This is a genomic window from Curtobacterium sp. NPDC089991, assembly GCF_044748425.1.
Lineage (GTDB): Bacteria > Actinomycetota > Actinomycetes > Actinomycetales > Microbacteriaceae > Curtobacterium.
In genome coordinates, this window is the sequence record NZ_JBIVGB010000005.1 from 281,930 (window position 1) to 336,917 (window position 54,988).

Genomic DNA, 54,988 nt, shown 5'->3' on the forward strand with positions numbered 1-54,988 from the left:
CGGCTTGCCGTCGATGTACGCGAAGTAGTCGGCCTGTGTGTACGGCGCGACCCCGTGCGCTTCGAGGTACGGCGTGAAGAGCCGGCTCCAGGCGCGCATGTGCACGTCGGCGGTGGGGGTGAGGACACCGTCCAGGTCGAACAGGAGCGCTCGCGTGTCCGCGAGTCGCGCGGGTGTGCGCCGGGTCGGCGTCGTCATCTGCAGCCCTTCAGGGAACGGGGTTCGTGGACGTTGCTCTCGTCGAGTCTAGGACCGCTCCAGCACGCGTGTTCAGACCGCGCCGTCAGCGCAGGCCAGGGGCCGGCGGCAGGTCGCGCGCCCATTCCTCGATCGCCGAGGAGATCTGCTCGCGGGCGGCCTCGCGGCTGATGGTCGCCGTGCGGTCGCCCGGCTGGTCCCCGTAGGCGCCGAAGTCGGCGTGGTTCGAACCCTGGACCTCGGTCATCGTCGCGGTCGACGGCAACAGGTGCCGGGCCGCGTCGACCTTGTCGGGGGTCGAGAGCCCGTCACGCGAGCCCGAGACGCTCAGCACGTCGATGTACGAGCTGCTGATGTCGTTCGCGCAGTAGCTGCCGAGCAGCAGCAGGCCGTCCGCGTCCTGCGCGAGCTGGCAGGCACGGACCCCGCCCAGCGAGTGCCCGCCGACCGCCCAGGTCGCGACGTCCGGCGCGTGCGCCTCGAAGGTCGAGAGCGGCCGGGTGTCGAAGAACGCGAGGTTGAGCGTCGGCTTCGTGATGACGACCGTCGTGCCGTTCGCGACCACCTGCCGGAAGGTCGCCATGTACGCGTACGGATCGACCTTCGCACCCGGGATGAACACGATGCCCTTGCCGTCGGCCTGCCCCGTGGGCGTCATCACCACGGAGTCACCGGCATCCTGGACCGACACACGGTCGTCGCGCCAGACCTGCAGCGCAGCGCTCCGGGTGCCCTGCATGACGATGTGCGCCCAGACGAGGAACACCACCACGACCACCAGCAGCACGGCGACGATCCACGCGGTCCACCGCAGTACTCGGTTCATGCGACCACCGTACGACGCATCAGCACCTCGTTCCGACCGTCGGGCAGGGGAGCGCCCGGTTCGTCGAGTGCGGTGAACCCGGCGCGCTCGTAGGTGTGCCGGGCGACGGTGTTGTCGGGCATCACGGAGAGTTCGAGCGCCCCGCCACCGGAGGCCGCTGCCCACTCCGCGATCGTCTCGATCAGGGCACGTGCGACGCCTCGGCCCCGGGCTGCGGGGTCGACCCACATCGAGATGAGTTCGGCTGGCACACCGGCGTCGGCGCCCGGGACACCGCTCGCCATCCCGACGACGTCGCCCTCGGCGGCGACCGCCAGCAGGTCGAGCGCACCGGGGATCGACAGGCGTGTCCGCCAGCGGTGCTCGGGGGCGTCCGCCCAGTCCTGCAGCGTCGAACCGAACGCGTGCGGGGAGTCGGCGAGCGCCCGCAGCCGGACGGGTCGCCAGGTCTGCCAGTCGTCCGCGGTCACCCGGCGCAGCTCGATCGTCACGCCTCGACGGTACCGGCGGAGGTCCCTCGGTGAGCAGAAATGGTCGGGTGCGTGATGCGCACTCGACCATTTCTGCTCACCATCGCGGCGCGGGCGCCGCGGGCACACGCGGCCGCGGGCGCCGCGGGCACACGCGGCCGCGGGCGCCGCGGGCACACGCGGCCGCGGGCGCCGCGGGCGCTACGCAGTGATCGCGGCGCGGATCTCGGCGGCTGCTGCGCCGACGTCCGACGCGCTGTAGATCGCGCTGCCGGCGACGGCGATCCGGGCACCGGCCTCCTGCACCGAGGCGACGGAGGACGCGTTCACGCCGCCGGCGATCGAGAACGGCACACCCGACTCCTTGCCGGCGTCGAGCAGTGTTGAGAACGTGAAGCCCTCTTCCGCCTGCTCGTCGAGCCCGGCGTGCACCTCGACGAACTCGGCGCCGAGCGCAACGGCCTCGCGGGCACGGGCGGCCTTGTCGGAGACGCCGATCAGGTCGACGACGATGCCCTTGCCGTGCTTCTTCGCGGCCTTGACGGCGCCGACGATCGTCGAGTCGCCGGCGACACCGAGGACGGTGACCAGGTCGGCACCGGCCGAGAAGGCGATGTCGGCCTCGAGCTCACCGGCGTCCATCGTCTTGAGGTCCGCGAACACGATCTTGTCCGGGTGGGCTTCCTTGATCGCGGTGACGGCGGACAGGCCGGCGCTCTTGATCAGGGGCGTGCCGAGCTCGAGGACGTCGACGTGCGGCGCGGCCGCGGCGGCGAGTTCGAGGGCGGCTTCGGTGGTCAGGGTGTCCATGGCGAACTGGAGCTGCATGTGGATGCCTTTCATTCGAGGTTTGCGTGTCGGGGCCAGAGGTCGTCGGCGGACTGCCCGCCGCGGGACCAGAGCGTGTGGAACAGGGCGTCGCCGACCAGGGCGACGGCCTGCTCGAAGAGGCTGCCGGCGTACTGCGCCGAGGCCGTGCCGGAGCGGTCGGTCTTCGTCGCTGCCGGCAGCACGAGGGTGACGTCCGCGACCTCGGACAACGGGGAGTCGTCGGTGGTCGACAGGGCGACGACGGACGCGCCGACGTCGTGCGCGGTGCGGGCGGCCTGCACGATGCCGGTGGTCGTGCCGGAACCGCTCGCGACGAGGAGCACGTCCCCGGGCCGGATCGCGGGCGTGGTGACCTCGCCGACGACGTGGACGTCGCGACCGAGGTGCATGAGCCGCATCGCGGTCATGCGCAGCGCGAGTCCGGAACGGCCGGCACCGTGCACGAAGACACGGTGGGAGCGGTCGATCAGGTCGAGAGCGCGCTCAGCCGACGCACCGTCGATGTTCGCGGCGAGGTCGGTGACCTCACGCACGATCACGTCGAACGCTGCGGGGACGGTGGGTTCTGCCATGTCCACGAGCATGCCGTCGCGCGGCCCGCCGCACCGCTACCCGCGTCGGCAGGCATCCCACCCGATCGGGTGGCCCCGTCCGCACGGGTGGGACAGGTAGGTTCGGCTCCCATGGACGCCATCGCACCCGACCGGGAGGCCCGTGGCGAGCCCGCCAGTCGGCTCGCCGCCTCGGAGCACGCCCGGACCGTCGCCGAGCAGGCGGACCGTCAGGCGCTCACCCTCGAGTCCGTGCTCGCCGTGCTCCGGTCACCACGGGTGTCGGACGCCGCCGCGCGGGCCGAGGCCGTCGAGATCGCGTCGGCAGCACTCGTCGACCTGCGCACCGAGACCGACCACCAGCGCAGCACCCTGCTGGAGCCGGTCACCGGGGCGTTCTCGCGCCTCCGAGCCGACCTGCGCCCGCTCGTCCGGTTCGGCGACCTCGACGTGCAGTTCGTCGAGCCGCCGACCACCGGCCGCGCACTGCCGGGCGACGTCGCCCACGCGGCCCGCGCCATCGTCCGGACCGCCGTGCTCGCCCTGGTCGACGGTGGTGCGGCCAAGCGGGTCCGCATCCAGTGGGACTGCGACGGCCGGAACCTGCTCATGCAGCTCCGCGACGACGGCTCCGGCACCCTCGACGTGCACGACGACGCCATGCGGCCGATCGCAGAACGGGTCGTCACCCTCGACGGCCGCGTCCAGGTGTCGAGCACGCCGGACTGGGGCTCGGTCCTCGACATCTCGCTGCCCCTCGACCCCTCGCCGACCGAGGTGGACTCGGTCGCGGACGACGACCTCACCCCGCGGGAGCGCGACGTGCTGCGGCTGCTCGCGACGGGCGTCGGCAACCGCGAGATCGCCGAGGGCCTGGGCATCAGCGTCAACACCGTGAAGTACCACGTGGCGAACCTGCTCCGGAAGCACGGGGCCCGCACCCGTGCCGAGCTCGCCGCCTTCAGTTCCCGGGCGTGACCCCGGAGGGGCTGAAGCGGTAGCCCATGCCGGACTCGGTGACCAGGTACCGCGGGGTCGCCGAGTCGGGCTCGAGCTTCCGCCGCAGCTGCGCCATGTACAGCCGCAGGTACCCGGAGTCGTTGCCGTGCGAGGGCCCCCACACCTCGGTCAGGAGCATCTCGCGGGTCATCAGCCGGTCGGGGTTCGTGACGAGCACCTCGAGCAGGCGCCACTCCGTCGGGGTCAGCCGGATCGCGGGACCGCTGGCCGGGGTGACCTGCTTCGCGACGAGGTCCACGACGAGGTCGCCGATCCGGATCGTCGGCGCGCTGTCGACGCCGGCCGGGGCACGGCGTCGTCCGAGGGCTCGCAACCGCGCCAGCAGCTCGTCCATCTGGAACGGCTTCGTCACGTAGTCGTCCGCGCCGGCGTCGAGTGCGTCGACCTTGTCTGACGAGTCGGTCCGGCCGGACAGCACGAGCACCGGCACCTGCGACCACCCCCGGATGCCCTCGAGCACCCCGATCCCGTCGAGTCGGGGCATGCCCAGGTCGAGCAGCACCAGGTCGGGCCGTTCGGTGATGACGGCGTCGATCGCCGCGCGCCCGTCCTTCGCCGTCACGACCTCGTACCCGCGGGCAGCGAGCGTGACGGAGAGCGCTCGGACGAGTTGCGCGTCGTCGTCCGCGATCAGGACCTTCACCGGAGCTCCACTCCCACGTGCCCGGCGATCGGCAGCCGCACCACGACGGTGAGCCCACCACCCGGGGTGTCGTCGACCTCGATCGTGCCGCCCATGCCCTCGGTGAAGCCCCGCGCGAGTGCGAGACCGAGCCCGAGGCCCGTCTCGTTGTCGGTGTCGCCGAGCCGTTGGAACGGCTGGAAGACCTCGTCGACCCGGTCCGACGGGATCCCCGGACCGTGGTCGGCGATCCGGAGCTCGACCCCGCCTCCGAAGGCGCTCGCCGCGACGCGCACGCGGGTGCCGTCGGGTGCGTAGCGGACGGCGTTCGCGAGCAGGTTCACGACGACCCGCTGCAGCAGGACCGGGTCGGCGAGCACCGGCGGCAGGTCCGCCGGCAGGTCGAGGTCGACGTCGTCGGGCCCGAGCTCGAGCTCGTCGAGCGCCGGTGCGACCACGGTGTCGAGGGCCAGCGGCCCGGACGCGACCGCGAGCACACCCGCCTGCACACGACTGACGTCCAGCAGGTCTGCCAACAGCACCGCCAGCTGACCGAGGCTCTCGTCGGCGGTCGCGAGCAGTGCCTCCCGGTCGGCCCTGGACAGGTCGACGTCCAGCGCACGCAACGACTGGACGGCGGCCGAGGCGGCCGCGATCGGCCGCCGCACGTCGTGGCCGACGGCCGCGAGGATCGCGCTGCGGACGCGGTCCGCCGCCGCGATCCGCTCCGCGTCCAGCGCGGTGCGCGTCAACGAGCGGTGTTCGACCGCGGCGTCGAGCTGCTGCTCGACGACGCGCAGCAACCGGCGCTGGGTCGGGTCGTCCGGAGCGCCCGCGAACTCGAGCACGGCACCGGACGGGAGGCTCGTGGACGCGTCCGGCGATTCGCCGAACGTCCCCGACGTGGCCGGCTCCTCGTTCCCCTGCCGGATCCGGACGCCGGCGAACCCGAAGGCCTCGCGGGTGCGGTCGAGCAGGGCCTGCAGGGCGTCGTCGCCGCGGAGGACGCTGCCGGCGATCCCCATCAGCAGACCCGACTCCGCCGCGGCGCGACGGGCGGCACGCGAACGTCTGGCGGACCGGTCGACCACGAAGCTGACGAGCACGGCACTGATGACGTACATGACCAGGGCGAAGAGGTGCCACGGCTGCTGCACCGTGACCATGTGCAGGGGTTGGACGAAGAAGAAGTCGAGGCTCAGTCCGGACAGCACCGCCGTGAACACCGCCGGCCACATCCCGCCGACGAGCGCCACGACGAGCACCAGCAACTGGTACGCCAGGACGTCCACGGTGATGGCGTCGGGGTCGCTGCCGATCGACAGGACCCAGGTGAGCAGGGGCCCGACCAGGACCGAGAGCACGAACGCGGCGAGGACCCGTCCGCGGGACAGACTGCCGCCGAGCTTCGGCAGGGCGAAGCCACCACCGGCGCGCTCGTGCGTGACGACGTGCACGTCGATGTCGCCGGACTCACGGATCACGGTGTTGCCGATGCCCGGGCCAGTCAGGGCCGCGGCGAGCCGACTGCGACGGCTGACGCCGATGACGATCTGGGTCGCGTCGATCGACCGCGCGAACCGCACGAGGGTCGACGGCACGTCGTCGCCGACCACCTGGTGGTACGTCCCGCCGAGCTGTTCGAGCAGGGTGCGCTGGGCACCGAGCGCCCCCGGGTGCCGCTCGCGCAGGCCGTCGTTCGTCGTCACGTGCACGGCCGCGAGTTCGCCCCCGGCACTGCGGGCAGCGATGCGGGCCCCTCGGCGCAGCAGGGTCTCGCCCTCGGGGCCGCCGGTCAGGGCGACCAGCACGCGCTCACGGGTCTCCCACCGGTGCTCGATGCCGTGCTCGGCGCGGTAGGCCTTGAGCGCGTCGTCGACCTCGTCCGCCAGCCAGAGCAGCGCGATCTCGCGCAACGCCGTCAGGTTCCCGAGCCGGAAGTAGTTCGACAGGGCCGCATCGATCCGGGCAGCCGGGTACACGAGCCCGTCGGAGAGCCGCTCGCGCAAGGCGGCCGGTGCCAGGTCGACGACCTCGATCTGGTCGGCCGCGCGCACCACGGCGTCGGGGACGGTCTCGCGCTGCACGGTGCCCGTGATCTCGCGGACCACGTCACCGAGGGACTGCATGTGCTGCACGTTGACCGTCGAGATGACGTCGATGCCGGCGGCCCGCAGCGCTTCGACGTCCTGCCAGCGCTTCTCGTTCGGACTGCCGGGAGCGTTCGTGTGCGCGAGTTCGTCGACGAGGGCGACCTCGGGCGCTCGCCGGAGCACCGCGTCGAGGTCCAGGTCGTCGAGCTCCACACCGCGGTGGTCCACGGTGCGGCGCGGGACGACCTCGAGGCCGTCGACGAGCGCGGCGGTGGCAGCACGTTCGTGCGTCTCGACCACGGCGACGACGACGTCCCGGCCCTCGTCGAGCAGCCGGCGGCCCTCCTCGAGCATGGTGAACGTCTTGCCGACGCCCGGTGCGGCACCGAGCAGGACCCGTAGCTTGCCGCGCTTCACGTGCTCATCCTCTCGCGTCGAGTTCCGCAGCGGGTGCGAAGCCGGGCGCAGGGCGGGATCGCGCCCCTGTGTGGTCATCGCGCCCCGGTGAGTCGGGGCGCGATGACCACCGCGGGGCGCGATCGATCACGAGGACGCCTTCGCCAGCGCGAGGTTCAGGGCCAGCACGTTCACGACGGGTTCGCCGAGGAACCCGAGCTGACGCGACTCGGTGTGCGATGCGACCAACTGCCGCACCGTGTCCTCGGACACGCCCCGCGCCGCAGCCACCCGCGCCACCTGCTGCGCCGCGTACGCCGGGCTGATGTCCGGGTCGAGACCCGAGCCCGAGGCCGTCACGGCGTCGGCCGGCACCTCGGACACGGACACACCGTCGGCCTTCGCGACCGCCTGCTGCCGCTCCTTGACGGCCTTCAGCAGGTCCGGGTTGTTCGGCCCGAGGTTCGAGCCGGACGAGGCCCCGGCGTCGTAGCCGTCCTCGCCAGCTGCGGAGGGCCGCGACTGGAACCAGCGATCAGCCTGCTTGCCGGAGAACGACTGCCCGATGAGCGAGGACCCCACGACGGCGCCCGACGAGTCGGTGACCTCCGAGCCGTTGGCCTGCTCGTGGAACACCCCCTGGCCGACGCCCCAGACGGCGAGCGGGTAGCCGACGCCGAGCACGACGGTGGCGAGCAGGGTGAGGCGGATGGCCACACCAGCGGAACGGACGGTGGAACGTGCAGATGCCATGACTAGAACCCCGGGATGAGACCGACCACGAGGTCGATCAGTTTGATGCCGATGAAGGGGACGATCACGCCGCCGAGCCCGTAGACGAGCAGGTTGCGGCCGAGGATCGACGACGCTGCGGCGGCGCGGTACTTGACGCCGCGCAGTGACAGCGGGATGAGCGCCACGATGACGAGCGCGTTGAAGACGACGGCGGACAGGATCGCGGACGACGGGCTGTGCAGCCCCATGATGTTGAGCGCCGCGAGCCCGGGGAACGCCGCCTGGAACATCGCCGGGATGATCGCGAAGTACTTCGCGACGTCGTTCGCGATGGAGAAGGTGGTCAGGGCACCACGGGTGATGAGCAACTGCTTGCCGATCCGGACGACGTCGATCAGCTTGGTCGGGTCGGAGTCGAGGTCGACCATGTTGCCCGCCTCCTTCGCCGCCGTCGTGCCGGTGTTCATCGCGACGCCGACGTCCGCCTGCGCCAGGGCCGGGGCGTCGTTGGTGCCGTCGCCGGTCATCGCGACGAGGTTGCCGCCCTCCTGCTCGCGCTTGATGTACGCGAGCTTGTCCTCCGGGGTGGCCTCGGCCAGGAAGTCGTCGACGCCGGCCTCGTGCGCGATCGCAGCCGCGGTGCGGGGGTTGTCGCCGGTGATCATCACCGTGCGGATGCCCATCGACCGGAGCTCGGCGAACCGCGACGCCATGCCGTCCTTGACGACGTCCTTCAGGTGCACGACGCCGAGCAGGGCGACCGCGCCGTCCGAGGAGCGGCGGCCGACGACCAGTGGGGTGCCGCCCTGGTCGGAGATCTCCGCGACGGTGGAGTCGATCGCGGCAACCAAACCGGCGTCGGGGGTGTCGGCCCAGGCCAGTACGGCCGCAGCGGCACCCTTCCGGATCTGCGACCCGTCCGGCAGGTCCAGGCCGGACATGCGCGTCTGCGCCGTGAACGGCACCTCGACGGCGCCGTCCGGCAGAGCCGGCGTGACCCCGGCCTCGGCAGCGAGCGACACGATCGAGCGGCCTTCGGGCGTCGAGTCCGCCGCGCTCGACAGGGCTGCTGCCGCCATCAGCGAGGCCTCGCTCACGCCCGGCACCGGCACCACGCGGGACGCCCGACGGTTGCCGTACGTGATCGTGCCGGTCTTGTCGAGCAGCAGGGTGGTGATGTCGCCGGCGGCCTCGACCGCGCGGCCCGACATCGCGAGCACGTTGTGCTGCACGAGCCGGTCCATGCCGGCGATGCCGATCGCGGAGAGCAGGGCCCCGATGGTGGTCGGGATCAGGCAGACGAGCAGTGCGATCAGGACGGGGACGCTGACCGTGGCACCGACGAGTCCCGCAATGGGCTGCATCGTCAGGCAGACGATCACGAAGACGATCGACAGCGAGGCGAGCAGGATGTTCAGCGCGATCTCGTTCGGCGTCTTCTGCCGGGCCGCACCCTCGACGAGGCGGATCATCCGGTCGATGAAGGTCTCACCCGGGGTCGAGGTGATGCGCACGATGATCCGGTCGGACAGCACGCGGGTGCCGCCGGTGACGGCACTGCGGTCGCCGCCGGACTCGCGGATGACGGGCGCGGACTCACCGGTGACGGCCGACTCGTCGACGGACGCGATGCCGTCGACGACGTCACCGTCACCCGGGATCACCTCGCCGGCGACGACGACCACCACGTCACCCTTGGCCAGGTCGACCGACGCGACCTCCTCGGTCTCGTTGGCGACGGCTGCGGCGTCGGCCGGGTCGTAGCCGAGCACCCGGCGGGCGCTCGTGGTCGAGCGGGTCTTCCGCAGCGTGTCGGCCTGGGCCTTGCCCCGGCCCTCGGCGACGGACTCCGCCAGGTTCGCGAAGACGACGGTGAGCCAGAGCCACACCGCGATGGCGATGGTGAAGGCGGACGGCTCGACGACGGCGGCCGCCGTCGTCAGGGCTGCGCCGACCTCGACGATGAACATGACGGGGTTCCGCCACATCAGTCGCGGATCGAGTTTCCGCAGGGCTCCCGGGAGGCCCGCCGCCAGTTGACGGGGTCCGAATGCGGACGAGCGGGTGGCCGGCTCCACTGCGGTGCGCGGTTCCGGCTCGGTGGTCACGGTCATGACAGTCCTTCTGCGAGCGGGCCCAGTGCGAGCACCGGGAAGTAGGTGAGTGCGGTGACGATGACGGCGACGCCGCCGAGCAGCCCGATGAACAGCGGGCGGTGGGTGGGCAGCGTGCCGGCGGTCTCGGGTACGCGGTCCTGGGCCGCGAGGGACCCGGCGAGCGCCAGGACGAACACCATCGGCACGAAGCGCCCCAGCAGCATCACGACGCCGAGCGCGGAGTTCATCCACGTGGTGTTCGCGGTGAGCCCGCCGAAGGCCGAGCCGTTGTTGTTCGCACCCGAGGTGAAGGCGTAGAGCAGCTCGGAGAGCCCGTGGTTGCCGGGGTTGAAGATCGACGTGCCGAGTACCTGTTCCCGGACACCGGGGATCACGAGCGAGAGTCCGGTCGCGAGGAGCACGAGGGTCGGCGTCACCAGGATGTACAGCGCCGCGAAGGTCATCTCCTTCGCGCGGATCTTCTTGCCGAGGTACTCCGGCGTCCGGCCGACGAGCAGGCCGCCGATGAACACCGTGATGACGGCCAGCACGAGCATGCCGTACAGGCCGGAGCCGACACCGCCCGGGGTGACCTCGCCGAGCATCATGTTGAGCATCGCCATCATCCCGCCGATCGGCGTGAAGCTGTCGAACATGCCGTTCACCGCTCCGGTCGAGGTCGCGGTCGACGTCGTGCCGAACAACGTGGTGCCGAGGATCCCGAACCGGGTCTCCTTGCCCTCCATCGCGGCGCCGGCTGCGTGTGTGGCGAGCCCCCCACCACTGAGCTCGGCGATCGACATCACCGACAGGGACACGAGTAAGATCGCGCCCATCACGGCGAGGATCGCGTAGCCCTGGCGGTCGTCCCCGACGAGCCGCCCGAACGTGCGCGGGAGCGAGAACGGGATGACGAGCATCAGGAAGACCTCGACGAGGTTCGTCCACGCCTGCGGGTTCTCGAACGGGTGTGCCGAGTTCGCGTTGAAGTAGCCGCCGCCGTTCGTGCCGAGTTCCTTGATCGCCTCCTGCGACGCCACGAACCCGTCCGGCAGGTGCTGCGTGCCACCGACCAGCGTGGTGACGTCGGTGCCGCTCCCCCACGACTGGATGACGCCGCCGGCGACGAGCACGATCGCGAAGACGAACGCGCCGGGCAGCAGCAGCCGACCGACGCCGCGGACGACGTCGACCCACACGTTGCCGAGCGTGCCGGACTTGCGGCGGGCGAACCCGCGCACCAGTGCCACGGCGACGGCGAGGCCGACGGCTGCGGACAGGAAGTTCTGCACCGCGAGGCCGGCCATCTGCACGCTGTACCCGACGGTGACCTCGGGCGAGTAGGACTGCCAGTTCGTGTTCGCGACGAACGACGCCGCGGTGTTGAACGCGAGCGACGGGCCGACGGCAGGGAGCCCGAGGTCGCCGGGCAGCACGACCTGGATGCGCTGCAGCAGGTAGACGAGCAGGAGCCCCACGACGCTGAAGAGCAGCACGCCGCGCAGGTACACGGGCCACGACTGCTCGGCGTCCGGGTCGACCCCGATCAGCCGGTAGATGCCGCGCTCGACCCGGTTGTGCCGGACGGGCGTGAAGACCTTCGCCATCCAGTCACCGAGCGGGCGGTAGGCGACGACGAGCAGCAGGACGAGTGTGGCGACCTGGGCGATGCCCGCCCAGACGTCTGCGGCGCCCGACGCGCCGACGGCGCCCACTAGAACCGCTCCGGACGCACGAGCGCCCAGACGAGGTACACGACTGCGGCGATGCCGAGGACGGCGGCCGCGATGGTGATGCCGATCACAGCCGTTCCACCCCCTTGGCGATCAGTGCCACCACGCCGAACACGGCGAGGACACCGGCGACGACGAACACGTCGAACACGAGGGACTCCAGAAGGTCTGCGGTGTCCGCGCCGGGCGACGCGGACGGCACCACGTGTGGTGCCTGGACCGATGCTGGATCCTGCACCGGGCCTCCAGTCCGCTCCTAACGGTTTCCTCACGCCGCCCTGGCGGACGCATGCGCCCCGCTAACGCGCGCTCGCCGTCCTACGATCGGAGCATGGTGATCCCTGCTCCCCCGACCCGCCCCGGAACGAGGGCGTCCGCCGTGGCCGGGAGCCTGCTCACCACGGCCGTGGTGTCGATCGGTGCGCTGTGGGCGGTCGTCTTCGGGCCGCTGTGGCTCTTCGGTGAGCAGCGGCAGCTCCTGCTCTGGTTCTGGGCCGTGCCGCTGGCGTTCGTGCCGTGGCTGGCCGCGATCGCGGCGCTCGTCCTCGCACTGGTGGGGTGGTCGCGCGGGCGCGGGCGGAAGCGCGCGGCGCTCGCCGTCTGCTGCGCCGTGGTCGTCCTGCTGGCACCGATCGCGATGGTGTTCGGCCCGGGCAGCGCGCTCGTCGACACGTCGGTCTGAGGCCCGAACGGGTCCGTCTTCAGTCCGCGGTCGAGGCGCTGAGTCGTGCGGACAGCGCGCGAACCGAGCGGGCGAGGTCCTCGGGACCCTCGACGACGAAGTCGACCGCGAACCCCGCGAACGCTCCGGCGAGCCCCGGCCAGGACAACGAGCCGAGCGTCACCCGACTCCGCTCGTCGGACAGGGGTTCGACGACGGCGTCCTCGGGCAGGTAGGGCGCGATCGTCCGGGCCTCGGCGGCCGTCATGGTGACCGAACCGACGCACGGCCACACGTCGGCCTGCGCCGATCCCTTGAAGGGCGCCGACACGAAGGCCACGGGGTCGCCACCGGGTACGGGCCGTGGGGTGAACGGCACCCGCGTACGCATCCGCGGGGTGATCCGGTCGATGCGATGGGTGCGCCAGTCGTCGCGGTCGAGGTCCCAGTCGAGCAGGTACCAGCGGCCGTTCCGCGCGATCACGGCGTGCGCTTCCACCCGGTGCGGGGTCTCGTGCTCGCCGTAGCCGAAGCGGAACACCTCGCGCAGGTGGACGGCCTCGCTCACCGCGACGAGCACGTCCGGGTCGGTCGTGGTCCGGCTCGTCGCGGTCACGGCCTGCACCGCGTCGATGCGCGACCGGAGCCGCGCTGGCATGACCTGCCGGATCGTCGCAAGCGCCCGGGCGGCCGACTCGGCGATGTCCGCGCCCGAGGCGGGGGCGACGGTCAGGGCGAGCGCGATCGCCACGGCCTGGTCGTCGTCGAACAGCAGCGGCGGCAGGTCCGAGCCCGCTGCGAGCCGGTACCCGCCAGCGGGCCCGCGCAGTGCCTCGACCCGGTACCCGAGCTCGCGGAGCCGGTCGACGTCACGGCGCACGGTACGGGGGCTGACCTCGAGGCGTCCGGCGAGCTCGTCGCCCGGCCAGTCGCGGTGCACCTGCAGCAGTGACAGCAGCGCGAGCATGCGCGAGGAGGGTCCGGCCATGTCGAGCATTCTCGTCGGAGAAGCGGACACGATCTGACCGCATTGCCGGTCATCCTCGTTCCATGAGCATCGAAACGACACCCCACCTCAACTTCGACGGCAATGCCCGCGAGGCCCTCGACTTCTACGCATCGGTCTTCGGCGGCGAGGTCACCGCCGCCACCTACGGCCAGATGGGCGCCCTCGACGACCAGGCCTGGGCCGACCGCATCGTCTTCGGCCAGGTCTCCACCGACGCCGGGTTCCGGGTCATGGCCTTCGACGTCTGGCCCGGGCAGCCCTACGACCAGGGATCGAACGCGTTCTACGTGTTCGTGCACGGCGACGACACCGCCGAGATCGAGCGGTACTGGGCCGTGCTGTCCGACGGCGCCGAGATCCGGCAGCCCCTCGCTCCCTCGGCCTGGGCGCCACTCGCCGGGCAGCTCCGCGACCGGTTCGGCGTGGTCTGGCAGCTCGACGTCGCCCCGGCCGACCGCTACCTGTAGTTCCCCGTGGCCGCGGTCAGCGCGTCGGCGTCCACGTCGACACGGTGACCGCGGCCGTCACCGTCGCTGGGGCGAACGCCGCGTCCGGTGCGACGTGGTGGTGGCTCGGCCCCATGTGCACGACGTCGTGGACGTCCTCGGCGGAGAGGTCCATCGTCCAGGTCAGGTCCTCGGAGGACCGCAGGACGAACGACGGCGTGAGCGACTCGTGCAACCGGCGCTCCTTCTCCGGGTCGACGGAGATCGTCGCCTCGGCCAGCTCCGCCAGGTGGCCGGTGCGCGGGGTCACGACGACCAGCACGCCCTCGGGGTGCAGGACACGGGCGTACTCGGTCTGGTTGCGCGGTGCGAAGACATCGAGGACGACGGCGGCAGCGTGGTCGACGACCGGGAGGCGCTCGGTCACGTCCCCGACGACGGCTCCGGCACGTTCGTGGACGCGGGCCGCGCGGCGGATCGCGATCGCCGACAGGTCCAACGCGACCCCGAGCCTCCCGTCCGCACCGTCCGGAACGTGCGCTGCGTCCAGCGCATGCGCCAGGTAGGTCCCCGGACCGGACCCGACGTCGAGCACGATTCCGGGGGCCGTCGCCTCGGCGACGACGTCGGCGAGCGCCCGCTCGACAGGCGCGTAGTGGCCCCGTCCCAGGAACCGCAGCCGCGCGTCGACCATCTCCGGGGTGTCCGCGGTGAGCGCCCGACGCTTCGCCGGCAGGAGCGTCAGGTGGCCCTGCTTGGCCTCGTCGAACCGGTGCCCGGTCGCACAGCCGACCTGGCCGCCGTCGACCCGACCGAGGGGCTCGGCGCACACGGGGCAGGCGAGCATCGGCAGCAGGTCGTCACGCACCGGCCCAGCGTACGGGGCCTCGCTAGCCTGGCCGGATGTCGCTGCAGCAGCTCTTCGGCCTCGACGGACGCACCGCCCTGGTGACGGGAGGCAGTTCCGGCATCGGACGCGCCATCGCCACCGCACTCGCCGACGCGGGTGCGCACGTGCTCGTCGCTGCTCGGACACGGTCAACCATCGACGCGACGGTCGACGACGTCCGCGCCGCTGGAGGATCGGCCGACGGCATCGTCGCCGACCTGTCCTCGCGCGCCGGAGCACACGCACTCGCCGATGCGGCGGGCGACGTCGACGTCCTCGTGAACTCCGCGGGGATCAACCTCCGGCCGCCGATGGCCGACCTCGACGAGGACACCTGGGACGCCACGATGGCCGTGAACCTCGACGCACCCTTCGTGCTCGGCCAGCGGCTCGCGCCCGGCATGGCCGCGCGCGGCCACGGCCGGATCATCAGCATCAGCTCGCAGCAGGCGCACCGTCCGTTCGCCTCGAGTGGCGCGTACGGGGTCTCCAAGGCAGGCCTGGAGGCACTGGCCCGGTCCCAAGCGGAGGCCTGGTCCGCGCAGGGGGTCACCTCCAACGTCCTCATCCCCGGTTTCGTACGGACGCCGCTCAACGAGCGGCTCGGTTCCGACCCGGCCGCGGTGTCAGCCCTCGCGGCGCGGACGCTGGTCGGCCGGAACGGACTCGCTTCGGACTTCGCCGCCGCTGCCGTGTTCCTCGCCGGCCCTGGTTCGGCGTACGTCACGGGGCAGTCCATCGCGGTCGACGGCGGGTTCTCCGTCCACTGACCTCGAGGTGCGCCGACGACAGGGTGCTGCGCAGCAGTACGGTCAGGACATGGCAGTCATCGAGCAGGCAACGCTCCGCCCCTCCAAGGCCGAGGCGCTCGCCGCCTGGCTGCCCGACCAGGCGTGGAGCGGCGTCGTCGCGGGAGCGCCGCTGCAGGTCGTCGGGCAGTTCCGGTTCGACGACCCCGCCGGCGAGGTCGGCGTCGAAGTGCTGCTCGCCCGCACCGAGGACGGCCGGGTCCTGCAGGCGCCACTGACCTACCGGGATGCACCGCTGCCCGGCGCCGACGCGTTCCTGGTCACCGAGATGGACCACTCCGTGCTCGGGCGACGCTGGGTGTACGACGCCGTGGGCGATCCGGTCCACGCCGACCTCCTGCGCCGGGCGATCGTCACCGGCGGGCACGAAGCGGAGCTCGAACTGGCGAACGATGCCGGACGGCGGCCGAAGGACGCCTGGGCCCACGGCAGCGGCTCCGAACCCGACTCCCCCGATGTCACCTCGGTGCACGCGACCACGACGGGCGCGGTGACGTCGATCGCGACCGACCACGGCACGATCGTCATCGCTCGGGTCGTCGGCACCGCCCTGCCCGAGGGCGAGAAGCTGACCGGTACGTGGACGGACGGCTCCGGAGTGCTCGCCGTCCTGCTGCCCGAACGCGCCTGAGGTACTGGCAGGGCCTGCCTGCACCGGGGACCGGCTGGCAGGATCGATGGCGTGAAGACACTGGAGTTGCCACAGACTGACCTCACCGCATCCGACGTCGTCGTCGGCTTGATGCGGATCAACGACATGAGCGACGAGGACATCCGCGCGCTCTACAGCGCCTCGCGTGACGCGGGCGTGAACATGTTCGACCACGCCGCGGTGTACGGCGAGTGGCACGGTTGCGAGGAGCGGTTCGGTGCCGCCGTGACGCTGTCGCCGGCGGAGCGCGCCGAGATCGTGCTGCAGACCAAGGTCGGCATCCGTCCGACCCCGAACGGCGCGTACTTCGACTTCTCGTACGAGCACATCCTCGAGTCGGTCGAGGAATCGCTCACCGCGCTGCAGACCGACTACGTCGACGTCCTGCTGCTGCACCGCCCCGACGCCCTGGTCGAACCGGAAGAGGTCGCGAAGGCCTTCGACGAGCTGCACGCCGCCGGCAAGGTGCACCACTTCGGCGTCTCGAACCACACCCCTGGCCAGGTCGACCTGCTCAAGAAGCACGTCCAGCAGCCGCTCGCCTTCAACCAGGTGCAGCTGAGCATCACGCACGCCAACGTCATCTCGCAGGGCCTCACGGCGAACATGGGTGGCCTCGACCAGTCGATCTCCCGCGACAACGACATCCTCAACTACTCGCGGATCAACGACATCACGCTGCAGGCCTGGTCGCCGTTCCAGAAGGGGTTCTTCGACGGCGTCTTCCTCGGCGACCGCGAGCAGTACGCCGACCTCAACGACGTCCTCGAGGAGATCGCCGCCGCGCACGGGGTCACCCCGACCGGCATCGCCGTCGCCTGGATCACCCGGCACCCCGCGCACTTCCAGGTCGTCCTCGGCACGACGAACCCGCAGCGCGTGCGCGACTCGGCGGCCGGCTCGGACGTCGAGCTGTCGCGCGAGGAGTGGTACCGCATCTTCACCGCCGCGGGGCACACCGTCCCGTGAGTCCATCGGGCAGGGTGGAGTCGTGCTCCACGACCTCACCCTGCCCGTCCGCCTGTCCGCCCGCGCCGGTTCGGTGGTGGTGCGGAACGCGGCCGACGGTGACCTCGACGCCCTGATGGCGCTGTTGTCCGACGACCCGATCAGTGCCGCCCGCGGCGATGTCGCCGCCCCGGAGGACCGCCCGCAGTACGCCGCGGCCCTTCGATCGATCACCGACGACCCGGCGAACGCGCTGCTCGTCGCCGAGGACGAGTCCGGTCGGCTCGTCGGCACGCTGCAGCTCACCCGGATCCCGGGCATGGCTCGCCGGGGTTCGACGCGGCTGCTCGTCGAGGCCGTCCGCGTGAGCAGTGCGCTCCGCTCGGGAGGCATCGGCAGCGCGCTGATGCGCTGGGTGACCGACGTCGCAGCGCCGGACCTCGGGACCCCGCTCGTGCAGCTCACCTCGGACGCCGCCCGGACGGATGCGCACCGGTTCTACGAGCGCCTCGGCTTCACCGGATCGCACGTCGGCTTCAAGTACCGCGTCCCAGACTCTTTCGCGCGCTGACGTTCTTTCCCAGAGCGCGCGCGATGCAAGACGGTTTCGGGCGTACCTGGTCGAAACTTCCGACCAGGTACGCCCGATTCGACCAGGTACGCCTCAGTCGGAGGACGCCGGGGCCCCCGAGGACGGGACGCGCACGTCGACCGGGGACACCGCGGCGGGGTCGGCGGAGGCGCCACCCACGACGTCGAAGGAGATCCCGAGCATCGCCGGGTCCTCGTCGAGCTCCAGCCCGTCCTCGCGGACCTGGTCCTCCGGGATTGCACGGCCACCAGACGGGTCCCACGAGTTCGCGATCGACATGCCGACGAGCATGCCGGGCGACCTTGAGTGACGCCTCTGAATCGCCGTAGAGCGAGCGATCAGTCGCGGTGGCCGGCGGTCAGGAACGATCCGCCGCGATCAGCTCGAGCTGCGTCAACCCGACGTCGGTACCCGCCGTGAACACGAACGACGAGCCGCCGCCGATGATCCGGAACACCCGGGTCTGCCCGGGCCAGGTGAACTCGGCGCCGTCGACGGCCGTGACCGTCTCGCCGAGGGACACCTGCCACGAGTACGACCCCGGGGTCGCCACCGTCACGGTGTACAGCGACGCGGCGGGGCAGTCCACGTCGAACGCCACCGACTCCTCCGCGGCGAGCGCCGTGACGGTCCGCCCGGTGTCGTCGACCAGTGCCGACGAGCCCTCCGACGACGTCCCGACGGGCAGCAGGTCGACCGGGGCGTCCCGGTAGCCGTGGACCTCGGAGGCCGACACCGGCCGGGTGTCCGATGCCCAGCCCTGCGGTTCGGACGACAGCGTGAAGACGATGTGCGACGCCGACACCACCACGTGGTGCGGGATGCTGACGGACGTCCAGGGCGAGCCGTCGACCGTCACCGACGCCACGTAGGCACCTGCGGAACCGTCGGCGATCTCGATGACGGTGGGCGTTCCTCCCGGCTGCTGCAGCACCGTCCTGCGGACCGACGGCGGCACGAGCACGTAGGTGCCCGTTGACGGCACCAGCGGGTACAGGCCGATCGTCGCGAAGACGTACCAGGCACTCATCTCGCCGTTGTCCTCGTCGCCGGGGTAGCCCTGGCCGAGGTCGGAACCGACGAACAGCCGCTCGAGCGACTCCCGGACGATGCGGTGCGCGTCGTCGTGCCGACCGGTGAACATCGGGAAGAACGGGATGTGGTGCGCCGGCTGATTGGACAGGCCGAGCATGCCCATCCGGACGTCACGGGCCTCGGTCATCTCGTGGATGGGGAAGCCGTACGCGCCGGAGCGGATGGTCGCGCCGGTCTCAGGTGTCGCGAAGAACGCGTCGAGGGCGGCGTCGAACCGCGCCGGGCCGCCGTGCAGGTCCACGATGCCGGCACCGTCGTGGGGTGCGGTGAAGGCCGTCCCCCAGGCGTTCGTCTCGGTGTAGTCGTCGCCCCAGTCGCGCGGGTCGAACTCGGTGCCGATCCGCCACGAGCCGTCGGGCTCGCGGCCGATGAAGAAGCCCCGCTCGGAGTCGAACACGTGCCGGTACTGCAGGGATCGCCGGGCGAACCACTCGGCCTCGGCCTCGTACCGGGACAGGTCGGCGGGCGTGCCCGCCCGCGACGCGAGCAGCCCCGCCATCACCGCGAGTCCCCAGTCGTTGATGGCGGCGTCGAGGGTCCAGGACATCCCTTCGGACGTCGCGGTGTCGACGTGGCCGCGGAAGGCGCCCGGGAGGCTCCCCTTCCGTCCGACGCGCTCGTCGCGCGGCGGGACGGTCGCGTTCCGCACTGCGCTCCGGTACGCCTCGGCGAGGTCGAACCCGGTGACGCCCTTCGCCGCGAGGTCGGCGAAGACGGTGTCGCTCGTGGTGCCCGTCATGCAGTCCTCGGCGCCGGGGGCGCTCCAGCGCGGGGTCCACCCGCCGTCGTGGTGGTGCTCGACGAAGCCCTGCGCGAGCTCGCCGGCGGTCTCCGGGGTGAGGAGTCCGAGGAGCGGCCAGGCGGTGCGGTAGGTGTCCCAGAACCCGTTCGTGGTGGTGAACGGCCCCTCGACGACCTCCGGCCCGGGCTCGTCACGGATCGGGTCGGCGAGGACGGCTCCGTACGGGGAACGGTGGTGCGGCGACCCGGTCAGGGCGGTCTCGCCGGCACGGTTCGGGTAGAGGAACAGCCGGTACAGGCCGGAGTACAGGCTCACCAGCTGGTCCGGGGTGGCTCCGTCGAACGACAGGGTCGCGAGCTTCTCCGTCCAGAGCGCCTCGGCGCGGGTGCACATGGCGTCGAAGGAGCCGGCGGCGTCGAGGTTCGCGCGGGCGTCCTCGATCGAGACGGTCGAGATACCGAGCAGGACGTCGACCGCTCCGTCACCGTCGACGGCCAGCCAGCCGCGCAGCTCGTGCTCGCCGATGCTGGTGTGGTCCGCGGTCACGTGCGGGATCCGGACGTGCACGTGGTGCGGCGGGGTGCCGGGGCGGTCGTCGAGCAGGGCCTCGACCACGGCGGTGCCGTCGGTCACGGTCACGGAGACGTCGGAGACCCACCCGTGGTGGTCGAGCACGATGCTGCGGGTACCGGTGAACCGGAAGCCGAGGGCGAACTCCCCCGCGGTCATCTCGGCCGTCACACCCTGGTCGAGGGCGACCCGGTACCGGTGCGGACCGTCAAGTTCGTCGTCGTGGTCGAAGCCGAGCGCGCGGGCGGCTCGGTCGACGTCGGGGGTGTCGAGCGGCGACGGCATGACCTGGAACACGCCGCGGTCCCCCATCCACGGCGACGGGATGTGGCTCGTCGCGAACGCCTGGATCGCCGGTCGGACCCGCCCGTCGACGTCGGTGCGCGCGTGCTCCTGGTACGCGTACGGCCAGCGGTTGCTCGACGCGTCGGTCATCGGCAGGCCGAAGACCCCGCCGTGCGGGATGCCGACGAGCGGCGCGTTGTTGCCGCGGGAGAACCGTGACGACGCCTGCGTGCCGCGGGTCGTGCGGACGTGGTCGAGCGGCGTGACCGGTGCCGGGCGTGCCGGGGCGATCCGGACGTCGTCGAGCCAGCCGCGCAGGGCTGGACGCTCCCCGTCGGCGTCCGACGGCTGCGTGTCGGAGCCGAGCCGGGCCTCCAGTCGGTCGACGACCAGCCCCGCGAACGGCGTGAGGTCCACCGCGCGACGGTTCCACTGGTCGACCCACTGCTTGCGGGCCGCGTCCTGCGCCTCGGGCGTGAGCGCGTCGCCGTACTGGTCGCGAGCCTGTCCACCGCGCGCGGCTTCGTGCGCGCTCAGTCGTGTGCCGTCGGTGAAGACCACGTCGACGGTGAAGGCCGTGGCGTCCCAGAAGTGCGGCAGGTCCGCCTCGGTGGGCTCGGCGGCGCCCTGCGGGAGCGTGCGTTCGGGGAACCAGACCCACGACAGTTCGTCGCCGGGTGCGACCACCCGGCCACCGGCCCCGGGGACGAGCGCCACGACAGCGCCGTCACCCGCGGGTCGTTCGACCAACCACCCCTCCGATGATCCGAAGCCGACACCGTTCCGCGCCGCGACGGCCGTCGTCGGCCCACCGCTCCGTTGCAGTTCTCGCACGGGTCCAGCGTATTTGGTCCAGCGTCTGGACGAAAACGCTCGGCGTGTCAGCCCTTGTTCTGCCCGGGCGCGTTCTCCGAGTTGCCCGGACCGGCGTCCGCTGAGGTGCCGGTCGTCGTATCGGTCGTCGTGTCGGCTGCGCCGTCGGCTGGGTCGGCGCCGTCCTGCGGCTCCTGCACCGGGTTCGAGACCGGCGCGCTCGGCTCCGGACCGACGGACGGCTCCTGGCTGGGCTCGGCGGGCTCGGTCGGCTGTTCAGCGGGCTCGGACGGCTGCTCGGCCGGCTCGGAGGGCTGCTGCTCGGCCGGCTCGCTCGGCTGCTGCTGCTCCTGGCTCGGCTGCTGCTCCTCGCTCGGCTGCTGCTCCTCGCTGGGCTGCTGCTCCGTCGGCGCGGTCGAGTTCGTGTCCGTCGGAGCCGGTGTGCCGTCGTCGTCACCGTTCAACGCGAACACCGCGACGCCGATGCCGACCAGCACCAGGACGACCACGACGATCGCCGTGATGATCGGCCCCTTGCGTCGCTTCTCGCGCTTCGCCGGGTCGTCACCGGAGCCCGGACGGACGGGTGGGGCCGCGGGTGGCACGCCGCCACCGCCGGTCGGACCGCCGGTGCCGCGCTGGGCACCGAGGACGGTGGTCGACACGTCGTCCGCGGCGTTCGGCTGCTGGGCGTCCATGACGCGGGTCGCGTCGTCCGCGCCCGGCTGTCCACCCGGACGGGAGGCACCACTCGCCGGCATCACGCGGGTCGCGTCGTCCGCGTGCGCGGCCATCGGAGCCGTGGCTGCGCCTGCGGCTCCGGCCGCGGCTGCTCCGGCTGCCGCGCCGGCACCGGCTGCCGTCAGCGTGCCAGGACCACCGGGCAGGAGCTGCGTAGCGGGCCCGGGCTCGTCGCGGCCCAGGGCGCGGAGTCGTTCGGCTGCCTCGGCCGCGCTCGGGCGCTCGGACGGGTCCTGCGCGGTCATCACGTGCAGGAGCGTGCGCCAGGCCGTCGGCAGGTGCTGGTCGATCTCCGGGCCGCGGGTGAGTCGCGCGGTCGCGGACTCGATGGCGCTGCCCGGGAACGGCGTCCCGCCGGTCAGGCACTCGAGCAGCACCAGCCCGAGCGCGTAGACGTCGGCCTTGCCGGTGATCTCCTGCGCCAGGACCTGCTCCGGCGCGAGGTACGCAGCTGTCCCCATCACGGTGCCCGTCCCCGTTACGCGCGAAGCGTCTCGGAGCAGGGCGATGCCGAAGTCGGCGAGCTTGACGTGGCTGCCGTCGCGCTCGAGCAGCACGTTGGCGGGCTTCACGTCGCGGTGGACGATGCCCTGGGCGTGCACGGCGCTCAGTCCGTCGGCAACCTGCGCGCCGACGCGGGCGGCGGTCGTGGGGTCGAGCGGTCCCTCGCGCAGCCGGGTGGCCAGGTCGCTACCGGGCACGAGCTCCATGACGAGGTACGAGTCCCCGTCCTCGTCGTCGAGGGCAGCGTCGTACAGGGTGACCAGGGCTGGGCTGCGCAGTGTCGCGAGCGTCTGGATCTCCGACTCGGCGCGGGCGCGTTCACCGTGGTCGACCGGTCCGATGCGGAACACCTTGACGGCGACCTCGCGGCCGAGCTGCTCGTCGACCGCCCGGTACACGGACGCCATGCCACCGTGTCCGAGCGTGCCCGTGACGCGGTACCTGCCGCCGAAGACCCGTTCTTCCATGACGGGCAACCTACCGGTAGCGGCTGACGGGCCCGCTCATCCGTCGAGTCCCGGCGCTTGGTGAGCAGAAGGTGTCGAGTCCATTCGACTGACTCGACGTCTTCTGCTCACTGAGGGGTTCCGCTCCCCGACCGCATCGTGACCTGGACGACGTTCGAGGCCCGGAAGACACGGATTCCCTGCCGCTCGACCTCGGACAAGATGTCGAGATCGACGAGCCGAGCGACGGCGTTGCTGGCGGCCTGGTAGGTCTTTCCCAGAGCATTGGCCAACATCGGAACCGTGACGAACGGCGCCCCGATGAGGTAGTCAGCCACGTCGAGGACCATTCCCCGCGCTCCGCTTGCTCGGATGCGATCGCGGTACTCCGCTTGCACCGCCAGAAGATCCGACATCCGGGCTCCTGTGTCCGTCGCGGAGCTGTGGATCCCGTCGGCGAAGAGCGCGACCCACTCGTCCCAGGCCCCCTCTGCACTGACCGCGGCCAGCGCATCCTGGTACTCCTCTCGCCGGGCCTCGAACCACGGCGAGACGCTCAGCAACGGCTCCGTGAGGACGTCAGATCGCATGAACTGCAGGACGATGAGCAAGCGACCGAGACGCCCGTTGCCGTCGATGAACGGGTGCAGCGTCTCGAACTGGTAGTGCGTGAGCGCTGCCGCGACCACTGGGTCGATGTCGCACAGAGGCGCCGTGTCCACCCATTCGAGGAGGTCACCCAACGCACTTCGCAGCGGCGTCCCCGGTGGCATCGGGACGAATCGGGCATCCTCGATGCCACCTCCGCGCGTTCCGATCGCCACTGGAACCGTCCGGATGTGTCCAGCTTGCGGTGTATCTGCGGCAGTGCCACGGACCAGTACCGACTGCAGTTCCTCGAGGAGACCGGTCGTGACGCGGCGCTCCTGCACCCAGGTGAACCCGAGCTCGGCGGTATCCACGTAGTTCAGTACCTCGGACAGAGCCGCGGACCGGTCAGCCTTCCCGACCGCTTCCGCGGCGAGGACGTCGTCCAGCGGCGCAAAGGTGCCCTCGAGCGCGGAGGTGCTCTGCGCCTCTCGCCGGAGAGTCGGAGCGCGCAAGATGCCGGGGTTCGGGATCAGAGATGATCCTTGCCGAAGCGCCCCGAGCGCCCGGTTCGCGCGGGCGACCTTGGTCCACGTCACTCCGGACAATGTCGGGACTTCACCGAGCGGGTCCGGTACGAAACCGAAGTGGTCGTACGAGCGGCCGGTCCGACCGTCGACTCCACGAACCGGAACGAGTTGACCGACGGGGCTGCTCCGGAAGCGCGTGAGGTCCATCGTTCCACTTTACGGATCAAAACTTGAACTCGAAGAGGGGTTGTTCAAGTTCCGAAGATGTTTCTGGAACAGGATCGATCGCAATTCAAGTCTTCTTGACGATGTCTGCGTCTGGAGTGGGCTCGGCACCGTGGCGGAGCGCCGTCAGGTACAGCCGGTGCGCCGTGATCACGAGGGCGAGCCAGGCGAGACCCAGCGCCCACGCCGCCAGTACGTCGGTCAGCCAGTGGTGCCCGAGGAACACCCGCGAGGCCCCGACCGACAGCACGAACAGGGTCCCGACGACGATCGTCCACACCCGCGTGACGACCCGCGACTGTCGCAGGAGCAACAGGTACACGATCGTCCCCACGATCACCGTCGCGTTGAGGGTGTGGCCGGACGGGAACGACGGCGAGTGCTCGTAGGGCGGTACCGCGTCGGAGAGCGGCGGACGCGCTCGACCGATGAGGTCCTTGCCCGCGATCGTCATGAGCAGCGAGCCGCCACTCGCCGCGACGAGCAGCACCAACGGGGTCCACGCCCGACGCTGGATGGTGAACCCGACCAGGAACCCGAGGGCGACGATGGGCATGCCGATCGTGCCCGCGATGTCGGTCCACCACGTGACCAGGCGATCCCCCACGGGCGACCGGAGGGTGAGTGCCCAGTCGAGCACCGGACGGTCGAGCACGGCGACGTCGTCGGCTTCGCGGACGGCGTCGTAGACCTCGGAGGCGAGCCAGGTCGCGACGACGGCAATGCCGATCCCGACGGCCAGCGTGAGCAGCAGGAGCGGCATCGCGCCGTACCGGTGACCGAGCGTGGTCCACCCCTGCGCGGTCGCCCGGCCCGCGCGGGTGCGCCAGCGGGTGAGGTCGACCTCGCCGACGGTGCGGTCGGCGGCGTCCCCGCGTTCGGTGTCCATCCGTCCACCCTGCCCAGGTGCGGCGGAGCCCGTCACGAAGTTCCGCCCACGAGTCGCTCGTCGCCGCCGGTCTCCGTCAACATGATCGTGGCTGTGCGTGCGGCCTCGAGCACCTCGTCGTCCGAGGCGTCGGACCCCTGCGCGGCGAACAATGCGGCGCTCACGGTATCGAACGCCATCTGCGCCCGGAGTCGATCAGCCCTCGGCGCGGCCTCGGGGAGCACCCGGTCGACGACGGCGTCGAACCAGGACCGGCGATCGGTTCCCTCGGCGGCCAGCTTCTGCATGATCGGGCGGTTGGCGTGCGCGAACCGCATGCCCTGCACGCGGTCGCGACCGGTGGACTCGACCCACCGCACCGCAGCCCGCCGCAGGAGGTCGGGCCCGGCCTGCTGCGACTCGACCCAGGCGATCAACTCGTCGATCTCGTTGCGCCGCCCGTCGAGGAGCGCCCGGACGATCGCCTCCTTGTTCGTGAAGTGGTAGTACAACGACGACTTCGTGATGTCGAGGGCCTCGGCGATGTCCCGGATGGACGTCCCCTCGTACCCACGCTCGGTGAACTGCTCGAGGGCGACCCGGAGGATCTGCGCCCTCGTCTCGCTGCCAGGTCGTCGGGTCGTGATCGCATCCATGACGTGCATCCTACTTGCCGAACGATCGTTCGGTAAGTAGTGTCGCCTCCAGCCGAACGATCGTTCGGTCAGTCCGACCGATCGGAGCACGCCATGACCAACACCACCACTGCCCCCACCATCGCCGTCGTGGGGGCGGGCCCCGGCGGCCTGCTCACCGCACGGATCCTGCAGCTCGGTGGACTCCACGTCACCGTGTACGACGCCGACGAGTCGCTCGCGGCGCGTGACCAGGGAGGAACGCTCGACCTCCATGCCGATAGCGGCCAGATCGCGATCGAGGACGCCCAACTCTCGCGCGAGTTCACCGCGCTCGCCCGCCCCGAGGGGCAGGCGCACCGGCTCCTGGACCCGTCGGGAACGGTCCTGGTCGACCAGGCCCCCGCCGACGGCGAAGCAGCCGCGCCCGAGATCGACCGTGCACAGCTCCGCCGGATGCTCGTCGAGTCACTCGCGCCGGACACGATCCGGTGGGGGCACCGGGTCGCCGCGGTCAGCGACGGCGTCATCACGTTCACGGACGGCTCCACGGCGTCGGCCGACCTCGTCGTCGGCGCGGACGGTGCGTGGTCGAGGGTGCGTGCAGCGCTCACCGATGCGGTGCCGTCGTACACCGGGGTCACCTTCGTCGAGGCGCTGTTCACCCGCGTCACCGAACAGCACCCCGAGATCGCCGAGCTCGTCGGCGACGGTCACATGTGGGCCAACGGCGACGGACGGACAATCGTGCTCCAGCGAAACAGCGGCGACGTCGTCCGCGGCTACGTCTCGATGCGCGCGGAGCTCGACTGGCTCGCCCACGCCGGGCTCGGCACCGCCGACGGTCGAGGCCGCGTCCTGGACGCGAACGGAACGCAGACGACCGACACCGAGCGCGTCCGGACGGCGCTCCGTGAACGGTTCGCCGAGTTCGCGCCGGAACTCCTCCGCGTCATCGACGACAGCGAGGGGTCGTTGCCGAACCGGCCGATCTTCGCCCTGCCGACGCCGACCAGGTGGGAGCACCGTGTCGGGATCACACTGCTCGGTGACGCTGCGCACGTCATGTCGCCCTTCGGCGGCAACGGCGTCAACCTCGCGCTCCTCGACGGAGCCGAACTCGCTCGCGCCGTCCTGACATCGGCCGGCGACGGCACGTCCCTGGACGACGCCGTGCGCGCGTACGAGGAGCGGATGGTCGAGCGTGGCGCCACGATCGGTCGCGCGGCGAACGACGCGATCGTCGAGCACTACGCCGTCGGCGGCCCGGACCTCGACAGCATCCCGGACTTCGACGCCGAGGCCGTCCGCTGGCGGGACGACGCCGTTGCCTACCGCGCCGCCCGGCGCTGATCGCGGCGCTCCAGCTCGGCACTCCGGCGAGACCGCTGGAGGATGACCAGCCCCACGGTCACACCGAGCGCGGTCATGAACGGGGTCATGAACCACGCGATGACGATCGGGACGGCCCGCTCCGCCGGCGCCTCGACGTGGAGCATCAACGACAGGGCGACGATCGGCAACGCGATCGTGGCCACCCAGGAGACCACCACCAGCACCATGAGCAGTACGGCGGCACCCCGGTGGTCTGACCTTCGGTACGGCGTCGTCACGACACCATGCAACCAGGTACCGGTCAGTCCTTCGCCTCGGAGTACGCCCCCACCACCGCGACCGACAGCGGGAACGTCACCGGGAAGTCCTGGAACAGCAAGCGTCCGGCGTCGACCGCGGCTTCACGGATCTGCGTCGCCACCCACTCGGCGTGCTCCTCCGGCGCGTGCACCACGATCTCGTCGTGCACGAAGAACACCAGGTGCGGGCCGTCCGTCACGGCCCTGGGGAACCGCGCGGTGAGCCGGGAGCGCAACGACCCCATCCACGCGAGCGCCCACTCGGCCGCGGTCCCCTGCACCACGAAGTTCCGGGTGAACCGCCCCCAGCTCCGCGCCCGTGACTCGACGGCACGCTGCATCGCCGGGGTCCCCTCGACCGTGTAGGCCTGGTTCCTGGCCTCGAACCACGACGACTCCGGCACGGGCGACGTCCGACCGAGCAACGTCGTGACGGCTTCGCCCCGCTCCCCCGCGCGTGCGGCGCGTTCGACCAGGTCGAGCGCACGCGGGAACGCCCGCACCAGGCGTGGGACGAGCCGGCCGCCCTCGCCCTGGGTGGCGCCGTACATCGCGCCGAGCATGGCCACCTTCGCCTGCTGCCGGGTCTCGACCGCGCCCGAGGCCACGACGCCGTCGTACAGGTCGCGTCCGTCGCCCGCGGAGGCCATCGCTCGGTCACCGGCCATCGCGGCGAGCACGCGGGGCTCGAGCTGCGCAGCGTCGGCCACGACGAGCTTCCAGCCCGGGTCGGCGATGACGGCCCCGCGGATGCCCTTCGGCAGCTGCATCGCTCCCCCGCCGTCGGCCGCCCAGCGTCCGGTCACGACGCCGCCGACCACGTACTTCGGGTGGAACCGGCCGTCGCGCACCCAGTCGTCGAGCCACGTCCAGCCGTTCGCCGTCAGGAGCCGCGCGAGTCGCTTGTACTCGAGCAGCGGTTCGATGACGGGGTGCTCGATCTCCTGCAGCTCCCACTTGCGGGTGCTCGTCACCATGAGCCCGGCACGGCGCAACGAGCGCAGGACGTCGGCCGGCGAGTCCGGGTTGAGCGTCGGGTCGTCGAGGCGGTCGCGGACGACGGCGGCGATCTCCTCGAGCCGGCGCGGCCGCACGCCGTACGGGACACGCGGCCCGAGCGTCTCCTCGAGCAAGCGTTCGTGCACGTCGGCACGCCACGGCAGCCCCGCGTGCAGCATCTCCGCCGCGACGAGGGCTCCGGCGGACTCGGCGGTCGTCAGCAGGCGGAGGGCACCGGGCGACGTCGACCCCGCGACCGCCGCGAGCTGTGCCCGGAACTCGGCGACCGGGTCGACGTCGTCGTCCGGCACCGACGCGGTGAACAGCGCGTCGTCGAAGAGCTGGGCCTGCGTCGGCCGGACGACCCGGGCCTCCGCCACCGGAGCGTCGAGCGCGTCCGCCGGTGCCGCCGCGAGTGCGGAGCCACGCGCGGCCAGCGCTGCGCGGAGGATCCGTCGGCACAACCGCAGGTCGACGCAGCGCCCCACGCGTCCGCCGGCGGCGAGCACGGCCGGGTACCAGCGTGCGGTGTCGTCCCACACCCAGCGCACGCTCGGTGCGTCGTGCGCCGCGACGAAGGCCGGGAGGCCCGACTCGTCCACGCGCATCGGCTCACCGCCAGCGGTCCCCGAGTCGGTCAGGGGCGTCGCGAAGACGCCGCCGTCGACGCGGCGGAGGACGAGGTGCACGGAACGATCATGCCGTGCCCCACCGTCACCGGCCGACGCCGACGATCAGGAGTCGAGTTCGACGATCTCGGCGGCCGGCGCGTTGGCCTGCACCGAGGCGATGCCGCTCTTCGCGCTCGCCTTGGTCGTGTACCCCTCGGACGTGGCGATGACCTCGCCGTTGCCCGCCTTCAGGTGGAAGCGGTACTCACCCTTGGCGTCGGTCCAGATCTCGAACTTGCCGGCCATGTCGACTCCTCGCGTCGATGCGATGGTGCACGGTGTCCGCGGAACGCGGATCACCTCGCACGCTACCGGTCGACGATCCCGAGCGGAAGAGCCGATCCGGCCCCGCGATCGGGCCGCGCCGGGTTCAGGCGCGCTTCGGACCGCCGGGGCGCACGGCTGCGGTGTCGGCCACGTCGATGCGGACGTCGCCGTCCTCGGCGCGGGACACCTCGACCCGGGGGTCGGCGTCGTGCGCGTCGGACCCGGACATGCGTCGGAAGGTGTCCTGGCGTCGTTCCTCGAACGTCATGTCCACGCCGTCGTCGAGGTGGTCGTGGTCGGGCTTCGTCATGCGCTGCACGGTACGCGCTGACTGCTGCGCGCGATCAGACGACGGGTGCGGTGCCGGTCCGTTCGGTCCAGTGCGCGCCCGCCGCCCACCGGTCGAGCACCGCCAGGGGCAGGCGACCGGACGCGTTCGAGGCGCGCGCCGTGGCCAGCGGCACACCGAACACGAACTTCGCCACGCTCTCGTCGCCCTCGGCGGCGTCGTGCGGGCCGGGTGGCGCGAGCCGGAACCGTCGGGCGAAGCGCACCAGGTTCGCGTCGGGGCCGAGCACCGCGGCCAGACCGGGATCGAGGATCCACGAGCGGCACTGCCACCGGTCGGCGGCGAGCGCCGGTGCGAGGGCGCGCAGGACCTCCGGCGCGCGGGCGAAGGACCGGTCGCAGGTGTCCGGATCGAGCGGCCCGGTCTCCGGGACGTGGACGCCCCAGGCCGGCTGGCCGTCGGGCAGGTGGTCGCCGAGTTCGTACTGGAGGCGCCCCACGGCCACCACGCGACCGGTCGCCACCGCGACGAGCCAGTCCACCCCCGTGCCACGCAGACCGTACCGGTCGAGTTTGCGGTCGACGTCCGACACGGACGCCTCGGCGAAGCTGCGCGGGAGCCCCTGCGCCTCGAGCGCCGCGGCGTTGCCGGGCACGGCCGCGCGGAGCGCGGCGACCAGCAGGGCGTCCCGCTGGGCGGGCTCCGCGTCGGCCACGGTGGCGGCCAGTGCGGCCGCCACCGTGGCGGAGTCGTCCGGCGACCCCACGGCGGCGGCGAGGACCGCGACGGACGCGGGACGGGCCTCCTGGCCGGGGGTGTCGGCGGTCACTTCAGACCGGACGAGGCGAGCCCGTCCATCACCCGCCGCTGCAGGACGATGAACATGATGAGCACCGGGGCCATGGCCATCAGGCTCGCGGCCATGAGCACCGGGTAGTCGATCGTCCGGTCGCTCGACAGCGTCGCGAGTCCTGCGGCGAGGGGCATGTCCTCGGCACGAGTCGAGACGACGAGCGGCCAGAGCAGCTCGTTCCACGACCACAGCACCGTCGTGATCGCGAGCACGCTGATCGAGGGACGGGCGAGCGGCAGCATGATCCGCCAGAACGTCTGGAACGGGTTCGCGCCGTCCATGCGCGCAGCCTCTTCGAGCTCGGGCGGCATGTTCAGGAACGCCGTCCGCATCAGGAAGGTGCCGAACGCGCTGAACAGGCCCGGCGCGACGATCCCCATCAGGGTGTCGAGCCATCCGAGCCCCTGCACGATCTGGTACTGCGAGATCAGGTAGACCTGCGACGGCACGAGCAGGATCGACAGCACGATCGCGAGCAGGATCGCCCGGCCGCGGAACCGCATGCGGGCGAAGGCGTAGCCGGCGAGCGTGCAGAGCACGATCTGCGCGAGGGTGCGGATGATCGTGACGTACACGGACGTGCCGAGCTGGCTGAGGAACGGCAGACGCTCGAACACCTGCGCGTAGTTCTGCCACTGCAGCTCCCCCGGCCAGAAGGTCGGGGTGACGGACTGCACCTGGGCGTTCGTGGACAGCGACATGATGATCTGCCAGACGAACGGGAACGCCATCGCGAAGCCGCCGACGCCGAGGACGACGTGGATCCACCAGTGACTGCCGCCGCGACGACCGGGCCGGCGTGCTGCCCGTGGCGGTGTGACGGTTGCGGTCATGCCTGCACCCACTTCCGTTGGACACGGAACTGCACGAGCGTGACGATGCCGATGAGCAGGAAGATCACCATGGCGATCGCGGCCGCGAAGCCCTTGTCGTTGTCGATGAACCCGGCGCTGTAGAAGTAGAAGACGAGCGACATCGTCTTCGGGATCACCGGGTTGGTGCTGCCGAGGATGGCGTAGAGCAGGTCGAACAGCTGGAAGCTCGAGATCGTCGTGACGATGACCACGAAGAAGATGCTCGGGCTGAGCAGCGGGACCGTGACGGAGCGGAACTGCCGCCAGCGGCTCGCGCCGTCGAGCTCGGCCGCCTCGTACAGCTCCGGTGGGATGTCCTTGAGGCCTGCGCCGAGAATGATCATCGAGAACCCGAGGGACGACCACAGGCCGACGAAGCTCACCGCGACGAGCGCGAACCCGGGCGTCGAGATCCAGTACGGACCGTCGATGCCGAACAGTCCGATGAACCAGTTCACGATGCCGTAGTCGCCGTTGAACATGATGCGCCAGACGAGGGCGATCGCGGCCGGCATGGCGACGTAGGGCAGGAAGAAGAGCACCCGGTAGAACTGCGCGAACCGCAGGCCCGGGGTGTTCAGCAGGCTGGCGAGCCACACCGCGATCGGGATGCCGGCCAGCACGATGACCGTGTAGACGATCGTGTTGAGCAGCGACTGGTACAGCTGCGGGTCACCGGCGAGCCGCACGTAGTTCGCGACGCCGCTGAACGTCGCACCGCCGAACACGCCCCAGCTGGTGAAGGAGTACCAGAACGTCTGGATGATCGGCCAGATGTAGAACGTGCCGACGCCGATGAGCAGCGGCAGGACGAACAGCCACGGCCACCAGCCGTCGGTCCGTCGGGGTGCGCGCTTGCCGCCGGCCGTCGGGCCGGGGGCGCCCCGCCCGGACGAACGCGTCGTCCGGGCGGGGGTGGAGGCGGCCTGCGGCCGCTCGGTGTTGATCGTCATCGGCTCGGGACTCACTGTTCCTTGGCGAGGGCGGCGTCCATCTTCTGCGCGAGCTGCTTCGCGACGTCGTCGACCGGGGTCGAACCGTCGAAGGCGTTCGGCAGGAGGTTGGTCTCGAGGGTGTTCCACGCGGCGGTGTTCTTCGACACCGGCAGGGGCTTGGCGTAGTCGACGGCGTCGAGGAACACCTGCAGGTCGGCGTCCGGCATCGTCTTCGTGAAGGCGGACTGCGTGCCCTCGTAGGCCGGGATGACGGCACCCATGTCGCCCTGCTGCTGCTGGGCGGTCTTGCCGGCGAGGTAGACCTGGAGCGCCTGCGCCGCGGCCTTGTTCTTGCTCGCCTCGGACACGACGTTCGAGACACCGTGGATGACGGTCGCCTGCTCCTTGCCCTTCGGCAGGGGGTACACGACGATGTCCTTCTCCATCGCGGTGCCGGTCAGGGCCGAGCGGAACCAGCTGCCGCCCTGGTACATCGCGAGCTTGCCCGACGTGAACCACTGGTCGGCGGTGGTGTCGGTGAGCTGCTTGATCGACGGCGAAGCGCCCGAGTCGATCAGGTCCGTCCAGAACTGCAGGCCCGCTTCCGATGCCTTCGAGGCGTACTCGGACTTCGTGCCGTCCGCGTTCACGACCGATCCCCCGGCCTGGAAGATCGTGTCGTAGTAGGTCGTCTGGCCGTCCATGCCGCCGGCCGCGCCGTACGCGCCGTCGGCCTTGAGCTTCTTGCTGAGCTCGGCGCCGGTCTTCTGGAAGTCGTCCCAGGTCCAGTCCTTCGACGGCAGGTCCATGCCGGCCTTCTCGAACAGGGCCTTGTTGACCCAGACGCCGATGGTGTCGAAGTCCTTCGGCACGCCGTACTGGGTGTCGTCGTACGTGTACAGGTCGTTCAGCGCGCTCGAGTACTTCGCGGGGTCGATGTCGCCGGCCTTGACCTCGCCGGTGATCGGCGCGAGCTTGCCGTTGGCCGCGTACAGCTGGAAGTTGGGGCCGTTCATCCAGAACAGGTCGGGCAGCGTGTTGCTCGAGCCCTGGGTCTGCAGCTTCGTCCAGTAGTTGGCGAACGGCGTGACGTCGACGCTGACCTTGATGTCCGGGTACTCCTCGTTGAAGCCCTTGAGGTTGGCCTTGATCGCCTTGACCTGGTTCTCGTCCCAGACGGCGTACGTCAGGTTCGCCTTGGTGTCCTTCGCGGCGGCGGTGTAGTCGCCGCCGGAGCTCGACGCCCCGGAGGACGTGGAGCACCCGGCGAGGAGTGCGGCCGCGCCGAGGGCGGCGACGGCGCCGACGAGGATCCGGCGGACGCCGGTTCCTCGGGCGGGGATGTGTGCGGTCATCGGGAGGTCCTTTCGCACGGCCGTCAGGAACCGACGGTCTGGGCGGGGTGGGTGGGGTGCGGAGCGGGTCGTGTGGAGGGTGTGGCGGGCCGGCTGAAGTGCGCGATCGTCTCGGCCGGCAGCGGCGGGACGTCGATGGGGACGGAACCGGTGCGCAGCGAACGGGTCGCCAGGGCACCGGCGGCGACCGCGGCGCGCGCCGCGATCGGGGACAGCTCCGTCGGTTCGCCGAGGGCGACGGACCGCAGGAACTCGGTCATGGTGATCAGATCGGCATCGGCGTGACCGTCCTCGACGCCGTCGATCGGGTACTCGCGGTCCCCCGCGGTGTCCCAGCCACGACGGTGCGTCCAGACCTTCACGACGCCACCGCCGGTGTCGCCGATGTTCTCGAGGCGACCCTCGGTGCCGATGACCGTGTAGTTCCGCCAGTAGTCCGGGGTGAAGTGGCACTGCTCGTAGCTGGCCTGCACGCCGTTGTCGAGCGTCATCATCACCATCGAGACGTCCTCGACGTCGACGACCGGGTTCAGCCCGGTCTGGGCGAGTGGCGGCCAGTTGTCGTGGGAGAACCAGTCCCCCATCAGCTCGCCGCTGCGGTCCCGTCGGTCGCTGACGTCGCCGTAGACCGACAGTGACCCCATGCCCACGACGCGGCTGGTGTCCCCGCCGCCGAGTGCGTGGATGACGTCCAGGTCGTGACTGGCCTTCTGCAGGAGCAGGGAGTTGACGTTCGCGCGGTCGGCGTGCCAGTCCTTGAAGTAGTAGTCCCCGCCGTTGCCGACGAAGTGGCGGCACCAGACGGCCTTGACCTCGCCGATCTCGCCGCGGTCGACGATCTCGCGCATCAGGCGGACGACGGCCGCGTGGCGGAAGTTGTGGCCGACGTAGAGCGAGGTACCCGTCTCGGCGGCGGTGTTGAGGACCGCGTCGGCGTCCTCGACCGTGATGGCGAGGGGCTTCTCGAGGTAGACGGCGATGCCCGCGCGGAGCAGGTCGATCGCGATCTCGGCGTGTGTCCAGTCCGGGGTGGTCACGATCGCGGCGTCGACCTGGCCCGTGAGGTCCCGGTGGTGCTCGACCACGAGCGCATCGGGGTACTCGGCCCGCCCGCGCTCGCGGCCCGCTGCGGTGACGTCCGCCACGGCGACGACCTGCGCCTGCAGTGCCGGGTCCGCGGCGACCGCCTCGGCGACGTGCCGTGCGATGGCGGACCGCTGGCCCATCCCGATCACCGCGACGCGGAGGATCCCGTTGTCAACGCCCATGCTCATCTCGCTCCCTTGCGTGATTGTGACGCCCATGATGCCGAATCGATCATGAATGCACAATAGGCGCTCACGGATCGCTCATGGGTCCACGACGGGAGGGTTTTACACGATCGAAACGTCGCGCCCGGGATCCGGGCGCTCGTCCGTCGGCTCAGTCGGCGACGACGAGCTCCACGCCGGCGCTGGCGAGGTCGGCTGCGAAGGCCGGCGGGACGGGCTGGTCGGTGACCAGGACGTCGATGCGGTCCAGCGGGCAGATCCTGGCGAACGTCGACCGCTCGATCTTGGTCGAGTCGGCGACCACGATGACCCGTCGGCCGACCGAGGCGAAGTGCCGGCTGACCTCGGCCTCGCCCTCGTGCATGGTCGTGGCGCCGTACTGCCCGGTGAGCCCGTCCACCCCGAGGACCACGAGGTCGAGCGCGAACTCGTCGAGGGTGTCGCGGACGAGTGGGCCGACGAGCTCGTACGACTGCCGCCGCGCCACCCCGCCCGTCACCACGATCTTGACGTTGGCGCGGACGGACAGCTCGTACCCGACGTTGAGCGCGTTCGTCACGATCGTGATCCCGAACTCACCGTCGGCACGGATGAACCGCTCGCTCTTGCCGAGTTCCCGCGCGACCTCGGTCGTGGTGGTCCCACCGTTCAGCCCGACGGTCTCGCCCGGCTGCACCAGTCGCGCGGCGGCACGGGCGATGGCGGTCTTCGCCTCGGCCTGGCGCGCGATCTTGTACTGCAGGGGCAGTTCGTAACCGGCCCCGAGCGCCGCTGCTCCGCCGTGCGTGCGCGTGACGAGCCGCTGGTCGGCGAGCGTCGTGAGGTCGCGTCGGGCCGTGGCGGCCGAGATCCCCAGCAGCTCGCCGATCTCGGCGATCGACACGTTGCCGCGTTCGCTCACCAGTTCGAGCAGGGCGTTCAGCCGCTGTTGGGGGGTCATGACGGCCATCCTACGGTGCCATCGCGCTTGCTCGGTGATCGGAATTGACGCTTTGGTCTTCCATCGCGCACGATCGCTCGCTACGCTTCCTGATCATCGATCACCCGGATCGAACCGGACCGGAAGGCTCCCATGACCGACACCTTCGTGAGCGCCGAACTGGCCTCCCAGCCGGAGACCTGGCGCGCCGCCGCAGCACTCCTGCCGACCTTCTCGGACGCGCTCCCCCAGCCCGGTGAACGCGTCGCCGTGATCGGCTGCGGCACGAGCTGGTTCATCGCGATGAGCTACGCCGTCGCCCGTGAGCAGGCCGGCCTCGGGGTCACCGACGCCTTCGCCGGCTCCGAGTACCCCGCATCGCGCGAGTACGACCGTGTGCTCACCATCAGCCGCTCGGGCACGACGACCGAGATCGTCGACCTGCTGCAGGCCCTGCCGTCGCAGCGCACCGTCCTGATCACGGCCGTCGCGGACAGTCCCGCCGCGGCCGTCGCCGACGACGTGGTCGCACTGCCCTTCGCCGACGAGCGCTCCGTCGTGCAGACGCGGTTCGCCACCACGGCGCTCGCCCTGCTGCGCGCGTCGATCGGCGACGACGTCGAGGCCCTCGCCGCCCAGGCCGAGATCGCGCTGACCCTGCCGATCGACGACCTGCTCGACGCCGAGCAGGTCTCCTTCGTGGGCCGCGGTGCCGCCGTCGGCCTGACGTTCGAGGCCGCACTCAAGACGCGGGAGGCTGCGCAGTTCTGGGCCGAGTCCTACCCGGCGATGGACTACCGGCACGGGCCGATCGCCATCGCGCAGCCCGGCCGGCTCGTCTGGTCGCTCGGTGCCGCACCGCAGGGGCTGGCCGACGAGGTCGCCGCCACCGGTGCGCGCTTCGTGCAGCACGACCTCGACCCGATCGCCGGCCTCGTCGTCGTGCACCGGTTCGCCGTCGCCCTGGCCGAGGGTCGTGGGCTGGACCCGGACAACCCCCGCTCGCTGACGCGGTCGGTCATCCTCACCTGATGGCGGGCGCAGGCACGGTGCTCGGGGTCGACGTCGGCGGCACGGGCACCAAGGCCCGGCTGACCGACGCCGACGGACTCGTCCTGGACGAGACCCGGGTCCCGACGCCGCGCGACGATCCGTCGGGGCTCCGACTTGCCGTGGCCGTCGCCGACCTGGCAGTGCGGGCGCTCGACCGCGGTCGGCTCGACGCCGTCGGGCTCGTCACGCCGGGTGTCGTCGACGAAGCCGCCGGCACCGTCGTCCTCGCGGTGAACCTCGGGTGGCGGGACGTGCCGGTCCGCGACCTCGTGCGGGCCGAGCTCGTCCGACGCGGCGTCGACGTCCCGATCGCCTTCGGCCACGACGTCCGCGCCGGTGCCCTCGCCGAGACCCACACCGGTGACACGGCGCTGTCCCGCGGATCGGTCGCGTTCGTACCCGTCGGCACCGGCCTGGCCAGCGCGCTGGTCGTCGACGGCCAGGTCGTGTCCGGGGGCGGATGGGCGGGGGAGATCGGCCAGGTGCTGATCCCGTCCGGACCGCACGAGGGGCTCCGGGTCGAGGAGATCGCATCGGCCGGGGGAGTCGCACGCCGCTCCGGGTCGGCATCGGCGCAAGCGGCCATGCTCCGGGTGCGCGACGGCGACCCCGTGGCGACCGCCGTCTGGGACGACTGCGTCGCCGTGCTCGCGGACGCCCTCGCCTGGACGACCGCGGTCGCCGGCTGCCACACCGTCATCGTCGGCGGGGGACTCGCCGAGTCCGGCCCGCTGCTGTTCGGGCCGCTCCGCACGGCGGTGGCCGAGCGGCTCGTCGGGGTCCGCGCCCCGGAGATCCTGCCGGCCGCCCACGGCGACGCCGCCGGAGCCATCGGCGCAGGTCTGCTCGCACGGCGGCTGCTCGAGAGCGGGGTGCTGCTGTGACCACGCTCGTCCGCGCGCCACGCATCGTGACCGCCGCCCACGACCTGCACGACGGGTGGCTCGTCCTCGGCGACGACGCCACCGTGCTCGCGGTCGGTGCCGGCACACCGCCGCGCGCGGACTCCGCGGTCACCGTCGAGGGCACCGTCGTGCCGGGCTTCGTCGACCTGCACGCCCACGGCGCACTCGGCCACGACTTCGCGACGTGTTCCGCAGCGGACGCCCGAGCGGCGGCCGCGCACCACCGGTCACGGGGGACCACGACGCTCGTCGCCTCGATCGCGACCGGGCGTCCCGACGACACCGTCGCAGCCCTCACGCGCCTGCGACCGCTCACCTCGGACGGCACGCTGGCGGGCCTGCACCTCGAAGGGCCGTGGTTGTCCCCGGCCCGCCGCGGAGCCCACCGGGTGGACCTGCTCCACGCGCCGGACCCGCTCGAGGTCGACGCGTACCTGGCGGCCGCCGACGGCGCGCTGCGGGTCGTGACACTCGCCCCCGAGCTCCCCGGCGCCCTCGACACCGTGGCGCGGTTCGTCGCCGCCGGGGTCGTCGTGGCGATCGGGCACACCGACGCCACCGCCGAGCAGACCCGCCGCGCGATCGACGCCGGTGCCACGCTCGTCACGCACCTGTTCAACGGCATGCCACCGCTGCACCACCGCACGCCGGGGCCGGTCGGGGTCGCCCTGACCGACGACCGCGTCCTGCTCGAGTGCATCGTCGACGGACACCACCTCGACCCGACCACGATCGGGCTCGTCCAGCGGAGCGCCCCTGGCCGCCTGGTGCTCGTGTCCGATGCGATGTCGGCGACGGGCTGCCCCGACGGTGACCACACCATCGCCGGGTCCGCGGTCTCGGTCCGCGGCGGTGTCGCGATGCTCGCCGACGGGTCGTCGTTGGCGGGCAGCACGATCACCGTCGCCGACGCGGTCCGTGGGCTGCTGACGAGCGGGGTCGCGGTGCCCGAGGTCGTCGCCGCCTCTGCCACACGTGCGGCTCGGCTGCTCGGTCGGCCGGCGCCGCTCACGGTCGGCGCACCCGCCGATCTCCTCGTGCTCGACCCCGACACCGGTGCGGTGCGGAACCCCCTGCGGACGGCGGTGGTCTCGTGATCGTCGTCGTCACCCCGAACCCGGCCGTCGACGTCACGTACCGGGTCGCCGAACAGCGCATCGGCGAGACCCAGCGGGTCCTCGACGTCGCACGGCACCCGGGTGGCAAGGGCCTGAACGTCGGTCGGGTCCTGGCGGCGACGGGTGTCGCGACGCACGCCGTCCTGCCCCTCGGGGAGACGCCCGGCCGCTGGGTGTCGGACGCGCTCGACGACCTCGGCCTCGGCCACACCGACGTCGTGGTGTCCGGCACGACCCGCACGACCGTCACCGTGGTCGACGACGTCGCCCATCCGACGATGTTCGGTGAGCCCGGCCCGGTGCTCACCGGCACCGAGTGGGACGCCGTCGCCGCAGCGGTCGACGGACTGCTCGGCCGCGCCGACGCCACCGGCCTCGTGGTGTCCGGTTCGCTGCCCGGCGGTGCCGCACCCGACGTCGTCGCGCGCTGGGTCGCCACGGCCCACGAGCACGGCGTCCTGAGCGTCGTGGACTGCTCCGGTGCCGCACTGCTGGCGGCGGCGAGCGCCGGTGCCATCGTCTGCAAGCCCAACCGCGAAGAGCTGCTCGAGGCCACGGGCGCCGCGGACGAACGCACCGCCGCCCTCCGGCTGCTGGAACGCGGTGCGGGCGTCGTCGTGGTCTCCCGCGGTGCGCACGGCATCGCCGCCCACACCACGGACCACGTGCTCGAGGTTCCAGCGGTGCCCGGCGTCTCGGGCAACCCGACCGGGGCGGGCGACGCAGCGACCGCCGGTCTGGTCGGTGCCCTGGTCCGCTCGGGTCACCAGCAGGGCACCGGTGCCCCATTCACCGACGACACCCTGCTCCGAGCGCTCCGGTCCGCCGCCGCCCACGGCGCCGCCGCCGTCCTGCGCCCGGTGGCCGGCGAGGTCGACCCCGCCGACGTCCACCGCTTCCTGACCCACCCCGACCGAACGAGGACCCCAGCATGATCACCGACCTCGCCCTGACGGGCCTGCTCGACACCGCCCGCACGGCACACCGCGGCGTGGGCGCGTTCAACGTCGTGCTGCTCGAGCACGCCGAGGCCATCGTCACCGGGGCCGAGCGGGCCGGACTGCCCGTCATCCTGCAGATCAGCGAGAACTGCGTCCGGTACCACGGCGGTCTCGCACCGATCACGACCGCGACCCAGGCGATCGCCCGGGCCGCCGACGTCGACGTCCTGGTCCACCTCGACCACATCGAGGACCCGGACCTCGTCGCCGCCGGCATCGACCTGGGCGTCGACTCCGTCATGTACGACGGCTCGCACCTGGACTTCGCGGCGAACGTCGCCGCCACCCGTGCCCTCGCGGTCCGGTGTCACGCCGCCGGCGTCGCCATCGAGGCCGAGCTCGGCGAAGTGGGCGGCAAGGACGGCGTGCACGCTCCGGGTGTCCGCACCGACCCCACCGATGCCGCCGCGTTCGTGGCCGACACCGGGGTGGACGCCCTGGCCGTCGCCGTCGGGACCTCGCACGCGATGCAGACCCGCGAAGCCTCGGTCGACCGCGACCTGGTGGAACGCCTGCGTGACGCGGTGCCGGTCCCGCTGGTCCTGCACGGTTCGTCGGGACTGTCCGACGACGAACTGCGCGGCGCGGTGCAGGCCGGCATGACGAAGATCAACATCTCGACGCACCTGAACGGCCTGTTCACGCGTGCCCTGCGCACCGTGCTCGACGAGCGGCCCGACCTGGTCGACCCACGGAAGTACGTGTCGGCGGGGCGCGAAGCGATCTCCACCGAGACCGCCCGGCTGCTGACGCTCCTGCACGGCTGAGCGGTCGCGGCCCGGGCAGCCGGATCGTTCAGCAGAGCGGGACGTTCACCGCGAGCCCGCCCATGGCGGTCTCCTTGTACTTCGTCGACATGTCCGCCCCGGTCTGCCGCATCGTCTCGACGACCTGGTCGAGCGACACGTGGTGCACGCCGTCGCCACGGAGGGCCATCCGTGCGGCGTTGATCGCCTTGTTCGCGGCGATCGCGTTCCGCTCGATGCACGGGATCTGCACCAGGCCGCCGATCGGGTCGCAGGTGAGCCCGAGGTTGTGCTCCATCGCGATCTCCGCGGCGTTCTCGACCTGTTCCGGGCTGCCCCCGAGGACCTCGGCGAGTCCGGCGGCCGCCATCGACGCGGCCGAGCCGACCTCGCCCTGGCACCCGACCTCGGCACCGGAGATCGATGCGCGCTCCTTGTAGATCGACCCGACGGCGCCGGCTGTGAGCAGGAACCGCACGACGGCGTCGTCCCGGTCGGCAGCGGTGATCGCGGGGACGTAGGTGAGCGCGTAGTACAACACCGCGGGGATGATGCCGGCGGCGCCGTTGGTGGGTGCGGTGACGACCCGGCCGCCGGTGGCGTTCTCCTCGTTCACCGCCATGGCGACGAGGTTCACCCACTCCATGGCGAACAGCGGGTCGTGGTCGGGGTCCTCGCGGGTGAGCTGCTCGTGCCACGTGGCTGCACGACGCCGGACGTCGAGCCCGCCGGGCAGGCATCCGTCACGGCGGACGGAGCGGTCGACGCACGAGTCCATGACGGCATGGATGTCGAGCAGCCCGGAGCGGACGTCGGCGTCGGTCCGGGTGACCGACTCGTTGGCGAGCGCCACTCCGCTGATCGGCAGACCGGAGGCAGCGCAGGCGGCCAGCAGCTCGGCGCCGCTCGAGAACGGGTACGGCACGCGGTCGTCGACCGGGATCGCCGCCCCCGCGACCACGGCACCGTCGTCCACCGCACCGCCGTCCTCGCCGTCGCCGTCGCCGTCGCCGTCGCCGTCGCGAGCGATGAAGCCGCCGCCGATCGAGTAGTACGTCTCGTCGGCCAGGTCGGCACCGGCTCCGTCACGGGCTCGCAGCCGCATGGCGTTCGGGTGCCGGGGCAGCATGGTCAGGGGGTGTAGCACGATGTCGGCGAGCCGGAACGGCACGGTCGCCCCACCGTCGAGCCGGAGCAGGCCGTCGCGTTCGAGGGTGTCGAGCGCCGCGGACATCGCGTCCGGGTCGACGGTCTCGGGGTGGGACCCCATCAGGCCGGCGACCACGGCGCCGAGGGTGCCGTGGCCCTGTCCCGTCGACGCCAGTGAGCCGTACAGGTCGACGGCGACGGAGGCGACGGGCAGCCCGGCCACCAGGGACGCGAACTCGGCGCCGGCCCGCATCGGCCCGACGGTGTGCGAGCTCGAGGGACCGACACCCACGCTGAACAGATCGAAGACGGAGACCGGCACGCCGCCACACTAACCCGTCCGGACGGACCGGGCTCAGCCCCGTCCGGACGGACCGGGATCAGCGGCGGGTGTTGCCCTCTGCCGGCACCACGAACCACAGGACGACGTAGGCGATCCACAGCGGCCCGGGGAACAGGCTCAGGATCACCCAGCCGATGCGGACGAGGGTGCGGGACAGGCCGAAGCGATCGGCGAGGCCGGCGCAGACACCGGCGAGGATGCGGCCGTTGCGGGGGCGGGAGAGTGTGCTCATGGGGACGACGCTACGCACCGGCGACGAGCGAGGGCATCCGGGCAGTACCCCGGAGAACGGTGGGGACAACCCCCGAACGACCCCGAAGGCCCGATGCCCGTCAGGGGATCAGCACGATCTTCCCGCGGGTGTGCCGCTGCTCCAGCTGCTCGTACGCGTCCTGCACCCGGTCGAGCGGGAACGTCGCCGCGATCGGCACCTCGACCTCGCCGTTCGCCACCTGCATCGCGAGGGCGCCGAGGATCTCCGGGTCGGCGGTGTCCGCACTGCCGGAGGCCTTCGCGCCGACCTCGGCGGCAGCCTCGAACGCGATGATCGTCTCGATGCGGTCGACCGGCACGCCCAGGGCGATCCCCAGGTGCACGTACTCCGGACCGTAGGTGTCGATGACGGCGTCGATGCCGTTGGTGGCGAGCTCGGTGATGCGCTCCTGCAGGCCATCGCCGTAGGCGACGGGCCGTGCACGCTTCGACCGGAGCCACTCGTGGTTCGCCTCGGACGCGATCGCGATCACGTCGATGCCCTCGTTCGTCAGCAGCTGCGTGACGAACCCGCCGACACCACCGGCGGCACCGGACACGACGACGGTCTCGCCGGGTCGGGGGTCGACGGCACGGACGGCTGCGGCAGCGGTCGTGGCGACGATGTCGAGCCCGCCAGCGACGGTCCAGTCGAGCAGCCGGGGCTTCTGCACGACCTGTTCGGCCGGCACCGAGACGTACTCGGCCTGGCTCGCGCGGTCCCACGACCACCCGAGGACCTCTTCGCCCTCGTCGACGCCGTCGACGCCCTCACCGACGGCCACGACGATGCCGGCGAAATCGGTGCCCTGACCGGACGGCAGCGCGTCGGGGGACCCGCCGTCGAGCAGCCCCTGGCGGATCGCCGACTCGCCCGGGTTGATGCCGGCGGCGCGGACCCGGACGAGCACCCGACCGGCGGCGGCCTCGGGGACGGGGACCTCAGCGACGTGCAGCACGGAGCGGTCACCCCACTCGTCGAAGCGGACGGCGCGCATGGTCTCCGGGATCTCAGTCATCGCGTCCGACGGTACCCCGAGCATGACGAACGGTCCGCGTGGACCGCTCCATCGGCACGACGGTGGGAGACTGGCCCCATGCCCATCCTCAACAAGGACATGCAGGTCTGCATGTCGCTCGCGGCCCGGCCGAGCAACATCGGCACCCGGTTCCACAACTTCCTGTACGACGAGCTCGGGCTCAACTTCCTGTACAAGGCGTTCACCACGACCGACCTGCCCGGCGCCGTGGCCGGCATCCGCGCCCTCGGCATCCGCGGCTGCTCGGTGTCGATGCCCTTCAAGGAGGCGATCATCCCGCTCGTCGACCACGTCGAGGAGTCCGCCGCCGCCATCCAGTCGGTGAACACGGTCGTGAACGACGACGGCGTGCTCACCGCGTCGAACACCGACTACGAGGCGATCGCCGCCCTGCTCGGGTCGCACGACGTCGACACCGCGTCCCGGGTGCTGGTCCGCGGCTCCGGCGGCATGGCGAAGGCCGTGACCGCGGCGTTCCGCGGCGCCGGCTTCGACCGCCTGACGGTCGTCGCCCGCAACGAGCAGACCGGTTCGGCGCTCGCGTCGCAGTACGGCTACGAGTGGGTCGCCGAGGAGCGCGAGGCCGGGGCGTCCGACCTGGTGGTCAACGTCACGCCGCTCGGCATGCGGGGCGACCAGCAGGACGCGCTCGCCTTCGCGCAGGACCGGATCGAGGCGGCCCACACGGTCTTCGACGTGGTCGCGTTCCCGTCCGAGACCCCGCTGGTCCGTGCGGGGCGGGATGCCGGCAAGCACGTCATCACCGGCGCCGAGGTCATCGCCCTCCAGGCGGCGCGGCAGTTCGAGCGGTACACGGGCGTCGCCCTGACGGACGACCAGGTGGCGCGCGCCAGCGAGTTCTCGCGCGCCGAGTAGTCGACGCGCCCACAGGGCGGACGGGAGGCACGGGGCCAGCTGGCACCGCGCCTCCCGTCCGCCTTTGTGGGAACGTCTCAGGCGTTCGTCGCGCGCCCGACGGCCACCCACCCGAGTCGGCGCAGCGTCTCGTGGTTCCGGACCCAGATGAGCGGCTGCATGAGGAAGTCGGGGACCCAGGCGCCCGGACCGGCGACGGCGTTCTCGACGATCGTCACCTTGCAGCCCTTGCGGTGCGGCTCCACGGTCAGCTCCACGCGGGCCTCACCGATCGGCCACCCCTTCGGCTGGATCACCATGCGGTGCGGCGGATCCCACACCAACGAGGTCGTGACGTCGTCGATGACGAGCGGCCAGGCACCGAACGAGTGGTGCAGGTGCGTGCCGACCTGCGGCCAACCGGCCTCCTGCTTCCGCATGCGCGAGGCGCCGACCACCCAGGTCGTGTAGAGCCAGCCGTCGCCGAGCACGTCGAAGACGTCCTCGGGAGCGCAGTGCAGGATGCGGAGGTTCTTCGCCATGGTGATCAGCCTTCCGGGGTGAGGTCGACGTCGTCGGGCAGCCCGAAGGTGTGGCGGAGTGCGCTCTTCGCGGCACGCCAACCGGCCATGCCGTGCACACCGGGGCCAGGCGCCGACGACTCGGAGCACAGGTACATGCCGCCGCCCATCCGCCACGGGTCGCTGGACAGCACCGGGCGCTTCACGAGCTGCCAGAAGCTCGCGGCACCGGCGGCGATGTCGCCGCCGACGTAGTTCGGGTTGTGGTCCGACATGTGCGCTGCCGTCCGGCTCGACGTGTGCAGGATCGTGTCACGGAACCCCGGCGCGAACCGTTCGACCTGGCGCGTGATCGCCTCGGTCTGGTCGACGTCGGACCCCGCCGGCACGTGCGCGTAGGCCCAGAAGACGTGCTTGCCCTTCGGCGCCCGGGTCGGGTCGACGACGGTCGGCTCGGAACCGAGCACGTACGGCCGTTCGGCGTGCTGGCCGTGCGCGACCGAGCCCTCCGCAGCGGCGATCTCGGCTCGTGTCCCGCCGATGTGCACCGTGCCGGCCCGGCGCAGCGCCTCGTTCGTCCACGGCACCGGATCAGACAGCGCGAAGTCGACCTTCGCGGCCGCGTTGCCGAACCGGAACCGGCGGAGCGCACCGCGCTTCGGCGTGGGGATCTGCGAGCCGGCGATCCGCAGCATGCCGGGGACACTCGTGTCGAAGAGCACCGCCTTCGCCGGGGTGAGGTCACCGAGCGACCGGACCTCGTGCCCGGTGACGATCCGTCCGCCGTGCGCGACGAGGTCGTCGGCGAGCGCGTCGACGATCGCCTGGCTGCCGCCGATCGGCACGGGCCAGCCGCGCGCGTGCGCGTAGGCGCCGAGCGACAGCGCCGCGGCGGCCGTCGACAGCGAGGGCATGTGCTGGATGGAGTGCGCGGCGACCCCGGAGACCATCGCCGGGGCGGCGTCCTGCCGGAAGCGGGCGTTCCAGGCGCTGCTGCCCTGCTCGAGTGCGCGCAGGCCGAACCGCAGCACCGTGAGCGGGTGTCGCGGCACGTGCAGGAGGGCGTCGGTGGCGAAGTCGGCGACCTGGTCGGCCGCGCGGGCGAGCGGGCCCATCAGGTTCCGGAAGGCCGGGCCGTCCACACCGAGCTCGGCGGCCGTCCGCTCGAGGTCCTGGTACGCGATGCCCGCGCGCCCCCGGTCGAGCGGGTGCCCGTACTGCACCTCGGGCAGACGGAGCTCGATGCGCTCCTCCATCCGGAACAGCCGGAAGAACTCGGACTGCAGCGCCATCGGGTGCACCGCCGAGCAGACGTCGTGCAGGAACCCCGGCAGGGTGAGCTCGGCGGTGCGCGCACCACCGCCGATCGTGTCGTTCCGTTCGACCACCTCGACGGACAAGCCCGCACGGGCGAGCGTCACCGCCGCCGCGAGTCCGTTCGGTCCGGCCCCGACGACCACCGCATCAACCATGGTCCGAGCCTAGGGACTCGTGTCTGCGCGTGGTCCCGGTCAGGGGCGAGCGACGTCGGGGTCAGCAGGGTCGGAGCCGTCCTCGTCGCCGTCGGCGTCGTCGGGTTCGTCGGCGTCGACCGGGGTCGAGCCCACGGGGTGCTCGGCCAGCAACGTCGCGAAGTCCTCGTCGAGCATCTGCTGCAGACGGTCGTCGCGCCCGATCTCGTAGTCGTCGGCCGGACGCTGGGCCCAGCCGAGGCGCCCGACCACCGTGGTGCCGATGTCGTCCCAGGCTCGGGCGCGGGCGGCGAGCACGATGCCGTCGACGAAGTGCTGGTCGTCGCGGCGCTTGTCGAGCATCGTCGCGAGTTGCTCGTACGTCGCCTCGCGCGTGCGCAGCTTGAGGTCGTCACCCCGGCGGTAGTCGTGCTGGTGCCGTGAACGGCCCTTCGACTTGCTCGACGTCGACCGGATCTCCCGCATGCGCGCGGCGTCGCCCCGCTGCTCCTCGGCCATGCGGTGGAGCTCCTCGCGCGCGGCCTCGGCGATCAGCGCGTGGTCGAAGTACCCCTGGTCGCGCAGCGCGTTGGTGATGATCCGGTTGCCGACCGCGATCGTGACCGCGGCCTTCGCGATGAGGAACCCCTCGTCGACGGCCCGCTTCAGTTCGACCTGGCTGATGGGTCGATCGCGCACGTCGTGGTTGCGTCGTCCGAACAAGGCCATGCTCCGACGATACCGGCGTCCGGTGACCATCCGTCGGCAGGTGGACCCGGATCACGCCCTGGAGGGACGACACGCCACGAGTGGTTCCGTAGCGTCGGGTGCATGGTCACGTACACGGAGTCCCCCCGCACCGGTCTCGGCACCGCGAGCCTCGTCCTCGGGATCTGCTCGCTGCTCGCCGGTTGGACGTTCGTCGCGCCGATAGTCGGGCTGTGCCTGGGCGTCGCGTCGCGCAGCCGGGAACCGCTCGCCCGTGGTCGCGCGGGCTGGGGGATCTTCCTGAACCTCATCGCGCTCGCCGTCTGGATCCTGCTGCTCGTGCTGGCGGTCGTCGGCGGTGTGTTCGCGGTCTGGCAGGGCGCGACGCAGGGCTCCTGACGCACGCGCACGCGCAGGGGGGGGCGGCGGGGAGTCTCGCCTAGAGCAGCAGGCCGTAGACGGCGACGTCGGCGCGGACGGGCCCGAGCGGCAGCGCGCCCCGCAGAGTGCCCTCGAGGGCGAACCCGAGCCGTTCGGCGAGCGCGCGGCTGCGGACGTTGTCGACGCCGGTCCGGATCTCGAGCCGTGCGGTGCCGCGTGCCCGCGCGACCTCGACCAGCACGCCGGCGGCCCGCCCCGCGACACCGCGGCCCTCGTGTCCGGCGTCCACCCAGTAGCCGAGTGACGCCTGGCCCAGGTACGGGTCGAAGGTCAGCGACGCCACCCCGACGATGCGGTCGTCGGAACGGATGACGCAGGGGAGCGCGCGGTCCATCGCGAACTGGCCGAGCAGCCGTTCGGTGTGCAGTCCGATGGTCTCGCGGTCCTGCGGATCCCACGCCCACGGTTCGGCCGCCCGGAGCCGGTCGAGGTTCGCGCGCACGAGTTCCAGCACCGGGTCGACCGTCGTCAGGTCGCGCAGCGTCAGCGTGTACCCGTCGCCGAGGTCCCGCCCGAATGCCGCCACCCGTCAGAGACTATGCACGCCGGGCGCTACTCGTACCGGAGCGCCTCGATCGGGTTCTGCCGTGCGGCGCGGCGCGCGGGGAGGGTGCCGGCGAGGAACGCGATGAACATCACGACGAGGATGATCGTCGCCACCGAACTCGGCGCGAACTGCATGATCTGCAGGCCCGGCAGGTCCTTGAGCACCGTGCCCGCGAGCACGTTCGAGATGCCCGTCCCGAGCAGGATCGCGACACCGGCTCCGATCGCGCTGCCGAGGAACCCGATGAAGACCGCCTCGAGCGAGAACAGCGTGTAGACCTTGCCGCCGCCCATGCCCATCGCCTTCATCAGGCCGATCTCGCGGGTGCGTTCCTGCACGCTCATCAGCAGCGTGTTGATGATGCCGAAGCCCGCTGCCACCAGGGCGATGACGGCGAAGGCGTTCAGGACCCCGACGATGCCGCTGATGACGGTCTGGAACTGGCCGAGCTGGTCCTGGATGGTCTGCCCGAGGAACCCGTCGTCCGACAGCGCCTTCTTGACCGTGGTCGCGGAGGCCCCGGAGTCGAGCGTCGCGGTGGCGCTGGCGTACGAGGTCGCGATCGAGTCCGGCTTGCCGACCTCCTGCGCGGCCTGCATCGCGTCGGTGAGGGCCGCGTTCGCACCGGCACCGCCGCCGAACAGCGACTCGTTCTGCACACCGACCACCGTCGCGGTGAGGGTGTGCTCCTTACCCTGGTAGTCGTCCACCGCGAAGGTGAGTTCCTTGCCGACGGCGGCCTTCGCGCTGCCGAGCCCGAGGTTCTCCAGGTAGTTCGTCGGCAGGATCACCTGGTTCGCGTCGGTGTCGTCGTCGAGCTGCTTCCCGCTCGCCAGGTCGGCGTCGAGTTCCCCCGCGTTGGCGGTCAGGGAGACGACGTACTTGCCGTCGTCGCCGTGCTCGGCGTACTTCGGCGCCAGGGCGACCGCCGGACGGATGCTCTTGATGCCGTCGATCGCACGGATGTCGTCGACGTCGGACTGCGACAGGTACGAGAACGACGCCGGACCGCGGTCGACGCTCTGGCCGGACTCGTCGGGGTCATACTCCGCCGGTCCGCTGTCGGTCGACGTGGTGTCGACGGCCTTCGTGATGGTCAGGGAACCGGTGTCTCCGATCGACGAGACCTGGGTGTCGATGTAGTTGCTGACCCCCGTACCGATCGCCGAGGTCAGCGTGATCGTGAAGGCGCCGATGAAGATCGCGATGACGGTCAGGGTCGTGCGCAGCTTCGACCGGAAGGTGTTCGAGACCGCGGTGCGGAGCAGGTCGAGGAAGTTCATGCGGAGTGCCTTCCGTGCGTGGCCTGCTGGTCGATGGCGGCACCGGCGGTGGGTGTGCCGTCCGATCCACCGACGATGAGTCCGTCGCGGACGTTGACGCTGCGGTCGCAGCGGGCGGCGAGTTCTTCGTCGTGGGTGACCACGACGAGCGTGATCCCGCGTTCGCGCTGCAGGCCGAAGAGCATGTCCTCGACCACCTGCCCGGTGTTCGTGTCGAGGTTGCCGGTCGGCTCGTCGGCGAAGATGACGCTCGGCTCACCGACCAGCGCGCGTGCGATGACCACGCGCTGCTTCTGCCCGCCGGACAGGTCGTTGGCGTCGTTCTTCGCCTTGTCGGCCAGGCCGAGGGAGTCGAGCGCCGCCATGCCGCGGCGCTTCCGCTCGGCCCCGGAGACGCCCGCGATCTTGAGCGGCAGCACGACGTTGTCGAGGACCGAGGTCTTGGGGGTCAGGAAGAACTGCTGGAACACGAACCCGAAGGTGCTGTTGCGCGTGCGGTTCACCTGTCGGGCTCCGAGCGTCGCCGCGTCGGTGCCGTCGAGCAGGACCTGCCCGGTGGACGGCTTGTCGAGCAGTGCGAGCAGGTGCATGAGCGTCGACTTGCCCGATCCGGACTTGCCGACGATCGCCAGGCTCTCGCCCTGGTGCACCTGGAGTGACACCCCTTTGAGCGCGTCGAACCGCGTCGGGCCTCGGCCGTAGGTCCTGGCGAGGTCACGGGCCTCGAGCACGGGAGTGGTCATGGCCCCACCGTAGTGTCCGCTGCACGACTGCAAGTTTGCGTTTGCTGTAGATCATGTGACGTTCCGGTTACAGTCGGGCCATGCCCGACACCGCGCCCGCCACCGAGATGGGTCTGCGCGACCGCAAGCGCATCGAGACACGCCACCGCATCGCGGAGGCGGCTCGGTCCCTCGCGCTCGAGCAGGACATCGACCACACCACGATCGAACAGATCGCCGCACGCGCCGAGGTGTCACCGCGCACGTTCTTCAACTACTTCGAGAGCAAGGAGGACGCGGTCCTCGGGCACACCGAGCTCGACCTGGACGCCGAGACCCTGGCAGCGCACCTCGAGACCGTCGCGGGGGAGCCGGCTGCGCAGGCCGTGGTCGACCTGGCGTTCCTGGTGTTCGGCTCGTCGTTCGGCGACGAGCACGAGCGGCTCGCCCGGAAGGAGGTCATCGTGCGCTTCCCGCAGCTCATGCGCCGCCAGGTCAGCCGGATGACGACCGTGGCCGAGGCGATGACGGGTGCGGTGCGCACGATCCTCGAACGCGATCCGGCGTGGGGGCCGGACGCCGCGACCCCGCAGGCCGCCGAGATGCTGCTCGGCATGTGCATGACCGGCCTGCGGAGTTCGGCGCGGCACGAGGGTTCCGACCCGGAAGAGGTCCGCGCCCGCGTCGTCGCGTCGATCCGCGACACGGCTGCGCGCATCGCTGCGGCCTGAGACGCAACCACAGACGGACGGGAGGCCCGGTGCCACCCGGCACCGGGCCTCCCGTCCGTGACGTGGATGCGTCGAGAGCCGTCACGGCTTCGTGATGAAGCCCTCCTTCACCATCCAGTCGAACGCGACGTCGGCCGGCTCGCGCCCCTCGACGTCGACCTGACGGTTCAGCTCCTGCAGCACGGCGTCGGTGAGCTTCGGCGAGATCTGGTCGTAGACGTCGGCGAGCTGCGGGTACTCCTTGAGCGTGGCCGAGTCGAGCACCGGCGCGACGTTGTACGCCGGGAAGAAGCCCTTGTCGTCCTCGAGCACGGTCAGGCCGAGTGACTTGATGCGGCCGTCGGTGGTGAAGACCTCGCCGAAGTTGCACTTGCCGCGGTCGGTGGCCGTGTAGACCGTGCCGGTGTCGAGGATGCTGACGTTGTCACTCGGGATCCCGTTCTCACCCGAACCGCCGAGCTCCAAGCCGTACTTCTTGAGCATCGGCTTGAACCCGTCGGCGCGCGAGTTGAACTCCGACTCCACGCAGAAGGTGCGCTCGTCGACGGGCAGCTTCGCGATGTCGGAGAGCGTCTTGATGTCTCCGAGTTCCTTGACCGCCTCGTCCCGGACCGCGAACGCGTAGGTGTTGTTCATCGGTGCCGGGTTCAGCCACGTGAGCCCGTTGCCGGCGTCCTCCTTCTTGACCGCTTCCCACTGCTCGGTCTTGTCCGGGATCCCCTCGGCGTGGCCCATGAAGGTCAGCCAGGCGGTGCCGGTGTACTCGTACGTGAAGTCCGCACCGTGCGAGGTCATCAACTCGCGGACGGCGACGCTGCCCGGCACGTTGGTCTCGTCGGTGACGTCGAACCCGGCGGCCTTCGCGGCGAGCACGGCGATCTTGCCGAGCACGAGCTGCTCGGTGAAGTTCTTCGACGTCACGGTGATGTGGGCACCGTCCGGCAGGTCGTCGATGCGCTCGATGGTGCCGGGACCGGCCTCGGGGACGAAGGACGTCGCGGGCTGCAGGCCGCAGCCGGCCAGGACGAGCGCGGTGGTGCTGGCGAGGGCGACAACGGCCCCGCGGCGGAGGCGGCGGGTACGGCGGTTCATCGGAGTCCCTTCGGACGTGCGACGGTCTCGACCACGCGGCCGAGCCAGTCGATGGAGAGGGCGAGGAGCGCCACGAGCAGCGCCCCGGCGACGAGCACCTTCGGCAGGAACAGCGTCACGCCCGTGGTGATGAGGAGACCGAGGCCACCGGCACCGACGAAGGTGGCCAGGCTCGCGGTGCCGACGAGCAGCACGAGCGCCGTCCGGATGCCGGACAGCATGACCGGCACCGCGAGGGGCAGCTCGACGCGCATCAGGACGCTGAACGCGCTCATGCCCATGCCACGACCGGCTTCGACGAGTCGCGAGTCGACGCTCTGCACGCCGATCATGGTGTTCCGGAGGACCGGCAGGATCGCGTAGAGCACGAGTGCGACCACGGCGGACCAGCTGTTCAGGCCGAGCCACGCGGCGAGCAGCACGATCAGGCCGACGGCGGGGGCCGCCTGCCCGAAGTTGGCGACGGCGAGCACGTACGGGCTCGCCCGACGCAGCGGTCCGCGCGTGAGGACGATGCCGAGCGGGATACCGATCACGAGCACGAGCACCGTCGCCTGCAGGGTCAGCACGAGGTGCTGCCCGGTCAGGTCGAGGATGTCGGCCGGGTTGAGCGTCGTGCGTTCGGTGGGCGTGAGGTCGGCCGTGGCGAGCCAGACCGCGAACCCGGCGAGCACGACCAGGATCGCGATCGGCTGGAACAGCAGGCCCTTCCAGGACGTGCTGGCGCCGGTGGCGGGTCCGGCGGTGACAGCACTCACAGGTCTTCCCCGGAGGGCGCGATCACGGGCGCGGCCGGCGAGGACGGCAGCGTCTCGATCTGGTTGGTGTTCGTGCCGACCGGCGTGTACGCGCGGTCGTCGGCAGCTGCCGCACGCGACCGGGTGATGGCCTCCATGACGACCTCGACCGTGATGACACCGCGGAACGCCTCGCCACGACCGGTGACCAGTGCGGCCCCGGCGCTCGAGACGAGCATGGTGTCGAGGGCGTCGTTGAGCGTCGAGGCCTCGCCCACGATGGGCAGCTCCGGGTCGACGCCGTCCGGGATCCGGTCCAGGCGCTCGAGCTGTCGGCGGGACGGCCAGCCGATCGGCCGCTGCCGACGGTCGACCACGACGGCGTGCCCGTGGCCTCCGGCCTCCTGCATGCGCTGCAGGACGGCCTTCGCCTCTTCGCCGGGGGAGCAGGTCACCGCGGAGACGACCTCGACGTCGCGGACGCGGTTCAGGGTGAGCTGCTTCAGCCCGGCGCCCGAGCCGATGAAGTTCTCGACGAACTCGTTCGCCGGCTCCGCCAGGATCCGCTCCGGGGTGTCGTACTGCACGATGTGGGCGCCCTCGGTGAAGATGACGATCCAGTCGCCGAGCTTCACGGCCTCGTCGAAGTCGTGGCTGACGATGACGATCGTCTTGTGCAGCTCTTCCTGGATGCGCAGGAGCTCGTCCTGCAGGCGCTGCCGGGTGATCGGGTCGACCGCACCGAACGGCTCGTCCATCAGCAGGACGGGCGGGTCCGCGGCGAGCGCCCGGGCGACACCGACGCGCTGCTGCTGGCCACCGGAGAGTTCGCGGGGGTAGCGGTCGCGGTAGGTGGCGGGGTCGAGCGAGACGAGGTCGAGCAGCTCGTCGACGCGCGACGCGATCTTCTCCTTCGACCAACCGAGCATCTTCGGCACGATCGCGATGTTCGCTGCGACGGTCATGTGCGGGAAGAGCCCGCCGGCCTGGATCACGTAGCCCATCCGGCGGCGGAGCTCGTCGGCGTCGATGCCGGTCACGTCGTCGTCACCGACGACGATGCGGCCCTCGGTGGGCTCGATCAGGCGGTTGATCATCTTGAGGGTCGTCGTCTTGCCGCAGCCGGACGGGCCGACGAGCATGACGATCTTGCCGGCCGGGATCTCGAGGGTGATGCCGTCGACGGCGGGCTTCGACTGCCCGGGGTACCGCTTGGTGACCTCGTCGAGCAGGATGCTGCGGCCGGTGACGTCCCCGTCGGGCGCGGTGGTGGTGGCGGAGTCAGTGCTGGACACGGATACCTCTCGAGATGGTCAGGCGGCCGAGGCCGAGGAGGAGCAGGTCGAGGACGAGGGCGAGCAGGACGACGCCGACCACCCCGACGACCACGGAGTACAGGGCGTTCGCGCCGCCGAGGCGCGAGAGTCCGGAGAAGATGAAGCCGCCGAGCCCGGGGCCGAGGGCGTACGCGGCGATGGCTGCGATGCCCATCACCATCTGGGCGGACACGCGGACGCCGCTCAGGATGATCGGCCAGGCCATCGGCAGTTCGACCTGCACGAGGGTCCGGAACCGGCTCATGCCGATGCCGCGCGCGGACTCGACCACGCTCGGCGGGATCTCGGCGAGGCCGACGACCGCGTTGCGCAGGATCGGGAGCGCGGCGAAGAAGACGACCGTCACGACGGACGGCAGCACGCCGAAGCCGAGCGGGACGATGAGCAGGCCGATGACCGCGAAGGACGGCAGGGTGAGGCCGATGGCGGACACCCCGTTCGCGACGGAGGTCAGGCGGGGACTGCGGTAGACGAGTGTGGCGAGCACCACGGCGATGACCGTGGCGAGCACCGTGCACTGGACCACCAGTGAGAAGTGTTGCCACGACGAGAACCAGATCTGGCTCCATCGCTCCACGACGTACTGGAACACGGGTGGGCGCTCCCCTTCCGGTCGGCCGAACTGCCCACGGGTCGGGGCACAAGCTGCGCCAAAGCTACGCAGGGCACGGACCGGTCGTACGACGCAGCGCAGCGGAAGTGATCGATTCCTGTGCAGACAGCCGAGCGAGAACCCCTGGTCAGCGACCAGTTTGACTGTCGAGCCTGAGAGAACGGTAACGATCGTGAGGGGCCATCGGCTACATGGCCAGGCCCCGCAGGCCGGACCGCTCGGCGATGTCGACGAGCTGCTCGCGCCAGAGGACCCACTCCTCTGGGCTCTTGTCGGCCAGGTTGCCGTCCCCGTCGCCCGCCAGTCCGTCGAGCATCTCGCGCACGATGTCGGCGTGCCCTGCGTGCCGGGCCGTCTCGTACGCCATGTGCACCAGGATGCGGTGGAGCGTGACCTCGCGGAGCTCCTCCGGCCACCAGGGAACGGTACCGCGGGCGTCGAGGTCGAGCGCTTCGATGGTCGCGTCGGCGTGCGCGGCGCTGCGGTGGTGGAAGGCCACGACGTCGTCCAGGGTCTCGTCGAGCGTCGCGTACATGTCCTCGCCGTCCTCCGATTCGAGCCAGGCGGGCGCATCGGGCAGCGGTCGACCGAAGACCTCGCCGAAGTACCCGGCCTGCACACCGGCGACGTGCTTCACCAGCCCGAGCACGTTCGTGCCGGTCGGGGTCACCGGCCAG

At 71.4% G+C, this 54,988-nt stretch carries 59 protein-coding genes and 1 pseudogene (2 of these 60 cut by a window edge); 16 read left to right on the forward strand and 44 right to left on the reverse strand.

Translation table 11 applies throughout. The features are described from left to right. The 5 genes from ACIPV1_RS15555 to hxlB form a co-directional block, all read right to left on the reverse strand. A protein-coding gene (locus tag ACIPV1_RS15555; RefSeq protein ID WP_111083533.1) for an HAD family phosphatase crosses the window boundary here: on the reverse strand, positions 1–198 show its beginning. It extends 570 nt beyond the left edge of the window; the window shows 198 of its 768 coding nt (coding positions 1–198); the start codon lies at positions 196–198; its stop codon lies beyond the left edge, outside the window. 85 nt (positions 199–283) lie between these two features. Further along, on the reverse strand, positions 284–1,024 hold the full coding sequence (locus ACIPV1_RS15560; RefSeq protein WP_123339425.1) for an alpha/beta hydrolase: 741 nt from the start codon (positions 1,022–1,024) through the stop codon (positions 284–286). Next, positions 1,021–1,515 carry a GNAT family N-acetyltransferase gene (locus tag ACIPV1_RS15565; RefSeq protein ID WP_123937007.1) on the reverse strand — a complete coding sequence of 165 codons (495 nt, stop codon included), beginning with the start codon at positions 1,513–1,515 and terminating at the stop codon, positions 1,021–1,023. The genes ACIPV1_RS15560 and ACIPV1_RS15565 overlap by 4 nt, the downstream gene beginning before the upstream one ends. Positions 1,516–1,695: 180 nt before the next feature. After that, positions 1,696–2,322, reverse strand: coding sequence for a 3-hexulose-6-phosphate synthase (gene hxlA, locus ACIPV1_RS15570; protein WP_123937008.1), 627 nt, complete (start codon positions 2,320–2,322; stop codon positions 1,696–1,698). 11 nt (positions 2,323–2,333) lie between these two features. Beyond that, positions 2,334–2,897 (reverse strand): 6-phospho-3-hexuloisomerase, encoded by a 564-nt coding sequence (gene hxlB / locus ACIPV1_RS15575; RefSeq protein ID WP_111083824.1) that lies wholly within the window; start codon positions 2,895–2,897, stop codon positions 2,334–2,336. A 111-nt stretch (positions 2,898–3,008) separates the two neighbouring features. Here hxlB and ACIPV1_RS15580 point away from each other — a divergent pair, with 111 nt between their 5' ends. Next, a complete protein-coding gene (locus ACIPV1_RS15580; protein ID WP_111083538.1) occupies positions 3,009–3,854 on the forward strand; it encodes a LuxR C-terminal-related transcriptional regulator in 846 nt (281 codons plus the stop codon). Here ACIPV1_RS15580 and ACIPV1_RS15585 read toward each other — a convergent pair. From ACIPV1_RS15585 to ACIPV1_RS15615, 7 genes are all read right to left on the reverse strand, one after another. Further along, on the reverse strand, positions 3,838–4,539 hold the full coding sequence (locus ACIPV1_RS15585) for a response regulator (RefSeq protein WP_123937009.1): 702 nt from the start codon (positions 4,537–4,539) through the stop codon (positions 3,838–3,840). The two genes, ACIPV1_RS15580 and ACIPV1_RS15585, sit on opposite strands and share 17 nt — an antisense overlap. Next, positions 4,536–7,028 (reverse strand): ATP-binding protein, encoded by a 2,493-nt coding sequence (locus ACIPV1_RS15590; RefSeq protein WP_123937010.1) that lies wholly within the window; start codon positions 7,026–7,028, stop codon positions 4,536–4,538. The genes ACIPV1_RS15585 and ACIPV1_RS15590 overlap by 4 nt, the downstream gene beginning before the upstream one ends. 126 nt (positions 7,029–7,154) lie before the next feature. After that, positions 7,155–7,760: a potassium-transporting ATPase subunit KdpC gene (kdpC, locus tag ACIPV1_RS15595; RefSeq protein ID WP_402726756.1), complete on the reverse strand. Its 606-nt coding sequence runs from the start codon at positions 7,758–7,760 to the stop codon at positions 7,155–7,157. Between the two features lie 2 nt (positions 7,761–7,762). Next, complete coding sequence (gene kdpB, locus ACIPV1_RS15600; RefSeq protein ID WP_402726757.1) at positions 7,763–9,856, reverse strand: potassium-transporting ATPase subunit KdpB; 2,094 nt, start codon at positions 9,854–9,856, stop codon at positions 7,763–7,765. Continuing rightward, positions 9,853–11,553: a potassium-transporting ATPase subunit KdpA gene (gene kdpA, locus ACIPV1_RS15605; RefSeq protein ID WP_402726758.1), complete on the reverse strand. Its 1,701-nt coding sequence runs from the start codon at positions 11,551–11,553 to the stop codon at positions 9,853–9,855. The genes kdpB and kdpA overlap by 4 nt, the downstream gene beginning before the upstream one ends. After that, on the reverse strand, positions 11,553–11,642 hold the full coding sequence (locus ACIPV1_RS15610; RefSeq protein ID WP_017887940.1) for a potassium-transporting ATPase subunit F: 90 nt from the start codon (positions 11,640–11,642) through the stop codon (positions 11,553–11,555). The genes kdpA and ACIPV1_RS15610 overlap by 1 nt, the downstream gene beginning before the upstream one ends. Next, positions 11,639–11,776 (reverse strand): hypothetical protein, encoded by a 138-nt coding sequence (locus ACIPV1_RS15615; protein WP_155896901.1) that lies wholly within the window; start codon positions 11,774–11,776, stop codon positions 11,639–11,641. The genes ACIPV1_RS15610 and ACIPV1_RS15615 overlap by 4 nt, the downstream gene beginning before the upstream one ends. A gap of 126 nt (positions 11,777–11,902) precedes the next feature. Here ACIPV1_RS15615 and ACIPV1_RS15620 point away from each other — a divergent pair, with 126 nt between their 5' ends. After that, positions 11,903–12,253 (forward strand): hypothetical protein, encoded by a 351-nt coding sequence (locus tag ACIPV1_RS15620; protein ID WP_123937014.1) that lies wholly within the window; start codon positions 11,903–11,905, stop codon positions 12,251–12,253. 19 nt (positions 12,254–12,272) lie between these two features. Here ACIPV1_RS15620 and ACIPV1_RS15625 read toward each other — a convergent pair whose 3' ends face one another. After that, positions 12,273–13,220: a helix-turn-helix transcriptional regulator gene (locus tag ACIPV1_RS15625; protein WP_402726759.1), complete on the reverse strand. Its 948-nt coding sequence runs from the start codon at positions 13,218–13,220 to the stop codon at positions 12,273–12,275. A gap of 62 nt (positions 13,221–13,282) precedes the next feature. On the opposite strand from ACIPV1_RS15625, the gene ACIPV1_RS15630 reads away from it, so the two are divergent. Continuing rightward, positions 13,283–13,708 (forward strand): VOC family protein, encoded by a 426-nt coding sequence (locus tag ACIPV1_RS15630; protein WP_123937016.1) that lies wholly within the window; start codon positions 13,283–13,285, stop codon positions 13,706–13,708. A gap of 16 nt (positions 13,709–13,724) precedes the next feature. On the opposite strand, the gene ACIPV1_RS15635 is transcribed toward ACIPV1_RS15630, so the two are convergent. Next, a complete protein-coding gene (locus ACIPV1_RS15635; RefSeq protein WP_123937017.1) occupies positions 13,725–14,555 on the reverse strand; it encodes a putative RNA methyltransferase in 831 nt (276 codons plus the stop codon). A 35-nt stretch (positions 14,556–14,590) separates the two neighbouring features. Here ACIPV1_RS15635 and ACIPV1_RS15640 point away from each other — a divergent pair, with 35 nt between their 5' ends. From ACIPV1_RS15640 to ACIPV1_RS15655, 4 genes are read left to right on the forward strand one after another with little or no spacing between them, the layout of a single operon-like run. Further along, positions 14,591–15,346, forward strand: a complete 756-nt coding sequence (locus ACIPV1_RS15640) for an SDR family NAD(P)-dependent oxidoreductase (RefSeq protein ID WP_123937018.1) — start codon at positions 14,591–14,593, stop codon at positions 15,344–15,346. 49 nt (positions 15,347–15,395) lie between these two features. Further along, positions 15,396–16,016: a hypothetical protein gene (locus ACIPV1_RS15645; RefSeq protein ID WP_402726760.1), complete on the forward strand. Its 621-nt coding sequence runs from the start codon at positions 15,396–15,398 to the stop codon at positions 16,014–16,016. Positions 16,017–16,067: 51 nt separating this feature from the next. Next, a complete protein-coding gene (locus ACIPV1_RS15650; protein ID WP_123937020.1) occupies positions 16,068–17,006 on the forward strand; it encodes an aldo/keto reductase family oxidoreductase in 939 nt (312 codons plus the stop codon). A gap of 22 nt (positions 17,007–17,028) precedes the next feature. Continuing rightward, the gene (locus ACIPV1_RS15655) at positions 17,029–17,556 is read left to right on the forward strand and encodes a GNAT family N-acetyltransferase (protein WP_123937021.1); all 528 of its coding nucleotides are present in this window, start codon (positions 17,029–17,031) and stop codon (positions 17,554–17,556) included. 93 nt (positions 17,557–17,649) lie between these two features. Here the strand turns inward: ACIPV1_RS15655 and ACIPV1_RS15660 are convergent, their stop codons facing one another. The 6 genes from ACIPV1_RS15660 to ACIPV1_RS15685 all read right to left on the reverse strand — a co-directional run bounded on the left by ACIPV1_RS15660 (position 17,650) and on the right by ACIPV1_RS15685 (position 25,640). Then, positions 17,650–17,868, reverse strand: coding sequence for a hypothetical protein (locus ACIPV1_RS15660; RefSeq protein ID WP_123937022.1), 219 nt, complete (start codon positions 17,866–17,868; stop codon positions 17,650–17,652). A 67-nt stretch (positions 17,869–17,935) separates the two neighbouring features. Continuing rightward, positions 17,936–21,103 carry a GH92 family glycosyl hydrolase gene (locus tag ACIPV1_RS15665; RefSeq protein WP_402726761.1) on the reverse strand — a complete coding sequence of 1,056 codons (3,168 nt, stop codon included), beginning with the start codon at positions 21,101–21,103 and terminating at the stop codon, positions 17,936–17,938. A gap of 47 nt (positions 21,104–21,150) precedes the next feature. Continuing rightward, a complete protein-coding gene (locus tag ACIPV1_RS15670; protein ID WP_123937023.1) occupies positions 21,151–22,794 on the reverse strand; it encodes a serine/threonine-protein kinase in 1,644 nt (547 codons plus the stop codon). 107 nt (positions 22,795–22,901) lie between these two features. Further along, entirely contained in the window at positions 22,902–24,098 is a 1,197-nt protein-coding gene (locus ACIPV1_RS15675) for a Fic family protein (protein ID WP_123937024.1), read from the reverse strand. A gap of 85 nt (positions 24,099–24,183) precedes the next feature. Next, positions 24,184–25,005 (reverse strand): phosphatase PAP2 family protein, encoded by an 822-nt coding sequence (locus ACIPV1_RS15680; protein ID WP_123937025.1) that lies wholly within the window; start codon positions 25,003–25,005, stop codon positions 24,184–24,186. Positions 25,006–25,037: 32 nt separating this feature from the next. Next, positions 25,038–25,640: a TetR/AcrR family transcriptional regulator gene (locus ACIPV1_RS15685; protein ID WP_123937026.1), complete on the reverse strand. Its 603-nt coding sequence runs from the start codon at positions 25,638–25,640 to the stop codon at positions 25,038–25,040. A 93-nt stretch (positions 25,641–25,733) separates the two neighbouring features. On the opposite strand from ACIPV1_RS15685, the gene ACIPV1_RS15690 reads away from it, so the two are divergent. Continuing rightward, positions 25,734–26,972 carry an NAD(P)/FAD-dependent oxidoreductase gene (locus ACIPV1_RS15690; RefSeq protein WP_123937027.1) on the forward strand — a complete coding sequence of 413 codons (1,239 nt, stop codon included), beginning with the start codon at positions 25,734–25,736 and terminating at the stop codon, positions 26,970–26,972. Here the strand turns inward: ACIPV1_RS15690 and ACIPV1_RS15695 are convergent. The 10 genes and pseudogenes from ACIPV1_RS15695 to ACIPV1_RS15740 all read right to left on the reverse strand — a co-directional run bounded on the left by ACIPV1_RS15695 (position 26,951) and on the right by ACIPV1_RS15740 (position 35,687). Next, positions 26,951–27,232: a hypothetical protein gene (locus ACIPV1_RS15695; protein WP_402726762.1), complete on the reverse strand. Its 282-nt coding sequence runs from the start codon at positions 27,230–27,232 to the stop codon at positions 26,951–26,953. The two genes, ACIPV1_RS15690 and ACIPV1_RS15695, sit on opposite strands and share 22 nt — an antisense overlap. Positions 27,233–27,255: 23 nt before the next feature. Continuing rightward, complete coding sequence (locus ACIPV1_RS15700; RefSeq protein ID WP_402726763.1) at positions 27,256–28,941, reverse strand: bifunctional 3'-5' exonuclease/DNA polymerase; 1,686 nt, start codon at positions 28,939–28,941, stop codon at positions 27,256–27,258. Between the two features lie 78 nt (positions 28,942–29,019). Next, positions 29,020–29,169, reverse strand: a pseudogene (locus ACIPV1_RS15705) (YegP family protein); the annotation flags it as partial. A gap of 124 nt (positions 29,170–29,293) precedes the next feature. Further along, entirely contained in the window at positions 29,294–29,500 is a 207-nt protein-coding gene (locus ACIPV1_RS15710) for a hypothetical protein (protein ID WP_111083557.1), read from the reverse strand. A gap of 34 nt (positions 29,501–29,534) precedes the next feature. Beyond that, on the reverse strand, positions 29,535–30,308 hold the full coding sequence (locus tag ACIPV1_RS15715) for a hypothetical protein (RefSeq protein ID WP_402726764.1): 774 nt from the start codon (positions 30,306–30,308) through the stop codon (positions 29,535–29,537). Next, entirely contained in the window at positions 30,305–31,165 is an 861-nt protein-coding gene (locus tag ACIPV1_RS15720) for a carbohydrate ABC transporter permease (RefSeq protein ID WP_165901014.1), read from the reverse strand. Before ACIPV1_RS15720 ends, ACIPV1_RS15715 begins: the two co-directional genes overlap by 4 nt. Next, positions 31,162–32,139 carry a carbohydrate ABC transporter permease gene (locus ACIPV1_RS15725; protein ID WP_111083559.1) on the reverse strand — a complete coding sequence of 326 codons (978 nt, stop codon included), beginning with the start codon at positions 32,137–32,139 and terminating at the stop codon, positions 31,162–31,164. The genes ACIPV1_RS15720 and ACIPV1_RS15725 overlap by 4 nt, the downstream gene beginning before the upstream one ends. Positions 32,140–32,150: 11 nt before the next feature. Next, positions 32,151–33,476 (reverse strand): ABC transporter substrate-binding protein, encoded by a 1,326-nt coding sequence (locus ACIPV1_RS15730; protein WP_402726765.1) that lies wholly within the window; start codon positions 33,474–33,476, stop codon positions 32,151–32,153. Between the two features lie 23 nt (positions 33,477–33,499). Further along, the gene (locus ACIPV1_RS15735) at positions 33,500–34,750 is read right to left on the reverse strand and encodes a Gfo/Idh/MocA family protein (protein ID WP_402726766.1); all 1,251 of its coding nucleotides are present in this window, start codon (positions 34,748–34,750) and stop codon (positions 33,500–33,502) included. A 148-nt stretch (positions 34,751–34,898) separates the two neighbouring features. Next, positions 34,899–35,687, reverse strand: a complete 789-nt coding sequence (locus ACIPV1_RS15740) for a DeoR/GlpR family DNA-binding transcription regulator (protein ID WP_165901013.1) — start codon at positions 35,685–35,687, stop codon at positions 34,899–34,901. 132 nt (positions 35,688–35,819) lie between these two features. Between ACIPV1_RS15740 and ACIPV1_RS15745 the strand changes: the two genes are divergently transcribed. Genes ACIPV1_RS15745 through ACIPV1_RS15765 form a run of 5 tightly spaced genes read left to right on the forward strand, consistent with a single transcriptional unit; the run spans position 35,820 to position 40,510 of the window. Further along, the gene (locus ACIPV1_RS15745; protein WP_123293030.1) at positions 35,820–36,698 is read left to right on the forward strand and encodes an SIS domain-containing protein; all 879 of its coding nucleotides are present in this window, start codon (positions 35,820–35,822) and stop codon (positions 36,696–36,698) included. After that, the gene (locus ACIPV1_RS15750; protein WP_402726767.1) at positions 36,698–37,603 is read left to right on the forward strand and encodes an ROK family protein; all 906 of its coding nucleotides are present in this window, start codon (positions 36,698–36,700) and stop codon (positions 37,601–37,603) included. Before ACIPV1_RS15745 ends, ACIPV1_RS15750 begins: the two co-directional genes overlap by 1 nt. Next, entirely contained in the window at positions 37,600–38,721 is a 1,122-nt protein-coding gene (gene nagA / locus ACIPV1_RS15755) for an N-acetylglucosamine-6-phosphate deacetylase (protein ID WP_123293028.1), read from the forward strand. Before ACIPV1_RS15750 ends, nagA begins: the two co-directional genes overlap by 4 nt. Further along, entirely contained in the window at positions 38,718–39,677 is a 960-nt protein-coding gene (locus tag ACIPV1_RS15760; RefSeq protein ID WP_131845885.1) for a 1-phosphofructokinase family hexose kinase, read from the forward strand. The genes nagA and ACIPV1_RS15760 overlap by 4 nt, the downstream gene beginning before the upstream one ends. Further along, a complete protein-coding gene (locus tag ACIPV1_RS15765) occupies positions 39,674–40,510 on the forward strand; it encodes a class II fructose-bisphosphate aldolase (protein ID WP_194671778.1) in 837 nt (278 codons plus the stop codon). The genes ACIPV1_RS15760 and ACIPV1_RS15765 overlap by 4 nt, the downstream gene beginning before the upstream one ends. A gap of 28 nt (positions 40,511–40,538) precedes the next feature. Here ACIPV1_RS15765 and ACIPV1_RS15770 read toward each other — a convergent pair whose 3' ends face one another. The 3 genes from ACIPV1_RS15770 to ACIPV1_RS15780 all read right to left on the reverse strand — a co-directional run bounded on the left by ACIPV1_RS15770 (position 40,539) and on the right by ACIPV1_RS15780 (position 43,252). Further along, complete coding sequence (locus ACIPV1_RS15770) at positions 40,539–41,960, reverse strand: L-serine ammonia-lyase (RefSeq protein WP_402726768.1); 1,422 nt, start codon at positions 41,958–41,960, stop codon at positions 40,539–40,541. A gap of 58 nt (positions 41,961–42,018) precedes the next feature. Next, the gene (locus ACIPV1_RS15775) at positions 42,019–42,213 is read right to left on the reverse strand and encodes a PspC domain-containing protein (RefSeq protein WP_111083567.1); all 195 of its coding nucleotides are present in this window, start codon (positions 42,211–42,213) and stop codon (positions 42,019–42,021) included. Between the two features lie 100 nt (positions 42,214–42,313). Further along, positions 42,314–43,252, reverse strand: a complete 939-nt coding sequence (locus ACIPV1_RS15780; protein WP_402726769.1) for an NADP-dependent oxidoreductase — start codon at positions 43,250–43,252, stop codon at positions 42,314–42,316. Between the two features lie 78 nt (positions 43,253–43,330). Between ACIPV1_RS15780 and ACIPV1_RS15785 the strand changes: the two genes are divergently transcribed. Beyond that, entirely contained in the window at positions 43,331–44,149 is an 819-nt protein-coding gene (locus ACIPV1_RS15785; protein ID WP_131920932.1) for a shikimate 5-dehydrogenase, read from the forward strand. 77 nt (positions 44,150–44,226) lie between these two features. On the opposite strand, the gene ACIPV1_RS15790 is transcribed toward ACIPV1_RS15785, so the two are convergent. Genes ACIPV1_RS15790 through ACIPV1_RS15800 form a run of 3 tightly spaced genes read right to left on the reverse strand, consistent with a single transcriptional unit; the run spans position 44,227 to position 46,829 of the window. Beyond that, a complete protein-coding gene (locus ACIPV1_RS15790) occupies positions 44,227–44,670 on the reverse strand; it encodes an SRPBCC family protein (protein WP_402726770.1) in 444 nt (147 codons plus the stop codon). A 5-nt stretch (positions 44,671–44,675) separates the two neighbouring features. Beyond that, on the reverse strand, positions 44,676–46,121 hold the full coding sequence (locus ACIPV1_RS15795; protein ID WP_402726771.1) for a phytoene desaturase family protein: 1,446 nt from the start codon (positions 46,119–46,121) through the stop codon (positions 44,676–44,678). A gap of 39 nt (positions 46,122–46,160) precedes the next feature. Next, positions 46,161–46,829, reverse strand: coding sequence for a hypothetical protein (locus ACIPV1_RS15800; protein ID WP_111083572.1), 669 nt, complete (start codon positions 46,827–46,829; stop codon positions 46,161–46,163). A gap of 102 nt (positions 46,830–46,931) precedes the next feature. Here ACIPV1_RS15800 and ACIPV1_RS15805 point away from each other — a divergent pair, with 102 nt between their 5' ends. Next, the gene (locus ACIPV1_RS15805) at positions 46,932–47,207 is read left to right on the forward strand and encodes a hypothetical protein (protein WP_123339397.1); all 276 of its coding nucleotides are present in this window, start codon (positions 46,932–46,934) and stop codon (positions 47,205–47,207) included. Positions 47,208–47,247: 40 nt separating this feature from the next. On the opposite strand, the gene ACIPV1_RS15810 is transcribed toward ACIPV1_RS15805, so the two are convergent. From ACIPV1_RS15810 to ACIPV1_RS15820, 3 genes are read right to left on the reverse strand one after another with little or no spacing between them, the layout of a single operon-like run. Continuing rightward, positions 47,248–47,775, reverse strand: coding sequence for a GNAT family N-acetyltransferase (locus ACIPV1_RS15810; protein WP_123293021.1), 528 nt, complete (start codon positions 47,773–47,775; stop codon positions 47,248–47,250). Between the two features lie 26 nt (positions 47,776–47,801). Continuing rightward, complete coding sequence (locus ACIPV1_RS15815) at positions 47,802–49,079, reverse strand: ABC transporter permease (protein WP_402726772.1); 1,278 nt, start codon at positions 49,077–49,079, stop codon at positions 47,802–47,804. Next, positions 49,076–49,822 carry an ABC transporter ATP-binding protein gene (locus ACIPV1_RS15820; protein ID WP_123293019.1) on the reverse strand — a complete coding sequence of 249 codons (747 nt, stop codon included), beginning with the start codon at positions 49,820–49,822 and terminating at the stop codon, positions 49,076–49,078. Before ACIPV1_RS15820 ends, ACIPV1_RS15815 begins: the two co-directional genes overlap by 4 nt. An 80-nt stretch (positions 49,823–49,902) precedes the next feature. Here ACIPV1_RS15820 and ACIPV1_RS15825 point away from each other — a divergent pair, with 80 nt between their 5' ends. After that, entirely contained in the window at positions 49,903–50,532 is a 630-nt protein-coding gene (locus ACIPV1_RS15825; RefSeq protein ID WP_123293018.1) for a TetR/AcrR family transcriptional regulator, read from the forward strand. Positions 50,533–50,613: 81 nt separating this feature from the next. On the opposite strand, the gene ACIPV1_RS15830 is transcribed toward ACIPV1_RS15825, so the two are convergent. The 5 genes from ACIPV1_RS15830 to ACIPV1_RS15850 all read right to left on the reverse strand — a co-directional run. After that, a complete protein-coding gene (locus ACIPV1_RS15830) occupies positions 50,614–51,624 on the reverse strand; it encodes a glycine betaine ABC transporter substrate-binding protein (protein ID WP_123937043.1) in 1,011 nt (336 codons plus the stop codon). Next, positions 51,621–52,382 (reverse strand): ABC transporter permease, encoded by a 762-nt coding sequence (locus ACIPV1_RS15835; protein WP_123937044.1) that lies wholly within the window; start codon positions 52,380–52,382, stop codon positions 51,621–51,623. The genes ACIPV1_RS15830 and ACIPV1_RS15835 overlap by 4 nt, the downstream gene beginning before the upstream one ends. Then, positions 52,379–53,656, reverse strand: a complete 1,278-nt coding sequence (locus tag ACIPV1_RS15840; protein ID WP_123937045.1) for an ABC transporter ATP-binding protein — start codon at positions 53,654–53,656, stop codon at positions 52,379–52,381. Before ACIPV1_RS15840 ends, ACIPV1_RS15835 begins: the two co-directional genes overlap by 4 nt. Continuing rightward, positions 53,643–54,290: an ABC transporter permease gene (locus ACIPV1_RS15845; RefSeq protein WP_111083581.1), complete on the reverse strand. Its 648-nt coding sequence runs from the start codon at positions 54,288–54,290 to the stop codon at positions 53,643–53,645. Before ACIPV1_RS15845 ends, ACIPV1_RS15840 begins: the two co-directional genes overlap by 14 nt. Positions 54,291–54,498: 208 nt before the next feature. Then, on the reverse strand, positions 54,499–54,988 hold the 3' portion of the coding sequence (locus tag ACIPV1_RS15850; RefSeq protein ID WP_123339390.1) for a DinB family protein. Its footprint extends 215 nt past the window's final position; 490 of the gene's 705 nt are visible here — the last part of the coding sequence; its start codon lies beyond the right edge, outside the window; its stop codon occupies positions 54,499–54,501.

Coding starts and splice junctions, on each gene's coding strand:
- ACIPV1_RS15805 (WP_123339397.1), top strand. CDS start 46,932: ATGGTCACGTACACGGAGTCCCCCCGCACCGGTCTCGGCACCGCGAGC.
- ACIPV1_RS15780 (WP_402726769.1), bottom strand. CDS start 43,252: ATGACTGAGATCCCGGAGACCATGCGCGCCGTCCGCTTCGACGAGTGG.
- ACIPV1_RS15640 (WP_123937018.1), top strand. CDS start 14,591: ATGTCGCTGCAGCAGCTCTTCGGCCTCGACGGACGCACCGCCCTGGTG.
- ACIPV1_RS15660 (WP_123937022.1), bottom strand. CDS start 17,868: ATGCTCGTCGGCATGTCGATCGCGAACTCGTGGGACCCGTCTGGTGGC.
- ACIPV1_RS15720 (WP_165901014.1), bottom strand. CDS start 31,165: ATGACCGCAACCGTCACACCGCCACGGGCAGCACGCCGGCCCGGTCGT.
- ACIPV1_RS15730 (WP_402726765.1), bottom strand. CDS start 33,476: ATGACCGCACACATCCCCGCCCGAGGAACCGGCGTCCGCCGGATCCTC.
- ACIPV1_RS15645 (WP_402726760.1), top strand. CDS start 15,396: ATGGCAGTCATCGAGCAGGCAACGCTCCGCCCCTCCAAGGCCGAGGCG.
- ACIPV1_RS15765 (WP_194671778.1), top strand. CDS start 39,674: ATGATCACCGACCTCGCCCTGACGGGCCTGCTCGACACCGCCCGCACG.
- ACIPV1_RS15620 (WP_123937014.1), top strand. CDS start 11,903: ATGGTGATCCCTGCTCCCCCGACCCGCCCCGGAACGAGGGCGTCCGCC.
- ACIPV1_RS15680 (WP_123937025.1), bottom strand. CDS start 25,005: ATGGACACCGAACGCGGGGACGCCGCCGACCGCACCGTCGGCGAGGTC.
- ACIPV1_RS15800 (WP_111083572.1), bottom strand. CDS start 46,829: ATGGCCTTGTTCGGACGACGCAACCACGACGTGCGCGATCGACCCATC.
- ACIPV1_RS15690 (WP_123937027.1), top strand. CDS start 25,734: ATGACCAACACCACCACTGCCCCCACCATCGCCGTCGTGGGGGCGGGC.
- kdpC (WP_402726756.1), bottom strand. CDS start 7,760: ATGGCATCTGCACGTTCCACCGTCCGTTCCGCTGGTGTGGCCATCCGC.
- ACIPV1_RS15670 (WP_123937023.1), bottom strand. CDS start 22,794: ATGGAAGAACGGGTCTTCGGCGGCAGGTACCGCGTCACGGGCACGCTC.
- ACIPV1_RS15580 (WP_111083538.1), top strand. CDS start 3,009: ATGGACGCCATCGCACCCGACCGGGAGGCCCGTGGCGAGCCCGCCAGT.
- ACIPV1_RS15785 (WP_131920932.1), top strand. CDS start 43,331: ATGCCCATCCTCAACAAGGACATGCAGGTCTGCATGTCGCTCGCGGCC.
- ACIPV1_RS15775 (WP_111083567.1), bottom strand. CDS start 42,213: ATGAGCACACTCTCCCGCCCCCGCAACGGCCGCATCCTCGCCGGTGTC.
- ACIPV1_RS15625 (WP_402726759.1), bottom strand. CDS start 13,220: ATGGCCGGACCCTCCTCGCGCATGCTCGCGCTGCTGTCACTGCTGCAG.
- ACIPV1_RS15710 (WP_111083557.1), bottom strand. CDS start 29,500: ATGACGAAGCCCGACCACGACCACCTCGACGACGGCGTGGACATGACG.
- ACIPV1_RS15790 (WP_402726770.1), bottom strand. CDS start 44,670: ATGGCGAAGAACCTCCGCATCCTGCACTGCGCTCCCGAGGACGTCTTC.
- ACIPV1_RS15745 (WP_123293030.1), top strand. CDS start 35,820: ATGACCGACACCTTCGTGAGCGCCGAACTGGCCTCCCAGCCGGAGACC.
- ACIPV1_RS15830 (WP_123937043.1), bottom strand. CDS start 51,624: ATGAACCGCCGTACCCGCCGCCTCCGCCGCGGGGCCGTTGTCGCCCTC.
- ACIPV1_RS15735 (WP_402726766.1), bottom strand. CDS start 34,750: ATGAGCATGGGCGTTGACAACGGGATCCTCCGCGTCGCGGTGATCGGG.
- hxlA (WP_123937008.1), bottom strand. CDS start 2,322: ATGCAGCTCCAGTTCGCCATGGACACCCTGACCACCGAAGCCGCCCTC.
- ACIPV1_RS15795 (WP_402726771.1), bottom strand. CDS start 46,121: ATGGTTGATGCGGTGGTCGTCGGGGCCGGACCGAACGGACTCGCGGCG.
- ACIPV1_RS15750 (WP_402726767.1), top strand. CDS start 36,698: ATGGCGGGCGCAGGCACGGTGCTCGGGGTCGACGTCGGCGGCACGGGC.
- kdpB (WP_402726757.1), bottom strand. CDS start 9,856: ATGACCGTGACCACCGAGCCGGAACCGCGCACCGCAGTGGAGCCGGCC.
- ACIPV1_RS15740 (WP_165901013.1), bottom strand. CDS start 35,687: ATGACCCCCCAACAGCGGCTGAACGCCCTGCTCGAACTGGTGAGCGAA.
- ACIPV1_RS15825 (WP_123293018.1), top strand. CDS start 49,903: ATGCCCGACACCGCGCCCGCCACCGAGATGGGTCTGCGCGACCGCAAG.
- ACIPV1_RS15630 (WP_123937016.1), top strand. CDS start 13,283: ATGAGCATCGAAACGACACCCCACCTCAACTTCGACGGCAATGCCCGC.
- ACIPV1_RS15560 (WP_123339425.1), bottom strand. CDS start 1,024: ATGAACCGAGTACTGCGGTGGACCGCGTGGATCGTCGCCGTGCTGCTG.
- ACIPV1_RS15675 (WP_123937024.1), bottom strand. CDS start 24,098: ATGGACCTCACGCGCTTCCGGAGCAGCCCCGTCGGTCAACTCGTTCCG.
- ACIPV1_RS15725 (WP_111083559.1), bottom strand. CDS start 32,139: ATGACGATCAACACCGAGCGGCCGCAGGCCGCCTCCACCCCCGCCCGG.
- ACIPV1_RS15820 (WP_123293019.1), bottom strand. CDS start 49,822: ATGACCACTCCCGTGCTCGAGGCCCGTGACCTCGCCAGGACCTACGGC.
- ACIPV1_RS15815 (WP_402726772.1), bottom strand. CDS start 49,079: ATGAACTTCCTCGACCTGCTCCGCACCGCGGTCTCGAACACCTTCCGG.
- ACIPV1_RS15685 (WP_123937026.1), bottom strand. CDS start 25,640: ATGGATGCGATCACGACCCGACGACCTGGCAGCGAGACGAGGGCGCAG.
- hxlB (WP_111083824.1), bottom strand. CDS start 2,897: ATGGCAGAACCCACCGTCCCCGCAGCGTTCGACGTGATCGTGCGTGAG.